Source organism: bacterium, assembly GCA_028820935.1.
Lineage (GTDB): Bacteria > Actinomycetota > Acidimicrobiia > Spongiisociales > Spongiisociaceae > Spongiisocius.
Map to the genome: position 1 here is coordinate 1 of JAPPHZ010000009.1, position 57671 is coordinate 57671.

Genomic DNA, 57671 nt, shown 5'->3' on the forward strand with positions numbered 1-57671 from the left:
GATCACCCACTAACCAACCCCCACGAAACCGCGCAACTTTCAACCGGCCTTGACAGCGGCGGACGGCCCCTCTGTGGTCAAGTCCAGCAAGCCGATGCCATACCGATGCTACGACTGCCGTAGCTGGTTCTCCGTTAGAACCGGCACCGTTGTGAAGTCCAGCCGTGTGTCTCTGTGGAAGTGGCTGATCGCAATGTTCCTCGCTACGACCGACCCCCTTGGCGTATCGTCCGTCAAGCTGGCGAAGGACATGGGTGTCCAGCACAAAACGGCCTGGTTCATGCTTGGCAGGAGCGGAGGCGTCACGGACTGGGTTCGGCATAAACGTACTCGCCCCATGCCTCCATTACGGGCTTGCGTAGATCAAGGAGGTCGGACCGGGCGTAGGCACCCTCGACGCCGCCTACCGAATGGGCCAGTGCCTGTTCTGCCACTTCGCGGGGGACGCCGGTCTCGGAGCACCAGTCCCGAAAGCTCGATCGCAGTCCGTGGACGGTTCCGATATTGAGCCGGCGGAACGTAGCGGCGAGCACCCCGTGGCCGGCCGGCTTGCCGCTTCTCCCGGGGAACAGCAACTCGCCATCGGTGTGCCGGTACGCCTCGTCGAGCACACAATGCGCGGCGCTGCTGAGCGGTACCCGATGTTCGCGGCCTGCTTTCATCCGCTCGGCAGGGACCGTCCATACCCCAGCCTGGTGGTCGATCTCCGACTTGGTAGCAAGCCTCACTTCTGTGGTTCTGGCTGCCGTTAGTGCTAGGAACTCGATGGCCAACCGAGTCGATGTGGCTACACCCGACTCGCGGACCTTCCCCAGCGCGTCTGCTACTTCGGAGTGGTGGAGAGCCCGGTGGTGAGTCGTCGCGTTGGTGCGCTTGGGTAGAACCGCGGTGAGAGCCGGCCCTGCGGCGTCGTCCGGCCGGTAGCCCTGCGCCACCGCCCAACGCATGACCTGGCTGATCCGTCGCCGTAGAGCCTCGGCTTGCCGCGGTGCCGCATGCCAAATGGGAGAGAGCACAGCCAACACATCCGCGGTCGTGATCACATCAACTCGTCTGTGACCAAGCTTCGGATATACGTGGCGGCTGAAACCGTTGCGCCACGCTGACTCAGTTCGGCTACCCGGCTTCCAACCGTCGCGGTGCAGGGCAATGACCTTATCGGTGGCCCTCGCGAAGGTAGGAAGCCCCCCGCCTCGAGGATCCCTACCCGCTTCGATCTCACGCCGGTTCTTGAGCGCTTTTCGTCGGGCCTCGCCGAGCGTGACGGTCGGATAGGTGCCCAGCCCGAGGTAGGTAGGTTTGCCACCGATTACAACCCGTTGGGCCCAAACTTTTGACAGCCGACCGTTGCGGGTTTGCTTGACTCGGAGGGTCAAACCGAAGCTACCGCGCCCGTCGCCGTAGGTTCCTGGCGTGGAAATGGTTTTGCAGAAGGCTGCAGTGAGTGTTTTGGGCCGCCGCATTCTCACCTCGCATGTAGGGCTAGTCGGGCACGATGTTACTTATGATGTTACATTTTCAATGGGATTATGTGAAACGAGGTGGGTGCCTCTGTAACCGTAGGTCCTGGGTTCAGGGACCAAATACCCTGATAGATGGCGGTTTTGAGGTACCCTGTGAATCCCTATGTAACCACTGTGGGCGTTGACGGGCTCGAACCGCCGACCTCTTCCTTGTAAGGGAAGCGCTCTCCCAAGCTGAGCTAAACGCCCTGGGAACGCTGCATTGTAGAAGAACCCCAGGTGGAGCGACCAGCCCCCGGTGCCCTACGCCGGATCATCACCGTTGGGGAGCCGTACCCGCCAGCTGTCGCCCCGGCTAGACAGCAGGGCATCGGCTTCCCGGGGACCCCACGAGCCCGCCGGGTAGGGGGCAGGCCGGAGACCCGCCTCGAGTAGCGGTGTGTAGAGCCTCCACGCCTGCTCGACTTCGTCGGATCGGACGAACAGGGTGCGGTCGCCGCACATGACGTCGTACAGCAAGGTCTCGTAGGCGTCGGGAAGGTCTCCGAACGCCTCCTCGTAGGCGAACGACAGCGGCTTGGTGGCCAGCTCGGGATGGTCGCCCGGTACCTGGACATCGAATAGCAGCTCGAAGCCCTCGTGAGGCTGGAGGCGGACGAAGAGGACGTTTCCCTGGTGTCGGCTCCGGTCGAAGGACTTGAAGAGCGGCACCGGCAGCTCGCGGAATGTGACCGCCACCTGCGTGAGGCGGGTCGCCAGTCGCTTCCCGGTCCGCAGGTAGAAGGGCACCCCGTGCCAGCGCCAGCTGTCGACGAAAACCCGCAGCGCCGCATAGCTGGCGGTGCCCGAGTCATCGACCACCCCCGGCTCCTCCCGGTAGCCGCGCACCCTGCGTCCGTCGATCCGGCCGGCGGCGTACTGGCCCAGCACCACGTCGTCGGGCGTGAGCGCCCGGATCGACTGCAGCACCTTCACTTTCTCGTCGCGTATCGCCTCGGCGTCGAACGACACCGGCGGCTCCATCGCCACAAGGCTCAGGACCTGGGTCAGATGGTTCTGGACCATGTCGCGGAGCGCTCCGGACCGGTCGTAGTAGCCCGCCCGGGATCCGATGCCGACATCCTCGGCGACGGTTATCTGGACGTTGGAGATCCGATCCCGATTCCACACCGACTCGAACAGCGGGTTGGCGAACCGGAACACCAGGAGGTTCTGGACGGTGGCCTTGCCGAGGTAGTGGTCGATCCGGTAGATCCGGCTCTCGTCGAAGGTCTCGTGAAGGATGGAGTTCAGCGCGACCGCGGACTCCAGGTCGACCCCGAAAGGCTTCTCCACGACAAGACGGGTCCAGCCCTCACCGGCGGCCAGGCCTGATGCGCCCAGGCCCCTTACGGTGGGGCCGAAGGCCGCCGGGGGCAGGGCCAGGTAGAAGATCCGGTTGCCCGGCAAGCCGTGGTCTCGCTCGAGGGCCTCGATGCGGCGCCTCAACCCGTCGTATCCGTCCGCGCCGAGCTGGTGGTAATGCATCACCGCGTCGCACCACTCGGCCGGACGGCCGCCGGGCGTGTCCAGCAGCATCTGGCCGGGCGAGGCCTTCTCGATGGCGTCGCGGGACCGGGTCCGGAACTCCTCGTCACCGAGGGCCGAGCGGGAGACGCCGAGGATGAGGCACCGATCGACGAGTCCGTACTGACGGACCAGGTGATAGAGGGCCGGCGCCAGCTTCTGGTAATACAGGTCTCCGGTGGCGCCGAACACCACCAGCAGGTGCCGGTCAACCGCTCGGGATCCGATCGTCGGCAGTGACTCCACCAGTGCCTACCTTCTCATCAAACCGGCCACCGTCTCGAGCGCGGAGCGCGGGTCACCGCTGAGCCCGATCCGCAGCACGCGGCGGTCCCGGCCGGACAGGGCCTGGTAATCGCCGGCCGCCTGGCCCTTGAGCAACTCCCCGAAGCTGAAGTCTGTCTCCGGAACATCGACGTCCAGACCCGGCGAATCCACCAGCTGGAGAAACACCCCGTTGTTGGCGCCACCCTTGTGGAGCTGGCCGGTGGAGTGGAGAAACCGGGGCCCGTAGCCGAGCGTGACCGGCACCCGGTACCGATCCCGGAGAAGCGGTACGAGCGACTCCAGAACGGGTGTGGCCGGACCGTCCATGGGGAGGTACGCGTGTACTCCGACGTAGTCTCCCGGCTCGATCATCGCCGCCCAGTCCCCCAACGCGCCGGCGAGCCGGGGGGAGTCGCAGAGAATCTCCTCGACACTGCCCTCCAGACCCCCGGGCGACATGGCTTGGCGGGCCAGGTCCTTGGCCACCTGGACATCGGGCTGGTTGAAGGGGTTGATACCGAGAACGGATCCGGCGGACGCCACCGCCATCTCGCTGCGGAACATCTCCGCCCCCAACTCGTCCAGGTGGTGAAGCGTTATGCCGACGATCGGATGGCCGCGACGTCGCAGCCCGGCCTGGGCCGCCTCCCACTCGGAAGGCTCATCGCCCTCGAGGGCCATGAAGACGAAAAGCCGATCCCGCCCGTAGCTCGCCGGATCACCCAGGGGCTCACCGGCCACCGGAACGATGCCGGTGTTGTTCTTACCCGTACTCTCCGCCACCAGCTGCTCGACCCAGGCTCCGAACCCGGCAACCGCCGGTGAGCAGATGTACGTGAGCTTGTCCCGGCCGGCCAGCGCCGACTCGCCCATGACCGCTCCCAACCGGAGTCCCGGGTTGGCGGCCACCGGCCGGTCCGGCCCGCACTCCTCGGCCATAACGCGCGCCTTCGCTTGAAGGCTCTCGATGTCCATACCGATCAGGGCGGCCGGAACCAGACCGAACGGCGTGAGCGCCGAGTAGCGCCCCCCGACCTCTGGCGGAGTGGAGAAGACCCGGCGGAATCGCCGCTCGCGGGCCAGGGCCTCGAGGCCCGAGCCCGGATCGGTCAGGGCTACGAAACGGTCGCCCGGGCGATCATGGACGCTCGACACCATCCCCCAGAAGTAGCGGAACAGTGACAGCGTCTCGATGGTACCTCCCGACTTGGAGGCCACCAGGAACAGGGTCCGGGACGGATCGATGCCGGCAGACACCGCCCGCACAGCCTCGGGGTGGGTGCTGTCCAGGACGGTCAGCAAGGGATGGCCGGGGGCGCTCCCGAACGTCTTGGCGAATACCTCCGGCGCCATGCTCGACCCGCCCATCCCGAGCAGCACCACCCGGTCGGCGGCGGCGCACACTTCCTCGGCGAAGGCCCTCATAGCGGCCAGCTGCTCGGTCTCGTAGGGCAGCCGGAGCCACCCCAAGCGGTTGGTGAGGTCAGGTATGTCCTCAGCGGACCACAGGGCGTGGTCCCTGTCCCACATCCTCACGGCGTAGCTCTGTTCGTCCCATGCGGCCAACCGGCAGTGAACCCGATTGGTCAGGCTTCCCAGGGCAAAAGAGTGCGTAGGAAGATCAGGCATCATCCGTCCCGGTCCGCGTACTCGATGCTCCGACGTTACCCGGATTCTCCGGGCTCACGGCCATCCTCCAGGCGCTCCATCCAGTCCGGAGGCGACACCGAGGTAACGCGTCACCCCCACCGTTTGCAATCGCGCCACTCATCGAGGCGACCGAAAGAGAGGTGACTCGCTGGAACCTCTCGAAACAGGCCTCTTGACTCTAAGCATCGTTGAAGGTAGTCACTATGGTATGGGAACCACAGCGGCGATTCTCAAGGCCATGCGCAAGAACCCGACGGGTGTCCGGTTCGCCGACCTTGCCAAGGTGTGTGACGAGCATTTCGGACCACCACGGCAGACCGGCGGCAGTCACCGGGTATACCGCACACCTTGGTCGGGAGATCCGCGGGTGAACATACAAGGCAGCCGAGGTATGGCGAAGGCTTACCAGGTGCGACAGGTCCTCAAGGCGATCAGAAAGTTGCAGGAGCATGGCTACTGACCACTACACATACCGGGTGATCTGGTCTCCAGAAGACGGGGAGCACGTCGGTCTCTGCGGTGAATTCCCGTCGCTTTCCTGGTTGGCACCAACAATCGACGAGGCAATGGCCGGAATTCGTCGGCTTGTCGGCGAGGTCTCCGCCGATATGCAAGCCGCCGGCGAGCAGCCTCCCACCCCCACCGCGATGGTTCGACCAGCCGTGTAGCGGAAGCCGGCCACCGGGCCATCTGGACACTCTATAGCCCCGAGCGAACATGTGTTCGTCTATACTGCCTTGGTCCATGGCAGAACTTCGCTGGACCACGACCGACGCGCCCGGCAACAAGAGCGCATTGTTCGACGCGGTGGTCGAGCGGCGGATCGGTCGGGGCGCCTACACGGGACTCGAGTTCCTCCACGTTGAGTCGCGCACCATCATCAACCGGGTACCGCAATCTTCGGCATTGCCATTCGAGTACACCATCAACGCCTACCGCGGTTGCAGCCATGCCTGCACCTATTGCTTCGCCCGACCCACCCACGATTATCTGGGCCTCGGCATCGGGCGCGACTTCGACACCAAGATCGTGGTCAAGATCAACGCACCCGAGGTCCTGCGCCACGAGACCGCCCCGCAGCGCTGGGCGGGCCATCCGATCGCGATGGGAACCAACACCGACCCCTACCAGGCGGCCGAGGGCAAGTACAAGCTGACCCGCCAGATCATCGAGATACTCGCCGAACGGGGCAACCGGTTCTCGATCCTCACCAAATCGCCCCTGGTTCTCCGGGACCTGGACGTCCTGACCCGGGCCGCCAGGACCGCCGAGATCAGCGTCAACTTCTCGATCGGAACCCTCGACACCGATGCCTGGTCGCGCTCGGAGCCGGGAACGGCCCACCCCCGCAAGCGTCTCGACGCGGTCCGGCGGCTCAACGAGGCGGGCATTTCCTCCGGGGTGCTCATGATGCCCATCCTTCCCGGAATCTCCGACCATCCCAAGCAGGTGGAGGAGCTGGTCAGGGGAGCCGCCGAGGTCGGGGCACGGTTCATCATGGGCGGATACCTGCATGTACGGGGACCGCTCAAGGACCATGTGTTGGAGTGGATAGACCAGGACTACCCCCACCTGTCACGGTTCTACCGGCACACCTACGGAACCAGGTCCTACGCTCCCCCGGCCATGCGCCGGCGGCTCGGGGGCCTGATCCGGCGCTCGAAGACGGCCCATGGCGCTCCAGGCGGGGAACGTCGGCAGCCCCGTGATCCGGCACCCGCGAAGCAACCCGACCCCCAGCTCACCCTGTTCGCCTGATCGGATCCTCGGTCCGACCGCGGGAGGAGTCCCGAGCGGCCGGACCGGACCGCACTATCAGGCGACCACCGGCACCTCCGCCAGCGCCGCGGCGATAGCCTCGGACGGGTACTCGTAGTCGTGGAGTTCGCCGGACAGGAAAGTGTCGTAGGCGGCCATGTCGAAGTGGCCGTGGCCGCAAAGCGCGATGAGGATCACCTTCTCCTCGCCGGACTCCCGGCACTGACTGGCCTCCCGGAGCGCCCCCGCTATGGCGTGGGTGGGCTCGGGGGCAGGGATGATCCCCTCCGTCCTTGCGAACTGCAGGGCGGCTTCGAAGCATTCCACCTGGCCGATCGCTTCCGCCTCCATCAGCCCGAGTTCGACGATGTGGGAGACCAGCGGTGACATCCCGTGATACCGCAGCCCGCCCGCATGGATCGGATCCGGCACGAACCCGTGGCCCAGGGTGTGCATCTTGATGAGCGGTGTCATGCCGATGGCGTCCCCGAAGTCGTAGCGGTACTCTCCCTTGGTTATCGAGGGGCATGCCGCCGGTTCCACCGCCCGGATGGTGGGGTTGATGTTCCCGGCCAGCTTCTCCCGCAGGAAGGGATAGGACAGGCCCGAGAAGTTGGAACCGCCCCCCGTGCAGCCGATGATCACATCCGGGGTCTCGTCCACCTTGGCCAGCTGGGCGGCAGCCTCCTGGCCGATCACCGTCTGGTGCAGGAGGACGTGGTTCAGCACCGAGCCGAGTGAGTAGTTCACATCCTCGTTGGTGGCCGCCACCTCGACCGCCTCTGAGATGGCGATACCGAGGCTGCCCGTGCTGTTGGGATCCTGGGCCAGAATGGCCTGGCCCGCATTGGTCACCTCCGAGGGACTGGAGTGGACCGCGGCGCCCCACGTCCGCATCATGGAACCTCGATAGGGCTTCTGGTCGAACGAGGCGGCTACCTGCCAGACCTCGCACTCGAGGCCGAACATCCGGCACGCCAGGGCGAGCGCGCTCCCCCATTGACCGGCGCCCGTCTCCGTGGTCAGCTTCCTTACGCCTGCTTGAGCGTTGTAGTAGGCCTGGGCAACCGCAGTGTTCGGCTTGTGGGATCCGGCCGGGCTGGCACCCTCGTACTTGTAGTAGATGCGGGCCGGCGTATCGAGCTCCCTCTCCAACCGGTGGGCCCGGTACAACGGGGTGGGCCTCCACAGGCGGTAGATGTCCCGCACCGGCTCGGGGATCTCTATGTAGCTGTCCTGCGAGACCTCCTGGAGGATGAGGTCCATCGGAAACAGCGGCGCCAGATCACCAGGGCCCACCGGCTCGAGGGTTCCGGGGTGGAGCACCGGAGGGGGCGGCGCCGGCAGATCGGGGATGATGTTGTACCAATGGGTCGGGATATCCGACTCGTCAAGCAGAATCTTGGTCGGTTCCGTCATCGACTACTCCTCCGCCTAGCCAACCTAGGCTCGATCGCGGGTACTGCCGGAACGCAGAACGGTACTCGCTCGCGCCGCCCGATGCCCACAGCCGGCCTGCGAGTTCCGGCCCCGATCCGAGAACCGTGTCACATGGGAGGCACCCTGCTTTCGCCCGAGTCTCCGCCTGCCACAATGAGACCTGTAGCCGCCTCAGGAAGACCGTTGAGTACCACCACTTCACCGGCCAACCGGCCGGCCCCGCCCGACCCGAAAGACTTCCTCGGCTTGGACCGTCTCCTCGATCCTGAGGAACGCCTGCTTAGGGACACGGTTCGCCGGTGGGTGGGCGATCGGGTACTCCCGTCGATCGGCGACTGGTTCGTCGAGGGGATCCTGCCCAGGGAGCTGGCCACCGAGTTGGGCGGGCTGGGCCTGCTGGGGATGCACCTGGACGGCTACGGGTGCCCGGGCGCGTCCGCGGTCGAGTACGGATTGACCTGCCTCGAACTCGAGGCGGGCGACTCGGGACTCCGCAGCATGGTGTCGGTGCAGGGTTCGCTGGCCATGTTCCCCATCCGGGAGTACGGGTCGGAGGATCAACGCCGGGAGTGGTTGCCACGAATGGCTTCGGGCGAGGTCCTGGGGTGTTTCGGCCTCACCGAGCCCGATTCCGGCTCCGATGCCGCCTCGATGCGCACCACCGCACGCCGAGACGGTCCGGATTGGATCCTCAACGGCACCAAGACCTGGATCTCCAACGGGTCGGTGGCGGACGTGGCCATCATCTGGGCCCGAGCCGAGGATGGAGTGCGAGGGTTCATCATCCCCACCGATACTCCGGGATTCGCAGCCCGCGACATCCCGCGCAAGCTCTCACTCAGGGCCTCCCATACCTCCGAGCTGACCCTCGACGACGTACGGCTTCCGAGAGAAGCGGCGCTGCCCGGCGTATCCTCGATGCGTGGCCCGCTGTCCTGCCTGACCGAAGCCCGGTACGGCATCGTCTGGGGAGCGATGGGCGCCGCCCGCTCGTGCTACGAGGCGGCGCTCGACTACGCCACCACCAGGCAGCAGTTCGGCCGGCCGATCGGCGCGTTCCAGCTCACCCAGCGCAAGCTGGTGGAGATGATGGTCTCCGTGAACCGGGGACTGCTGCTCGCCCTCCATATCGGACGCATGAAGGATCGGGGTCGGGCCGGCTCCGAGCACGTGTCTCTTGGCAAGTTCGACAACGTCCGGATGGCGCTGGATGTCGCCCGGACCGCCCGATCCGTGCTGGGAGCGAACGGCATCACCCTCGACTACCCGGTAATGCGCCACATGAACAATCTGGAATCGGTGATCACCTACGAGGGCACCAACGAGATCCATACCCTGATCCTCGGCCAATCCCTCACCGGATTCCAGGCCTTCACGTAGGAGGGCCGCGGCCACCCCCGATGACCATCTTCATCGGCCTCCTCGCCCCACTGTCCATCGGGCTGGCCGATCACATCGGAACCAACGTGGGCCGGCGCGGGCGCCTTCTGGCCACAGTGCTCGCGATCTACGTTTTCACCCTGCTGTCGACGCTGATCCTGGCGGTCTGGTGGGGCGGAAGCCCCACCGTTCCCGACCTGGTGCTCGGCGGCTGCTCCGGCGTGTCCTCCGGAATGGGTCTAATCCAGCTCTACCGGGGCTACACCACCCGGGGCACGGGAATAGTGGGGCCGGTGGCCGCGGTAACGGGAGCGGCGGTCCCGATCGGGGTGGACACCATCGTGTCGGGCCTCCCCTCGATGGTGGTCGGCTCGGGACTGGTGGTGGGCCTTATCGGTGTCTGGCTGATCGGCATGAAGGACCCTGGAGCGGAATGGGATCTCATCGCCATGAAACACGGCCTGACCTCAGGTGTCCTGTTCGGCATCACCGCCACATTGCTGGGCTTGACCGGCGATGACGCGGGGACCTGGCCGGTGGTGCCGGGGAGGGTGGTGGCTGTGGCATTCGTCCTGCTGCTGATCCTCATCCGCAGGGAGGCGACGTGGCCCCACCGGGGCACTACTCCTCAAGCCGTCATGGTGGGCATACTGGGCGGGATCGGGCTCGCGACCTTTACGCTGGCCGCCCAGGTCAACCTGGCCGTGGCCGGCCTGTTCTTCCAGATGGCCTACGGTGTCACGGTCCTCTTCCAGGTCCTCTTCTCCGGAGAGCGCACCACCCGTATCCAACAGGCCGGATTCGGGGTAGCGGTGGTTGCCCTGGTGCTGATCATCCTGGGTTAGCGGTCTGCGGGTGCAGGCTGTTTCCCGCCGGGTAAGCGGACGGCAGGCGCCCAAGTAGAATGCGGGAGGCTCGGGGGTGTAGCTCAGTCGGCAGAGCACCTGGTTTGCAACCAGGAGGTCGTCGGTTCGAATCCGATCACCTCCACCGGTCGCCGGGTTGGGGACTCTGAGGTCATCCGCATACGAGGGGAGACAGGCATGCACCGGGCAGTCGTCGTCGACGCAGTGAGAACACCCACCGGCAAGCGGAACGGCCGCCTACAGGGCTACCACCCGGTCGACCTGGCCGCCATCCCGCTGCGAGCCCTCGTGGAGCGCAACCAACTCGACCCGGCCCTGGTGGATGACGTGATCATGGGATGCGTGACGCAGACCGGTGAGCAGGGCTTCAACGTGGGTCGGAACGCGGCGCTCGCGGCCGGCTTCCCCGAGGACGTGGTGGGCACGACCGTCGATCGCCAGTGCGGCTCGGCACAGCAGGCCTCCCACTTCGCCGCCCAAGGAGTGATGGCCGGTGCCTACGACGTGGCGATCGCGGCCGGCGTGGAGTCGATGAGCCGGGTGCCCATGGGAATCACCGCCCAGCAAGGACCGGGACGGCCGTTCGGGCCACGCATGGTTGAGCGCTACGCCAACAGCCTCGTGCCCCAGGGGATCTCGGCGGAACTCATCGCCGAGAAGTGGGGCCTGTCTCGGGAACGTCTCGACCAGATCGCCTACCGCTCCCACATGAGATCCGCGAGGGCCACCGCCGAAGGTCGGTTCGCCCGCGAGATCGTCCCGGTCGAGGTCAGCGCGAACGGCTCCGTGGAGACGATGACTATGGATGAGGGCATCCGTCCCAACACCACACCGGAGGTCCTGGCCGGGCTTCCACCGGTCTTCAAGGCGGACGGCGTGGTCACCGCCGGTAACTCATCCCAGATCTCGGACGGGGCGGCGGCCGTGTTGATCATGTCGGAGCGGAAAGCCGGTGAGCTAGGACTGGAACCTAAGGCCTACTTCCTGCAATTCGCCGTGGCGGGCGTGGATCCGGTCAGCATGCTCACCGGACCGATCCCGGCCACCGCTCGCGCCCTGGAGCGGGCCGGATTGGGCATCGACGACATCGACCTGTTCGAGGTGAACGAAGCCTTCGCCTCCGTGGTCGGGATCTGGCTGGCAGAGAACGGCGGATCCGACCCCGACGCCCTCTGGGAACGGACCAACGTGAACGGCGGGGCGATCTCCACGGGCCACCCTCTGGGCGGAACGGGCGCCAAGCTGACCGCCACCCTGGTACACGAGATGGAGCGCCGGCAGTCTCGCTACGGACTCCAGACGATGTGCGAGGGCGGGGGCATGGCCAACGCCATGATTCTCGAGCGGGCCGCGTAGAACGCCGGCGAAGAGTACGGGATGGCGTTCTCAGGCCCCTACACCAACCGCTGACCACTGAAGGATGACGCTCCTCAACATCATCATCGCCGTGGCGATCGGCGCCGCCATCTGGACCGCCTCCATGGCGGTGATCCGGGCGGTGGCCAATCCTCCACCGGTAGTCGATCCCGATGATGTGGTCGAGACCCGCCGGCGCTTCCGGTGCAGCCTATGCGGCACCGAGGTGACGATGACGGTCACCAACACCACCGCATCCAACCCGCCGCGTCATTGCCGCGAGGAGATGGACGAGGTACCGGTCACCTGAGCCCGCCGGGACGGGCGGCTCCCCGAGGCACCGACTATCCACAGCCGTGGATAACTACGTGGAGAACTACAGGGCTGTAACTAGACCACTTGGTCTGTCTGCGGAACTGCGGTGTGGTAGGGCGTTGGCAGCGGTGTTCCTCGCAAGGCCCGCTGACGAAGGCGTACCCGCAGCGGTACGTTGAGGAAGCGGAACGCAGCGACGGGACACCGATGACGGCCAGAACACGCCTGGCTGTTTCGCAGACAGACCACCAGCCTCGAGGCAACGCTGGGCCAGTGCCCACACCACCTAAAGCAGCGCTACTCGCGTGTCAGCGGCGGGATGGCGTGCGCGGCACGGAGGAGCCCGGGAAGATCGGAACTGGCGGGGCTTCAGTGATAGTTGGTCGTCATCAGGAAGCCGCCGCCCATCGAAGCCAGCCCGACCAGCAACAACCACGAGGGCGTGTCTAGCACGTACCGGGTCACCACCATCAGAACCCCGAGAGCCATGAGACCGAACATCACGGCCACGTAGAGCTTCGATGATTCCTTGGCCTTCTTCCCCCGGCTCGCAGCGCTCTTGGGCGGTGTCGGACGACCCGCCGTCTTGCGCTTACGACGTCCCTTGGATTGCGGCATGTGGACCAGGCTACCACCGCCGGTTCCGAGCCGGACGGCCCGGTCCCGCTAGCGGTGTTCCGTACGAACGGTTCGGTAGGCTTGGCGGGCGATGCGGGTGCTGGTTCTGGACAACTACGACAGCTTCACCTTCAATCTGGTCCAGTATCTGGGCGAACTCGGCGCCGAGCCGACCGTGGTCCGCAATGACGAGATGGACGCGCCCGCCGCCGCCCGGTTCGAACCGGAACGGCTGGTCATCTCACCGGGACCGGGACGGCCCGAGAACGCCGGCTATACGGAGTCGTACATAGGACACTTCGCCGGACAGGTGCCCATCCTGGGCGTGTGCCTTGGTCATGAGGCCATCGTCACCTCGTTCGGCGGCGCCATCGACCTCGCCCCGCGGATCATGCACGGCAAGACCTCCTCGATCCGCCATGACGGCAAGGACGTCTTCTCCGGTCTTGAGAATCCCTTCGTCGCTACGAGATACCACTCGCTGGCGGCCAGCGAATTGCCCGACGTGCTCGAGCCGTGCGCCTGGAGCGAGGACGACGTCATACAGGGAGTCAGGCACCGAGAGCTTCCCATCCACGGCGTGCAGTTCCATCCGGAGAGCGTGCTCACCGACGAGGGGATGGCCCTGCTCGACAACTTCCTGACCGGCCGGTCCTGAATCAGGCCCCGGCAATCAGCCGGGCGTGATCAGTGATTGTGCTCGTCGTGGTGAAGGTCGGTCGGGTCAGACTCCAGATGGATGGATCGTTCGTGGGAGTGATGCCTATCCGTCTCGTCGTGATGAGGATCGTCGAGGAACAGGTGGGTGCCCTCTACGTTCATCAGCCCCAAGCCGTAGGCGGCCGTCAGCTGCGATGCCGTGAGGACCTCGCTGGGCGGACCGGCGGTGACCACGCGCCCTGCCAAAAGGACCACGTAGTGGGCATCCCAGGCTTCGGCCAGGTCATGAGTGGTGACGATGACCGTGCATCCGTGAGCGTTCTCGGAGCGGATGGTGTCGCGGACCGCCTGGATGGACACCACATCGAGGCCGGTGGCCGGCTCGTCGAGCAGCAGGATGTCGTGGTCCTGCGCCAGCCCTTGGGCCAGCAGCACCCGGTGGCGTTCCCCGCCCGAGAGCCGGGAGAGATGCCGCAAGGCGAGGTGGGTGATGTTGGTCCTCTCCATCGCCTCGTCGACCATCCTGCGATCCTCCCTGGTAAGAAGGCGCAGGGGCCGGCGGCCTGCGTAGCGGCCCATGCTCACCACCTCCCGAACGGTGACGGGTAGCGAGGGATTCACCTTCGTCTCCTGGAGCACGTAGGAAGTGCGGTAGGTCCGTCCGTTCCTGGACCCCACGGTGACGCTACCCGATGCCGGTTGGACCAGTCCGGCAAAGGCGTTGAGGAGCGTCGACTTGCCTGCGCCGTTGGGACCGATCAGCGCCGTGATCGATCCGGCGGGGATATCGACGCTGGACTGCTCTACGACCGTCTTCGAGCCATAGCGGAACACCGCGTCCCGGACTGTCACAGCCGGTCCATGAGCCCCCATCGCGTCCGGGGTCGGAGCCTCGACTGATGACACGGCCGCCACCTATTCGTCTACGACTCCGAGTTATCGCCCTCGGAGTCCACCACCGGGGCAGTGTAATCACCGAGTACCACCAGCACGGTCTCGCCCCGTAGGAACACCTCGCCCGGGCCGGGCGCCTGGCGGGCGATCCTCCCGTCCAACTCGGGCGCGTCGACCGCGGCCCTGGATGCGGCAACCTCCAGTATCAGACCCAAACCGGCCAGAGTCGCTTCCGCCTCCTCAGGAGTGGCGCCGGTGAGGTCGGGAACCTCGACCAGATCCGGACCCGTGGATTCGTACAAGGTGATCATCTCGCCCACCGGCAGTTCCGTCCCCCCCGGCGGATCGGTGCGGATGACCACGCCCACCTCATGGCTCGGGCTGGGCTCCTGAATGACCTGGACCTGCATGCCGGCCTCCCCGAGCAGGACGATCACATCAGCAACCGGTTGACCGGCCAGTTCCTCGAGTACGAACATCTCCGGACCTTCGGAGATGACCAACTGAACACTCCATCCGGGGTTCACGTCCGCTCCGGGAGCAGGCTCCTGGCGGGCCACCACCCCGGGCGGCACCTCGTTGCTGCGGGCCGAAGTGGTTGAGACCTCCAGGCCGAGCCCTTCGAGCATTCCCTCCGCTCGATCGCGGCTCAGTCCGATCACCCGGGGCATTTCGATCGGCTGTGGACCGGCCGAGATCACCAGCTCGACCACCGTTCCGACCTGGGCTTTGGCCTCGCCCGCCGGATCCTGACTGATCACCAGACCAACCCCTATCGTGTCGTGGCGGGCGGTGCGCTCCGTGAAGGCGAACCCTTGACCTCGGAGTTGCCCGATGGCGCGCTCCCTGGTGGAGCCGACCACGGTGGGAACCTGCAACAGGGCCGGGCCGTCGGAAACCACCATATTGACCTGCGACTCCTCCTCGGCGACCGTTCCAACCGCCGGCTCGGTCCGGATCACCGAGTCCTCCGGAGCCTCGCTGAACTCCCTGCTGGTCGTGACCAGGAATCCCGCCTCCTGGAGCACGATGCGCGCCTCCTCCTCGGATAGGCCTGTCACGTTGGGAATCGCAATGGTCACTACCGGCACGGTGGTGGACGGCGCCGGATCGTTCGAGAGGCTGTTGAGCAGGAGGTATGCGCCGAGCACCACGCCGGCGGCCAGGAGAACAGCGGTGAGGATGAAGGGAAGTTGCGAGGGCTGGCGGGGCTGGCCCCGCTGACGCCGGTAGGCATCGTCGTCTCGCGGCGGGGCAGGCGGCAGGTCCTGCGGGGTTGGGGCGCGGGCGGGAGGAGCGACCGGGGCCTGACTGACGGGCGAAGGCCGGCCCTGTAGCAGCACCAGCAGGTCATGGTGGATGTCGGCGGCCGTCCCGTAGCGTCGATCAGGGTCCTTGTCGAGAGCGCGCATGACCACGTTCTCGAGCTCCAGCGACACGTCGGTATTGAGCCTGCTCGGCGGAACGACCTCGGCGGTGACGTGCTGGTATGCCACCGACACCGGGCTCTCCCCCCTGAAGGGGGGACGCCCCACCAGCATCTCGTAGAGCACCACTCCAAGGCTGTAGATGTCCGACCGTTCGTCGGCCGGGTCGCCACTTGCCTGTTCGGGGCTGAAGTAGGTGGCGGTTCCTATGACCGATCCCACCTTGGTCAGGCCTTCGGAAGCATTGCGAGCCCGGGCCACGCCGAAGTCGGTCACCTTGACGCTGCCGTCCGTGGTAAGGAGGATGTTGCCTGGCTTGATGTCGCGGTGGATGACACCGCTGCGGTGAGCGGCGTCAAGCGCCTTGGCGATTTCCGCTGCTATCTCGGTCGCTCGACGCGGCAGGAGCTTGCCCTCGGCCTGGATAATGTCGCGCAGGGACCGCCCCTTGACCAACTCCATGACCATGAAGTAGGTGCCGTCCTCCTCGCCCCAGTCGTAGACCGACACCACGTTGGGATGGCTCAGGTTGGCGACCGCGCGGGCTTCCTTGCGGAATCGGGCCACGAAGGTGTCCGTCTCCGCAAACCGGTCGTGCAGTATCTTGACAGCCACCTTGCGGTCGAGGAGACGATCCCGAGCCTCGAACACATCCGACATGCCACCCCGCGCGATCTGCGCGGTCAACTCGTAACGACCCAGCGAGTTCGGAGCAACCATTCAGGAATGCACCACTTGACCGCGCACGATGGGGCTCGGATGGTGGCCGACCAGTTTCATACCAGGTAGTTTGCCACGGGCGAGGCCCTTAGCGTTTGTTTGTCACGTGGTCTGTCTGTGGAACGGCGGCGTGGTATGGCGTCGGCAGCGGTGTTCCTCGCAAGGCCCGCTGACGAAGGCGTACCCGCAGCGGTACGTCGAGGAAGCGGAACGCAGCGACGGGACACCGATGACCGCCAGAACCCGCCAGGTTGTTGCGCAGACAGACCACTTTCGCGTCTGTCTGTGGAGCGGCGGTGTGGTATGGCGTCGGCAGCGGTGTTCCTCGCAAGGCCCGCTGACGAAAGCGTACTCGCAGCGGTACGTTGAGGAAGCGGAACGCAGCGTCGGGACACCGATGACCGCCAGAACACGCCGAGCTGTTTCGCAGACAGACCACAATGGTCTGTCTTGAGATGTGGCCAGTGGCCGGTGAGATACCTGGAGGTAGTCAAGTTCAGTCAGTACCTCAACCCCGTTGGGTCGTACGTCTCAGTCCCGGTACACCATCTACTGACCAACGACTACTTGGAGCTATTCGTCTGAAGCGCTGGTCGGGATCATGCCGATCCAGGCGCCCAGCACGGCTCGACCGACGGAAGCCGCCGCCGCTCTGCCCGGCCCGCCCGCGCCGGGCCCGTCCGGATAGACGACCACCGCCACCACGATGGTGGGGCGGGTCGCGGGCCAGACGCCGAAGAACCACCCGGCCGGCTCGCCCGCACCGGTCTCGGTAACTCCCGAGTTGCCGACAGCCTCCGGCGGGCGGTCCTGCGAGGCGCCGCCGACCACCAGTGGGCGGCTCTCTCCGTAGAGCGACAGGGCTGCTTCGTAGCCGAAGGTATCGGCCATGGGTTCCGGGTCCGCTCGCGAGACCTGATTGGAGTCGGCGTCGAACACCCGAGCGGTGACGTGCGGGCGCATAATCAGCCCGTCCTGCCCGGCGCCGGCCACCCGCGTGGCGATACCCAGCGCCGAAAGCGGATCCATCTCGTCGAGAGTGATCGTTCCCTCAGAGGTGAGGAGTCTGGGCAATGACCCTGCGATGGCCCGGTTGTCGAGGGGGCCGTCGGTGCTTTCCGTCAGGGCGTCCCACACCACCGCGGCGTTCGTTCCGACCAGGGAATTGGGATTGAATGACGGCGAGCTGACCATCGCCAGTACCTGACCGGTGGCAGGATCCAGGGCAACCACCGCTCCCCGCCGATCACCCAGGGCTCGGGCGGCGGTCGCTTGAAGCTCGTGGTACAGCGTCAGCTGGATCGAACGGGGTCGCAGGTCGTCTCCGAGCAGCGCGTTGAGGATCCCCGAAGTCGTCAGGTCACGGCGCGACCTGAGAAGCGAGGCGTGGGCGGCCTCCACGCCCCGGTCCCCGAACAGCGCCGACGAGAAGCCGACTACGTGCGCGTATACCGACCCGTACAGGTACTCGCGCCGGTACGCGCCGGGATCGAGAGGATCGGGCACCGATCTGGCCAGCACCACCGAGTCCGCGGAGAGGATCTCGCCGCGTTCCCGACCCGACCTGGTCAGCTCCACGCGCGGATTCCGCTGGTTCTGGCGCAGCCTGTCGGCGGCGATGGCCTGCCAGTAGGTGAGGTCCACCACGAGAACCAGGAAGAGGACACCGAGAAGCAGGACCACCCGGCGGATCGGGCCGTTCATACCCGTTCCTCATGACTGACGCGGGCCAGCACGGCGAGAATGACGAAGCCGGCCATCGTCAAGGACACCCCGTACGACAGGAAAGGAATCGGCATGGCGGTACCGGGCAGGAGCCCCACCACCCCGGCCACGGACATCGCCGCCTGTCCACCAAGGAGCAGCGACAGCCCGCCCGCGAGGAGTTTGTGGAACACTTCCCTGGCCCGCAACGCGATACCGAACCCGGTGACCACCATCAGGGCGTAAGCGGCCAGCACCACCACGGTCCCTGCGAGGCCCATCTCCTCGCCGACGGCCGCGAACACCAGGCTGGTGGTCGACTCCGGTATCAGGTCGGGGTCGCCAAGACCGAAACCCGTACCCGAAAGGCTGCCCGCCGCCAGCCCGAACAGGCCCTCGGCGAGCCGGTTACCCGGACCCTCCGGTTGGGTCCATGGATCCGTCCATACCGTTATCCGGCTCTGGAGACCCTCCGACAGCCAGGGGCCGGCAACCAGCCAGAGGACGCCGGCGCCGAGCCCGCCAACCAGATAGGCGGACCGGTTGGTTGCCATGTAAGCCATCACGCAGAACATCCCCACCACGATCATGGCCGTTCCGGAATCCCGGACGGCGATGCTGATCAGGACGACCCCCAGCAGGAGGATCGACTGCCAGACCGTCGTGACCCGGGCCGGGCGGAGCGGGGCTGTGTACCGACCCCCGGCGGAGAAGAAAGCCTGCCGCTCGGCCAGGAGGATGGCGAAGAGGGCCACCATCACCAACTTGACGATCTCGCCGGGGTTGAGAACCACCGCAGGAGCCGACCTCCACGCCACCCAGGTCGTCCCACCATCCACGCCCAGGGAAGGGACCGCGACCAGCCCGGCCGCGAGGGCCAGGAGAGGCCACCAACCACCGCCCCGATGGCCCAGACCCTTCTCCGAGACGGCGTAGAGCCAGAGGGCGGACATGGTGGCGCTGAGCAGCAACCACCAGCCATGAAGGCCCGCCAGGTTCTCGTCCAAGCGATAGATCGTGACGAAACCCACCGCTGCGAGGATGGAAGCGGTGGGAATCAGGAGGGGGGTGGCGTCCGGCGCCCAGGCTCGCATCGCCACGAGGAGCAACCCGAACGCCACGGCCAGCACCAGGAACGCCGCCAGTGCCGGCATGGCCCGGACCTCCTCCCGGGCCAGGTTGACGAGCACGACTCCGAAGGCGGCCAGGCCACCTGACCCGCAGACGAATACGACTTCCGCCGGCCGGCTCATCGAGTCGGGCCGTCCGGACGTCCGCGCCATGCCCCACGGACCATCGGGAGCGGACGGGGTGACCCCTTCAATCCCCGCTCGCTTCGTCCTCTGCGATCGCCACCACGATTACGGACACGTTGTCCACCCCTCCCGACCGGTTGGCGGCTTCGATCAGCGCCCACACCGCCTCCGATGGCGCCCCACTCTCCAGGATGCCGGCGATCCGATCATCTCTGACCATCGATGTGAGACCGTCGGAGCACACCAGCAGGCGGTCACCTGCCGAGACCTTCAGTCGAACTCTGTCAACCTCCAGGCCAGGCTCGAATCCCAGTGCCCTCGTGAGGACGGACCGCTCGGGATGGTGGCGCGCCTGTTCCTGGGAAAGCCGTCCGGCATCGACCTCTTCCTGAACGAAGGTGTGGTCGATCGTGAGCTGCTTGAAGCGTCCGGCATGCCACCGGTAGGCGCGGCTATCCCCGACGTGCCCGAGGGTGACCTCGCCGTCAGGACGCAGTTCGGCGACCGTGAGCGTGGTGCCCATTCCGGCCAGCCGGGGATCCCCGAAAACCCTGGCCAGGATGGCATCGTTGGCCGCCCGCACCTGATCCTCAGGTGTTCCGGCGGTCTCGACCACCGCCTTGATGGCCACGCTGCTGGCCACCTCCCCGCCGTGATGGCCCCCCATCCCGTCCGCGACCGCCACCAACAGCGAGCCGGATGTCCGACCGTCATGCTCCGGATGGATCGAGTCCTCGTTGTTGGGACGCTTGCGGCCCGTGTCGGTTCCGGCCGCCCAGACGAACCTCACTTCACCTCCAGCACGGTCTTGCCGATCTGGATGGAGTCGCCCCGGCTCAGCGCCACCACCGCGATCACCCGCTTCCCGTTCACGTAGGTACCGCTGGTGCTACCCAGGTCCTCCAGTGTGAGCGACTCCTCCTCGGGATCCAGGCGGGCATGGAGATCCGACGCGTAGGCGTCGTCGATGAGTACGTCCGCCTCGCTGCCGCTTCCCAGCACGATCGGGCGACGGACATCGAATTCCAATCCGCTCTGGGTATCGCTCCTGACCACGGTGAGCCCGGTACCGGGACCGCTCAGGACCCTCCAGGGCTTGGCGCCGACATGCTCGGCCACCGCGGTGGCCACCCGCCACACCAGCAGGTAGACGATGGCCACGAAGATGAACTTCAAAGCGACCAGGATCGCCGCGGGCATCAGGAGGGTGCTGAAAAAGACGGGGATGGATCGGTTCGCGATCCCTTGACCTGGTGCTTCATTGTCGGCTATCTGGCCAACTGGACATTTTTCAGTACCCTCCTATGAAACCATCCTCAGACGGCGCTCGACCACGCCGACGGGTGCCCGCGCCATCCGTGCCTCAGCATCCTCGGGGTCGCGCGCCGGTGCCACGCCGGTCAGTCTACGGCACCGGACAATCGCGCTCACCGGTAGCTCCCAACCCCCGTGAACGTGGCGCGCCGCCGGTACCTAGCCCTGATTATTCCTGTTCCCAGCACACCAATGCGGATCAGGCCACTTCAACCACATGGTTTGCACAAGCTGCCACCCTTCACCCTGCGGCTGATTCCGCACCGACCGGAAGAAGGGCTGTCAGACGGCCAAAACCCCAGGCCAAGGAGTATGGAGCATCCATTCTCGTCACCGGGACAAACCCCCACCATGAATAATCGGGGCTACGGCATGGAGCCGGGTTGTGGATCGTAGGCTGGTTGGGCACAATCGCGACCAGCGAGCAGGGGAGTGGAGAAAGTGCCCGCAGGAACCCGACCCGTAGTGGTGATCGCCGAGGTGCTGGCGGCTAGTTGCGCGGAGTACCTGCGAGACACCTGCGAAGTGGTGGAGGCGGCCGGGGAGCCCAGGTCCCAACTCTTGGGCATGCTCTCGGACGCCGAGGGGTTGGTGGTCCGCAGCGGCACCAGGGTCGACCGGGAGCTCCTGGAGGCCGCTCCCCGGTTGCGCGTGGTCGGCCGGGCCGGCGTAGGCGTGGACAACATCGATCTCGACGAGGCCACCCGCCGCGGCATCCTGGTGGCCAACGCTCCACTAGCCAACAGCGTCTCGGCTGCTGAGCATGCCTTCGGGCTGATGCTCTCCCAGGCCCGCAACATCGCCCGGGCCGATGCCACCATCCGGGCCGGCAGGTGGGACCGGGCGGCCTTCCGCGGGGTGGAGCTCCACGGCAAGGTCCTAGGCCTGGTGGGTCTGGGCAGGATCGGTGCGCTGGTGGCGCATCGGGCTCTGGCGTTCGGGATGAGCGTGCTGGCCTACGATCCCTACATCACCGCGGACCAGGCCCGGCAGGCGGGAGGCGAGCTCCGGGACCTCGACTCGCTGTTGGCGGAGTCGGACTTCATCTCCCTCCACCTCCCGAGGACCCCGGAGACCGAGAACCTGCTCGACGCAGTCGCCTTCGGCAAGGTCAAGCCGGGAGTGCGGATCGTCAACGCCTCCCGCGGCGGGATCATCGATGAGGATGCCCTGGCTGCGGCGATCCGCTCGGGACGGGTAGCCGGCGCGGCGCTGGACGTCTTCGCGACCGAGCCCCTGGTCGGCGGGCCGCTCGTCGAGCTTCCCCAGGTGGTGCTCACCCCCCACCTGGGAGCATCCACGGCCGAGGCCCAGGACAAGGCAGGTCTGCACATCGCCGAGTCGGTGGTGGCCGGGCTGATGGGCGAGCCGGTTCCTGCCGCCGTCAACCGGGTCTGATCGCTCCGCCCTCCCGGACTGTATTCTTATGCATCTTTTATGTATAATCATGCAGTCATGACAGCCAAGGTCGCGGTACTAGGCGCCTCCGGGTACGCCGGGGGCGAACTCATCCGGCTGGTGGACGACCATCCGGAGTTTGAGATCGCCTACCTCGGCGCGCATAGCCGGGCCGGATCCCGGCTGGGCGACGTCCATCCGCACCTTGGCGGCGCCGCCCGCCGGTTGGAGCCGATCCGCGCCGACCTCCCGGACCGGATCGACCTCGCCTTCCTCGCCCTACCGCACGGCTCGTCATGGGAGCCGGCCCATCTCCTGGCCGAGGCCGGGGTGGCGGTGTTCGATCTGGGGAGCGACTACCGGATGGACACGCCCGAGCGATACGAGGCCGCCTACGGGAGTCCTCACCCCCTTCCCGCCGAGTTGCCCGCCTGGCTGTACGGGCTGCCCGAGCTGTTCGGCGACACCCTTCCCGGCGCTCGCCGGGTGGCGGTCCCCGGCTGCTACCCGACCTCGGCGCTGCTGGGCCTGGCCCCACTCCTATCCGCCGGCCTGATCTCAGGTCCGATTGTGGTGGACTCCATGTCCGGGGTTACCGGAGCGGGGCGCGGGCTGAAGGCCGGGCTCCTTTACGGAGCGGTGGATGAAAGTGTCAAGGCGTACGGAGTGACCACCCACCGCCACCGGCCCGAGATCGAGATGGGGTTAGAAGGCGTCACCGGCGTCCCCGAGTCGGTGCAATTCACCCCCCATCTGGTACCCATGCAGCGGGGCATTCTCTCCACCTGTTCAGCCACGCTCACCCGGGCCGGGGAGGTCGACTCGACCCTCCGGGACGCCTATGACAGCTCCAGTTTCGTGGACGTGCTCGACATACCACCCCAGACCCGGTGGGTCGTGGGCTCCAACCGCGCCCTCATCTACGCAGCAGAGGACGAGCCCACCGGACGCGCCATCATTACCGTCGCGATCGACAACCTCGGGAAGGGCGCCGCCGGCCAGGCCGTCCAGTGCGCCAACCTCGCCCTGGGGCTGCCCGAGGCAAGCGGACTGACCGCGGTCGGGTGGTTGCCGTGACGACCGGCCACACAGCTCCCACCCCGCACCGCTCGCGCATCGCCTCCGCCATGGCCAAGGCCAAGGTCCTCACCGAAGCCATGCCGTACATCCGGCAGTTCGCCGGCAAGACGCTGGTCATCAAGTACGGCGGCTCGGCGATGGTGGACGACACCCTCCGGTCGAGCTTCGCCCGCGACATCACCCTGCTGGGGCTGCTGGGCCTCCGGCCTGTGGTGGTCCACGGCGGCGGCCCTCATATCTCCAGAGCAATGGCTCGCGCGGGGATAGAGCCTCGCTGGGTGGACGGCCTGCGGGTCACCGACGAGAAGACTCTCGGCGTCGTCCGGGCGACGCTGGGGCTCGAGATCAACCCCGACATCGTCAGGCTGTTGGAAGATCACGGCGCCGATGCGAAGGGGTTCAGCGACCTCGGCAGCGACCTGCTGGTCGCTCGCCAACTCCATGCCGACCTGGGCTTCGTGGGTAAGGTCGTGGGCGTGAACACCGGCCCGATCCGCGGCCTGCTGAACCAGGGCGTGGTGCCCGTGCTGGCACCCCTGGCGCGCGGCAGTGACGGACACGACTACAACATCAACGCGGATACCGCGGCCGGTGCGCTGGCCGCGGCGCTGGGAGCCCGCAAGCTCATCTACCTAACGGATGTCGAGGGGCTGTACCGGGACCTCGATGACGAGGACAGCCTGATCGAGGCCATGTTCCTGGACGAACTACGGGAACTGTTGGGGAACGGTAGTGTCTCGGCCGGGATGCTCCCCAAGCTCAGGTCGTGTATCAGGGCACTGGAGGACGGCGTGCCCCAGGCCCACATACTCGACGGCCGGATCCAGCACGCCGTCCTCCTCGAAGTATTCACCCCGGAAGGAATCGGAACGATGATCACACCTGGAGGCAAATCGTGACCAACCCTCTGACCATTTCCGAGCGGGAGGCCGCCTCGATCATGCAGACCTACGGCCGATCCCCGGTGACCTTCGTGCGCGGCGACGGGTGCCGCCTGTACGACGAGGAAGGCACCGACTATCTCGACTGCCTGGCCGGGATCGCGGTGGCCTCCGTCGGGCATGCGAATGCCGCGGTCGCCGCGGCCGTGGCGCGCCAGATGACCCGACTGGTCCACGTATCCAACCTCTACTACATAGTCCCGCAGGTCGAGTTGGCGGAGAGGCTCACGGCCCTCTCCGGATTGGACCGGGTGTTCTTCGCCAACTGCGGCGCCACCGCCAACGAGACCGCCATCAAGCTCGCCCGGCGGTGGGGCCAGAAGACCCGTGGTCCTGACTGCTACGAGGTTGTCTCGTTGCTCGACTCATTCCACGGACGGACGCTCGCGGCCCTCGCCGCAACCGGTCAGCCCAAGAAGCAGTCGGTCTTCCAGCCCCTTCCCCCGGGTTTCATACAGGTACCGGCCAACGACATCGACGCCATGGCGGCGGCGGTCGGGCCGCAGACCGCCGCCGTGATGGTCGAGACCACCCAGGGCGAGGGCGGCATTCTTCCTCTGGACGTGGACTACCTGCAGGCTGTGCGCGAGCTCTGCGACGAGCGCGACGTCCTGCTGATCCTCGACGACGTGCAGGCCGGGATCGGGCGTACCGGGTCGTGGTTCTCCTGGCAGGACCTGGGGATCGAACCCGACATAGCCACCCTCGCCAAAGCACTGGCCAACGGCCTGCCGATCGGAGCCTGCCTCTCTACGGAGCGGGCGGCAGTGTTCGACTACGGGGATCATGGCACCACCTTCGGCGGCGGACCCGTGGTCACGACGGCGGCGATGGCCGTGCTGGACGAGATCGAACAACGCGATCTGCTCGCCAACTGCCACCAACGGAGTCGTCAGTTCGTTTCCCTCCTGAGTGAAGTGCCGGGAGTCAGTGCAGTCCGGGGTCGGGGGCTGATGCTCGGCGCAGTGCTCGACTCCCCACGGGCCGCCGAGGTCAACCAGGCAGCCCTGTCCAACGGGTTGCTGGTCAACAACGTGACCGCCGACACAGTGCGCTTCACTCCACCCCTGGTGATCACGGAGGACGAGACCCACGAGGCTGTCTCGAAGTTCGAGGCCTCGCTCGGGTAGGCCTCTCGGAACGCTCCACAATCCCCGGACCACCCTTCCTCGGTTTCTATCATTGCCGCGCCCAGGGGGAGGAGGAGACGATGAGAGTCCGGTGGGTTGACACTCCGATGATGTCCAGGCTGGTGGCGGTCCCGCTGCTGCTCGCGCTCCTGGTGGCACCGGCTTGCACGGACGGGAACGAGGCTGAGCCCCATCTCGGTGACGGATCGCTCGGCCTCATCGAGGTGCTCAACGGCCAGCAGATACAGGTCCGGGCCTTCTATACCAACGGGGGAGACCTGTCCCTGTTCGGCAACTCGGCCGAACAGGCCATCGTGTTCGCCATCGAGGACTACGGCCCCATCAAGGGCCGTGAGGTCAACCTCGGGGCGGCACTCGACGATACCTGTACCTCCGAAGGCGGTCTCGCCGGAGCCCAGGTCATCGTCGCGCAGGGCGACGTGGCCGGGGTCATCGGGACCAATTGCTCGATAGCGGCGGCCGAGGCATCACCGCTCCTTACGAAGGCGGGGATGGTGCTCATCTCTCCCGGCAACACCGCGCCGTCGCTCACGTCCGACCTGGCCGGCAACGAGGGGATCGACCACTTCCCGGGCTACTACCGGACGGCCCACAACGACCTCATCCAGGGCGAATCCGTGGCTAATTTCCTCTACGGAGAGGGCGTGATGACTGCAGGGGTGGTTCATGATGGCGGTCCCTACACAATGGGTCTGGCCGCCGCCTTCTCCAACGCTTTCGCAGAACACGGCGGTACGATCACCGGTACTTGGGAGGTGGACCGCGAGGACGAGGATCTGGTCCCGGTTCTCACCGAGATAGCCGCCGGTGAGCCGGAGGCCCTGTTCTTCCCGATCTTCTGGCCGACCGGCCGTTACCTGGTGGAGCAGGCCGCGGAGATGCCAGGGTTCTCGGAGATGGTGTTCGCTACCGCCGACGGATTGCTCAACGACGACTTCCTGAGGCTGCCCCAGAGCGAGGGCACCTACGTCTCCGGTCCCGATTCCCGCTTCGGGGACAACACCAACCAGACCACCGGCCAGAGCGCTCCCCGCCTCCGGGCCCGGTACGTGGAGACGGCGGAAGGTTCGCCGACCGGTACATACTGGGGCCATGCCTACGACGCCACCGTCCTGCTCCTGGATGCGATCAGCGCGGCCTCCTACGTGAGGTCGGAGGATGGGGCCCTCGTGATCGACCGGGCCGGAATACGGGAGTACCTCGACAACCTGTCAGGATTCCAAGGTATTACGGGAGTCCTCAGTTGCGACGAGTTCGGCGACTGCGGCGCTTCCCGGGTTGTGATCCATGAGCACCTCGACTCCACCGACATCGAAGCCACCCGCCAGAGCGTGGTCTACGAGGCTGGACCCGGCGACCGGTAGCACCGGCGCACCCTTCAGCAGAGCCCGGGAGGTAGCGGCGCTCCACTCTTGAGAAGAGAGATTCTCAGGCCGGGGCTCTTCGTTTGAATGCGAGCGCCAGTGCGAAAACCCCGCTCGCCACCAGGGTCATGGCGGGACCGGCCGACAGGTTGAGGTAGTAGGAGACATAGAGGCCTGTGACGGCGGCCGCGGCCCCCAAAGCCGCGGCGGTAATCATGATCGAGACAAAGCGCCTCACCAACAGGTACGCGGTGGCGGCGGGTGTTACCAGCATTGCCAGGACGAGAACAATGCCCGCCGCCTGGATCCCTATTACCACGACGAGGGCGAGCATGACCAGGAAGGCGTAGTCGGCAACGTTGGCTCGTGTGCTGTTTACCTGCGCTCCCAGGGGGTCGAAGCTCGCAAAGAGCAGCCAATGGTGGAGAGTGAACAGCCCCAGGATGACCACCACCGTTATCCCGAGGGACACATAGATGCCGGTGGGGGTTATTGCCAGGATCTGCCCGAGAAGCAGATCTTCTATATTAACCTTAATCGTCGTTGACCTTGCCAGCATCACTAATCCCAGCGCAAACATGGTCGCAAACAGAATGCCTATGGAAGTATCCGAGCTGAGGCCCGCACGCCGGCTCACGGTCCTGACCAGCAGGGCGACGGCGACCCCGGTCGGGACTGCGGCTATCGCCGGGTTGATGCCGACTATGTACCCGAGCACTATTCCCGGAAGCACGGCGTGGGCGAGCGCGTCGCCAATAAAGGCTAGGTTCCTGGTGACGGCGTACGCGCCGACCAGCGGACACATCACGCCCACAAGGATCGCGCCGATAAGGGCTCTCACCATGAACCCGTGTTCTAGTGGCGCGACGACGAAATCAATCACGTCGAGTTGTTAGGAGGGTGCTGAGAAAGATGGGGACGGGTTGTCCCGCGACGTCTTGACCTGGGGTTTCGTTCCGAGTAGCGGGCCAACTGGACACTCTTCTGTACCCTCCTAGCGCCCCCCTTCGGTCGTGAGGCGCACACCGTGGGCGCCGTACATCTGCTCCATGACCTCGGACGTGAAGACCTGCTCAGGAGGACCGCAGGCGCACACATGGCGGTTCAGGCACAGCACCTGATCGAAGCGACCGGCCAGGTTGGTCAGGTCGTGCGTCGCCAAGAGCACGATTCGCCCTTCGTCCCGTAGGGTCTGGAGGACTCCGACCAGGGCTTCCTGGGCGGCGACGTCAACCCCGCTGAAAGCCTCGTCCAGCAGGAGCACGCTTGCCTCCTGGGCCAGCGCTCTGCCGACGAATACCCTCTGCTTCTGGCCTCCAGACAGCTCCGTCATCAGAGCGGAGCGATGATCCCACAGGCCGACGCGGCCCAGGCACGCCTTCACGATCTCTCGATCTCGCCTCCCGGGCCGCCGGAACCATCCCAGCCTGCAGCAACGGCCCATCATTACGACGTCCATCACGGTCACCGGGAGCCGCCAGTTGACGCTCTCTCGTTGAGGCACGTATGCCAACCCTCCGCTCTCCTGTCCCGCACGGTGAAGGGTTACCGTGCCTTGGCGAACCGGAAGGAGGCCGGCAATAGCATTGAAGAGAGTGCTCTTGCCGGCTCCATTAGGTCCTACGACGCCCATGAGGGTCCCCGCTTCCACGTCGAAGGTGACGTTGCTCAGGGCCAGGTGCCCGCCGATCTCCACAGACACGTCCTGAAGGGACATGCTCGCCCTGTGAGAGATCGGCGCGGCGATCACTTCAGTGCCTCAACGATGCGTTCCACGTTGCTCCGTACCATGCCGAGGTACGTGTCAGCGCCGCTGCCTTCCTCCCCGAGGGAGCCCGAGTAGAGCTGGACCACCGTCGCGCCGGTCTCCCTTGCTACAGCTTGTGCCAACTTGTCGCTGACTGTCGTCTCGCCGAACAGTGCCGGCACGTTGTGTTCCCGTATCACATCGACCAGTCCCGCAATGTGCGCCGCAGAGGGCTCCACATCAGTCGCCAAGGACGGTATGACCAGGCCGACTATCTCGAACCCGTAGAGCTCGGCGAAGTAGGAGAGGCTGTCATGCGACGTCACCAGCAGTCTGCGCTCCGGCGCCACCGCACTGACCTGCTCCTGGGTCCAGGCGTGAAGCTCGTCGAGCTTCTTCCCATACTCCGAGGCGTTCTGACGGTAGAAGTCCGCGTTCTCGGGGTCTATGGTCGCAAGCCGAGCGGCGATCTCGTTGACCGCGATCTTTACCCGGATCGGATCGAACCAGAAGTGCGGATCATGAGTGCCGTGATGGTGGTGAGCGTGGCCGTCTCCTTCGTCCGCGTGGTCATCGTGGTCGGCGTGATCATCATGATCATCCGCATGGTCATCGTCGTGGTCATCATGATCGTCGTGGTCATCGTGACCTTGATCGGGCGCGCCGCCCGAGTCGGCGACACCGACGAATGCCAGGCTCGACGGTGCGCCGCCGACGTGCCATTCCTCTTCGATCTCCATGTGCGTGAGATGGACCCCGAGGACATGACCGCTGTTCGGGTCGGCGACGTACATCATGTCGCCGACGACGACCATCGCGGGTGAGGGACTCCCGAACACCATCTCGAACGGGTCGACCAACTGCATGGTGCCTATCAACTCGCCGTCGTGAGCGTCGAAAGCGCGCAGAACGCCGTCAGCCGCGAGCATGTAGAAGGTTCCGCCGTCGCTCGAGAACGCAGCCGCAGCACTGGGCTCAGGGAACACCTCGCTCATTTCGCCGTGGCCCACGTCCACCAGCCAGACGCCGCCCTGGACACAACACTCTCCGCCGGGGAAGAGGGTCGATTGGCCGAAGAAGTGCTCGCTGTGATGGTGACCGAAGTACTGGCCGATCGCGAACTCTCCGTATTCACCGGCCTCCGGTGGATATGGGATGAGCTCACGCTCGTACTCGCCGTCGTGCGCGTGCAGGAAGAGCGTCCCGTCCCAGCAGCCGAAGACGGCGCCGTGCGCGTTATGCGACTCGCCGTGCAGGCGATGGCAGGCCCCTGCGTCGAAGACGAGTTCGTTGTCAAACGTACGCACTTCAACACCTTCCGGAAGGATGTTCCAGAAGTTGGGGTTCTCGAGGTACTCGGGATGCGGAGTCGAGACGGCGACGTGTCCCTCAGAGATCACCAGGGCTGCGCCATGTTGCGGCCCGGCCTCTAGCACGATTGGTTCATAGTCGCCCGTCGAGCCGGCCAGATCTTGCTCGTTGATCAGGATCACGTGGCCGCTGGCGTCGGCGAAGATCGTGGTCCAGCCGTAGGTGTTGACGTAGTGGACCGGCATTTCCTCGACGATCTCGAGCGAGTGGCGTGACACGGGTTCGGTGACCAGGTCGTAGTGATCGCCGTGTGGGACGAGGAACACACCGCCGTCGAAGACGTGGATCCGGTCGTCGCCGTCCTCCGGCCCTCGGGCCAGCACGATGCCGTATCGGTGGGTGGGGCTGGGGTACACGGTCGCGCCGGGGGCGGCGACCTCGAAGACTCCGCTGTCAACGTCATCGGTCGATAGATCGATGACGGAGAGGTGCGCTTCTGCCGAATCGGCAACGAGCAGGCGCCCCATGATCATCTCGCCATGGTGATCATCCGCGTGATCATCAGGATCATCAGCGTGATCATCATGATCGTCCATGTGGTCATCGGCGTGATCATCATGATCGTCGTGGTCGTCCGCGAACTCGATGGGATCGACAACGTCACCGAGCGCGACTATCCGGGACTCATCCGCACTGGCGCTGTGTAAGAGATCCTCCAGCCAAGCGGCCTCGAGCTCGAGACCTACGGTGAACACGACATCCGCATCCGCCACCCTGGCGACGTCGCGCGCTCCCGGCTGGAATGAGTGCGGATCGCCACCCGCCGGCAGCAGGCCGAAAACCTCTACCCTTTCTCCACCTACCTCTCGAACCCAGTCGGCCACGAAGTTGGTGGTTGCCACCACCTGGATCGGCGGCCCGGAGGGTGTGGCACCCTCCCCGGCAACCGTTGCGCTCTCCGCGGCAGCAGTCGGTTGTGAGGCTTCCGTTGTCGGCGTGTCCTGGTCACCTCCGCAGGCAACCAGTAAAGCCACACCGAACATGAGAAGGCCCACAGTCAATGCCCGGGCCAGAGGTCCAAAACCTATGCTGCGATCTCGCACCGTCAACATTCCACGTTTCCTTTCCAGTTCGTAGGGGAAAATGAAAATGAGAATCATTCTCATTTTAGCGTCCCCCGTAGTGCAGATCGAATCGATCTCACGAATCGCGAACCTCTACCGTTGAATAGGTAGATGAACCTGCCTCCCTTCCAGACGCTCGTCGACGAGCACGCCAGGCCGCTCTATCGCTTCCTGTGCGGAATGGTCGGCCCGGTGGCGGCCGACGACTGCCTGCAGGAGACCCTTCTGGCGGCGTTGCGGGCCTACAACGGTCTGAGCCATGACGGGAATCTGAAAGGCTGGCTGTTCACGATCGCCCATCGCAAGGGCATCGATCACGTGCGGAGGTACGCCAAGGAGATCCCATCTCCCTCTCCCCCGGACCGCGCCTCACCACCCCAGACCGTACGGGACACCGACCTCTGGAACCGGGTTGCCCGCCTGCCGCCCAAGCAGCGCACGGCGGTCACTCTGCGGTACCTGGGCGATCTGCCCTATGCGGACATAGCCTCGATCATGTCCACCAGCGAGTCGGCCGCCCGCCAAAACGTGCGCGCCGGTCTGGCCTCCCTTCGAAAGGACCTCACATGAGCAGAGTTGCCGACCGGATCAGAAACCTGCCATCGGACAATCACACGGCTCCTGTGAACCGTTTCGCGCGCCGGGCGGTCGAGGAGGGATCGGCCCGGGTCGCCTACAGCGCGGTGGAGTCTCCCATCGGTGATCTGACCGCCCTGGTAACTCCACGAGGCCTCCTTGCTCTCGCGTTCGAGACGGATGACCTGGATCGGATCATGGAGTCTGTGGCGACCAAGGTGTCCCCTCGCATCGTCCGGGCGCCGTCGGCGGTCGGGCGGGTGCGGTCCTGGCTCGACTCCTACTTCGACGGCCGTCCGCAGCCCGTGCCCGGCCTCGACCGCTCCCTGATCACCCCCTTCCAGGAACACGTGCTGACCGCCACCGCGGGCATCCCGCTGGGCGAAGTCCGTACCTACGGTCAGGTAGCGGCCCTCGCCGGAAACGCCAACGCGGCTCGCGCCACGGGTCGAGCGTTGGGCGCCAACCCGATCCCGGTGGTGCTTCCCTGCCACCGTGTGGTCGCCGCCGACGGCAGCCTCCACGGCTACGCCGGAGGTCTCGACCGCAAGCGACTGCTCCTCGACCACGAGAACGCCATCGCCGCCGTCCGGACCTAGTGACCAGCCTCCGGTGGACCGGTTGTCCGATCGTTACCCTTCCGCTATGCGGCCTACCGTCATCATGAAGGCGGCCATGACCCTGGACGGGCAGCTGGCTGCGGCGGACGGAACCTCCCAGTGGATCAGCTCGCCGGAGGCACGCCGGGATGCCCACCGGCTGAGGGCACAGGTCGATGCCGTGATGGTCGGCGCCGGGACGGTACGGGCCGACGATCCCCGGCTGACCGTGAGGCTGGCGCCCGACGGCGGTCCGGACGTGAAGCAGCCGGTGCCCGTGATCGTGGCCGGGTCGGGTCCGCTTCCGGCCGGAGCGCAGCTGTTCCGCCGTGATCCCGTCGTGCTAGCGCCGAGGGATGTGGACCTACCGGGGCGCCTGATCGTGGCGCCCGACTCGACGGGTGCCCGCGTGGACCTCGCCAACGGCCTCGACCGGTTGGGCTCGCTTGGAATAGCGACCATCATGCTGGAGGGAGGGTCCGGCATGTTCCGCTCGTTCCTCGATGCCGGTCTGATCGAGCGGGCTGTCCTCTACTACGGCCCGCTACTGGCCGGAGGGATCGGTGCTCCCATGTTCGGCGGTCGGTGGGAGACCCTTGCGGATGGACGCGCCGTGCGCATCGGAGAAGTCCGCCGTCTGGGCCGCTCGATGCGGGTTGATATCGATCTGGCCTGCTGAGGGAGAATCGAAGTTTCCCACCTGCCGTCGAGCTATGGGCGAGCAACTCGTGCCGGCCGGCGAAGCCCGTCCCGACCCCGGACTCCGCAGAGCACTGGCGCTCACCACCCTGTGCCAGGACCAACTCGACGATGGGACCGCACCCGGTACCGGGCCCGCGAACGCCGCCTCGCCCTTCCGGACCAGCAACCGCCCGATCCGGCCTATGTCGCTGGACCCTGCTGGACAACTTCGAGTGGAGCTTCGGTTATCCGCGCCGCTTCGGCCTCGGCCTACCGTACCGGGATGTCATCGCCCCGAAACGCCGTCTGGCTCGACGCCCCTCCGCATCCCCGTGCCCTCCTGCTCGACTACTCCGGAGCCCCCGACGCCCCGGTGCCGGCGGAGCGGTTGGAGCCTAGAGCGATCGTCGCGGCCCGGTAGGCCCCTGCCATGAACGAGGCCATCTGCTGACGGGTCGTGCAGGCATCGGGAGAGAAGGTGGTTCGCGACGTACCTTCCGTCAGGCCGAGACCGTAGATACGGGCGATGTCGCCCCGCAACGTGGCCTCTCCCCCGTCGAGATCTGTGAAGGGTGTCGGAACCGTGGGAGCCAGACTTCCCGTCACCACGGCGTGGAACCTGGCCAGGAGGGTCGCCATCCGGCCCCGGGTCACGCAGGCATCGGACGAGATCATCGCGAACGGCTCGCTTGCGATGATGCCGAGCCCGTAGAGACGGCGGATGTCGTCCCTGTGGGCCTCCGGAGCCTCCCCGAGGTCCGTGAAAGGCGTCTCGGCCAGCGGAGCGTCACCGCCCTCCACGGCGGTGAACAGCCGGGCGAGGAAGGAAGCCGCCTGTGGCAGCGACACGGGCCTGCGCGGGGAGAAGGTGGTGTCCGAGGTGCCTGCCGTGATACCGAGCCGGTAGATTCGGTGGATGTCGTCGCGGTGGACGGACGAGGCGTCTCCGAGGTCCGTGAACGGCGTCTCGGCCACCGGAGCCTCGCCCACCGCTTCCGGTCCGCCAACCGTGGGGTTCCTCCCGAGTTGCAGGCCTACGATCACGGGATCGTGATCCGACGATCGAAAGGCGTTGGCCTCGTAGGTCGGTAGCACAGTCGACTTCCGCTCGTAACCCCGCTCGCCCGGGTCTTGGACATCGTCGTTGTAGTCGAGCAGTGGCGGCTCGTCGGCGTTGATGTACCACCCGGCTACCCCGGTGACCTGGCGCAGCATTGACGGGCTGGCCAGGGCGTAGTCCAGGTATCCGAGCTGGCCGTCGAACAGGTACCCATAGGCGTCGGTTCCCACGAACCGCCTGATCAGGTCGGTATAGCCGGCCGCTTCCAAGGCCCTGACCGGATCTTCCCGGGCGTAGGCGTTCAGATCACCGATGATCAGGATGTCGGGATCCCCGCCGGCTGTCGGATCGGTGGCGAGGTACCGGGCGAGGGCTTCGGCGGCCGCCGTCCGGATGCCGTTGCAGTTGCCCTGACCGTCCCGGAGATCCGGATCGCCCAGTTCCTCGCAGCTCGATCCCTTCGACTTGAGGTGGTTGACGGCGACCGTGAAGCGCTCTCCGCTCGTCACTTCCTCGAACGTCTGGATCAGACCGGGCCGGTTCTTCGTGTCGACGAAGCCCGCATCCACCGACGAGTCGATGATGGCGTGCGGCCCGGCGGGTGTCACCGACACCGTCCGGTAGATCAGCCCGACCTTGATGACATCGCTCCCGATGATCCCCGTGTCTACGTAGGCAAACTCGTCAGGGCCCGCGGTGGCGTTGAGGCCGGCGACCAGATCGGCGAGCGAAGCCGAGGCGTTGTTCTCGAGCTCCACCACCCCGAAGACATCCGCGTCGATCGCGACCATCGCGGCGACGATCTTGTCCCGCTGCCGACCCAGTTCCGCCACCGAGTGGGCGCCCCTGCAGCCGATGTCGCCGGCCGGCCCGCAGCGAGGGGTCCCGTCATCGATTGTGGTGAAGTAGTTCAGAACGTTGAAGCCGGCCACCTTGAGGCGGCCGCCCACATCGGCGGGAGCAGCGGGCCGTGGATTGTCCGCGGTGAAGGTGTAGCCGAACCGCTCGGGCACGGGCTGGATCCGCCACGCGTCGACTGCCCAGTGCATCACGCCACCCAAGCCGCTGATCGAGTCGCCACCCCGGAAGTGATTAGCGGTGCTCAGCCCGCCAGTCGGATACGGATAGGCTTCGTCCTCCCCCTGCGGCGGGAAGGTGGCATCGTTCTGGTCGCTGCTGCCGTCGTCGAGGATGATCCGCCTGGTGGCCAGGTCGGCCAGGAACGCGGAGTATCCGGCCACGCTCGGCGTGTGTCGATGAGTGAACTGGTACGGCCGGCGCCCTTCGGTGAGTACCAGCTGACCGTACCGGGCGAGCCAGTAGTACTCGCTGACCACCAGCTTGCCGGAGAACGTGACGATCATGCCTTCGACGTTCTCGAAGGTTCCCTCCGCCCGGGTACTGCCGGGGGCGGGAAGCGACAGTGTCGTAGCGGTCGGAAGATCGTTTCCCGATGAGCGGATCGCGACGCTGCCGGTGGACGCATTGATCTGGCTTGCGCCGGCGAACTCCCCCGCCACACCGACCACCGTCACGCGGTCGCCCACGGCCAGGCCGGCCGGGCACGCGGCCGAGCAGTAGACGAAGATGCCCTCGGAGGTCGCCGGGTCGCCGTCGCCGTCTACGTCCTCCTCCTGGAGGAAGAAGCCAGTCAGCAGGTCATCCCGCTCGAACAGGGACGTGACTGTCGCCTCGACCATGACCGGTCCTGTGATCGCAACGGTCGCCCCGCTGCCCTGTATCTGCGAGATGCGCAGCAGTTCGGGCGTGGCTGCAGCAGTGGCCGGAGTGTCGGAGCGGCGCATCTGGTGGGCCGATGCCGGCCCGGATGCCTGGGCCGGTCCGGTACCGGCCGCGATCAACCAGGCAACGACGAGGACCAGTGCGGCCCGGGCGCCTGTGGACTGGCGTTTCAAGTCAGAGCCTCCCCGGCCGGCGTCTGTGAGCGTGGCTCGGATCGTAGACATGTCGACATGCCGTCGATCCCGACCGCGGACGGAACAGCCCTGGTCTCATCATCGCTTGAAGGTCCTCCGACGGACGGTCCGGTAGTCCGGGAGGGCTCTACATGGCAGGTATTTTCAAGACCCAGCCGATGTGGATCAGATCGGGGTTGGTCAAGGACCGGCCGTCGGCCTGGATCTGCCCCTGGTTGAGGGCGAAGATCTCGGGCCAGCGGTTCTCGTCCCCGAGGTGGGTCATGGCGATCTTCCGCAGGGTGTCGCCCGCCCGGACGGTCACCCCGGTGGTCTCGGGCTCGGGCTCGGGCTCGAGAGCGACGATCCTGCCCCCGCCGCCGGCGGGGTAGTCGGCGGCCGTTATCTTGCCCTCGAGGTCGATCGATATGTAGTTGGCCAGCGCCTGCTGGTAGCTGACGCCCAGCTTGGTGAAGGCGATGTCGCCCAGCGGGTAGCAGTCCCCGCCGTTCGCCAGGAAGTCGATCGTGGCCAGAACGACCGGACCTCCGGCAACCACCTGCCCATCGCTGACGATGACCGTGCCGTCGTCGAGGACGACTTCCCTAACCCGCTCCCCGGGGTTGCCGACCAGCGAGCAATCGCCGTCGCGGGCGATCTCCCTGGCAGGAGCCGATGGATCGTACGTCAGCGTGAATCCCGACACCTGGGCGAACTGGCCCCCGGCGCCGGGCAGGCGGTCCAGTCCCTGCTCCAGCAGGACGTGGAAGGTCTCGCGCGAGACCTCGGCCACCACTACGAAGTTCCTGAACGGTGCAATGTCCCAGGTGGTCCCGGTGGTGATATCACCCGGCGGGATCAGCGAGCTGTTGCGGATGCCGCCGCCGTTCTGGATCGCCACGTTTGCGACCGGGATACCGAACGAGCCGGCCAGGTTGGCAGCGGTGGCTCGTAGCGCGTCGGCCATCAGGTTGCCCTCGTTGGTAGCCATGATGCGGATCTGCGGTCGGCGGCCGTCCAGCGCCACCTCGCTGGTTCCGATGACCTCGGCGTCGATCAGCGCCACCGCCGCCGACAGTGGCTCGATGACCTCGGCCTGCACGGTGGGATCGGGCTCCACGTCGAAGCCCACCCCGACCGACCGTCCTACCGCCGCGGTCACGTTTCCGGCGGCGTCGAAGGTGACGTTCAACTCACCGATGCAGCGGTACCCGCCCGGGGCGGTGATGACCGGCACCATCGTCCCTGACGCATCCTCGGCCATGATCGGGTAGGGCGCCACCGCTTCCTCTTCGGCCAGACAGGTGTCTCCCTCGTTGCGGAGCAGGTCGTCGCCACCTCCGGCGATCACCACGTCGACTCCGGAAAGGCTCCCGACCAACTCGATCTCCTCGGCCACATCCTGCAAATGGCTGACCAGGATGATCTTGTTGACTCCCTGACCGGTCAGGCTCTCTACCGCCGCCGCCACCGCCGGCAGCACCGGTGAAACGACTGCGTTCCGCGGAGTGGAGATGTTGGGCAGCATGGGGGTGACGGCACCGATCACGCCGACCCGCTCGCCGCCTGTCTCGATGATCGTGCTACCCGCGATGAGGCCCTGGTCCACCAGCGCCTGCAGCATGGGTTCTCCGGAGAAGTCCACGTTGGCGGACAGGAAGGTCACCGGAGGGGTGAATCCGGTCACGAACCGGGCGGTCACCTCCGGGCCCAGGTCGAAGTCGTGGTTGCCGAGGGCCATGGCGTCGTAGATGCCGCTGAGGGCGATCGAGTCATAGAGAGCACCCTCCCGGGCCAGGGATACCCCCAGCTCCTGGGAGGCCAGGAAGTTGTCCCCCGAGGTAAGCGTGACCAAGCCCGTACCGGAAGCCGCGGCCTGCAGTTGCTTCATGAGGGCCACGAACCGGGCTACGCCGGGATCGGCGTTCTCGTCCGGAAGGAGCTTCGACTCGCCGTCGTTGTTGTGCAGGATGGTGAGGGTGAAGCCCTCGTCGCCCGTATCCTGCGCTATCGCGGCCGAGGGTGTTGACACCATGATCCCGGCCAGCAGCGCAAGCCCGGCAAGGATCGCCCAGCCTCGCCTACGTCTTACAACCGTCATGCTCTTCCGCTCCTTGTCCACTACTTTCTCGCAAGCCTAGGTGTCACTGCGAATAGTGGAGAATCGATGAAGGGAGTCACGCCGGGTGATCGTGGAACCGATCCGCCGCCCCGTGATGAACCAAAGGTCCATCCGCTCCGAGGACGGAGCAGGCCGATGAGCCTGCCCGTCCGGTAAGGGACCGTCGGTACCGGGTTGGTGGGCATCGAACGCATCTGACCACGAGTCGGCTAGCGCGACAGGGCCGCAGGGCTAGGCCGGCTGCGACACGTAAGGGCCGGTAAACGCACAATTTGCTCCCGAGAGCGACAGGGCGGGAGAATCGGTTGGGACAGGTCGTCGATATAATCCGGCGGACCGGATCCGATCGCACGCCCGCCGATTTCTCCGCCGCGCTCTGAGGCCGGCGAGACCCTTCAAGCCCGACATCACGGTGGTGGACGCGCCTCGACCCCGACCGATCAGGAGAACGTAGAAATGATGGAGAACCGCGAGGGAGCGCCGCTCGAATACAAGGTCCGCGACCTCCGCCTGGCAGGGCAGGGTCGGCGGGAGATCGAGCTCGCCGAACACGAGATGCCCGGGCTGATGGCGCTCCGGGAACGGTACGGAGCCACCAAACCGCTGACCGGCGCCCGCATCTCCGGCTCCCTGCACATGACGGTCCAGACCGCGGTGCTGATCGAGACCCTGGCCGAGCTGGGGGCCGAGGTTCGGTGGGCGTCCTGCAACATCTTCTCCACACAGGATCAGGCGGCAGCCGCGGTGGTGGTCGGGCGGCCCGAGACGGGCGGCACCCCCGAAGACCCGCGCGGCATCCCGGTCTTCGCCTGGAAGGGCGAGACCCTCGAGGAGTACTGGTGGTGCACGGATCGCATGCTGGCCTGGGCGGGTTCGGACGGCCCCTCCCTCATCGTGGACGACGGCGGGGACGCCACGCTGCTGGTCCACAAGGGGGCGGAGTACGGTCGCCTGGGCGCCGTGCCCTCCTTCGATCCGGACGGCGAGCCCGAGGAGTGGGGGGTGATACTCGACCTGCTCCGCGGCCGGATCGCGGACGATCCCGACTACTTCATCCGGATGGCGGAGTCCGTTCGCGGCGTCAGCGAGGAGACCACCACGGGTGTCCATCGTCTCCACGAGATGCAGACCATGGGACAGCTGCTCTTCCCGGCCATGAACGTCAACGACTCGGTCACCAAGTCCAAGTTCGACAACGTCTACGGATGCCGGCACAGCCTGATCGACGGCCTGAACCGCGCCACCGACGTAATGCTCGGAGGCAAGCTGGCGCTCGTGGCCGGCTACGGCGAGGTGGGCAAGGGATGCGCCGAGGCCCTCCGCGGCCAGGGGTGCCGGGTGGTCATCGCCGAGATCGACCCGATCTGCGCCCTGCAGGCGGCCATGGACGGATTCGAGGTCAACACCATCGAGAAGGTGGTGGACACCGCCGACATATTCATCACCGCCACCGGCAACCGCGACGTGATCACCCTGGAGCACATGTCCCTGATGAAGGACAAGGCCATCGTCGGCAACATCGGTCACTTCGACAACGAGATCGACATGGCGGCTCTGAAGTCCGCCGACGGGGTGGCGCGCCGCAACATCAAGCCCCAGTACGACGAATTCGTGTTCCCGGATGGCCACGGCGTGCTGATTCTGGCCGAGGGCCGGCTTCTCAACCTCGGCTGCGCGACCGGACATCCGAGCTTCGTCATGTCCACCTCGTTCACCAACCAGGTGCTGGCCCAACTCGACCTGCACGACAACGCCGACGAGTACGAGGCCGAAGTGCTGCGCCTGCCGAAGTACCTGGACGAGGAGGTGGCCCGGCTACACCTCGACCATCTAGGGGCGGAGCTGACCGAGCTGACCAAGGACCAGGCCGACTACATAGGCGTTCCGGTGGACGGTCCCTACAAACGGGACGACTACAAGTATTAGTTGCTAGTTTCTATTGGACTCAACTGCTTATTAACCACTGGCCACACTGTCCTTTGTCGGCCTCCGTCTCGGTTTCGGCAACCCGGTGGGTTCCGCACTTGCTTGCATAATCATGCAAGCAAGTGCATACTTGTGCGGGAGATGAGCACGGAGGCGCGCCGGAGAGCGGTGCGGAACATCCTGTCCGAACAGACCGTAGCGAGCCAGGCCGACCTGGCCCGACTCCTGGCGGAGCAAGGGTTCCAGGTCACGCAGGCCACGGTTTCGCGGGACCTCTGGGCGGTAGGCGCGGTCAAGGCGAGGACGGCGGATGGTTCGTTCCGGTATTCCTGGGAGCCCGGTAACGCCCGGGATGCCCTGGCGATGACCCTGTCCACCTACGTGGCTTCGGTCCGGTCGAGCGGGAACCTGGTGGTGATAAAGACTCCTCCGGGAGCGGCCCACGTGGTGGCGGCCGCTATCGACGATGCCGGCATCGAAGGGATCCTGGGTACCGTGGCCGGAGACGACACGATGCTGGTCGTGGCCGGGGAAGAGACCGGCGGGCCGGCCGTAGCGCAATTGATAGAAGAGCTGGGAGTGAGCGAATGAGCCGGGTGGTGCTGGCGTACTCGGGAGGGCTGGACACGTCCGTCATCCTGAAGTGGCTGATCGAGGAGCGTGGCTACGAGGTCGTCTGCTACACGGCGGATGTCGGCCAGGGCGAGGAGGTCGAGGAAGCGGTCGCCAAGGCGTACGCGACCGGCGCGGTCGAAGCCGTGGCCGAGGATCTGCGCGAGGAGTTCGTGGACGAGTACGTGTGGCCGGCCATCCGGGCCAACGCGGTATACGAGAACTACTACCTGCTGGGCACCTCTCTGGCCCGGCCGGTGATCGCCAAGGGGCTGGTCCGGGCGGCCGAGGAGTACGGCGCGCAGGCCATCTCCCACGGCGCTACCGGGAAGGGCAACGACCAGGTGCGCTTCGAGCTGTCCGCGTACGCGCTGAAACCCGACATCCGGGTGGTAGCCCCCTGGCGGGAGTGGTCGATGAGGGGTCGCGCCGACCTCGTGGCCTATGCCGACAAGCACGACATCCCGATCCCGGTCACACCCGAGAAGCCCTATTCCACCGATGCCAACCTGCTCCACATCTCCTACGAGGGCGGCGTGCTGGAGGATCCCTGGGTGGCGCCTCCGGCAGGCATCTTCCAGATGACCTGCGACCCCGAGGCGGCGCCCGACCAGCCCCAGGAAGTGGTCATCGCCTTCGAGCGAGGTACCCCCGTGGCGGTGGACGGAGTCCGGATGTCGCCGGCCGAGCTGTTGGGCCACTGCAACCGCATCGCCGGTGCTCATGGGATCGGTCGGGTCGATCTGGTCGAGAACCGCTACGTGGGCATGAAGAACCGGGGGGTGTACGAGACCCCGGGTGGCACCCTCCTCCATCACGCCCACCGGGCCGTGGAGTCCATCACCCTCGACAGGGAGCTGGCTCACCTGCGGGACCAGCTGATGCCGCGTTACGCCGAGATGGTCTACAACGGCTTCTGGTTCTCCCCCGAGCGGGAGGCCCTCCAGCGGTTCATGGACGGCATCCAGATGAACGTCACCGGCGAGGCCCGTATCCGGATGTACAAGGGCAATGCCGGCGTTATGGGCCGGCGCTCCGACTCCCACACCCTGTACGACCAGGAGACGGTCACGTTCGAGGAGGGCGGGACGTACGATCAGTCCGACGCCACCGGCTTCATCCGGCTCAACGCCCTCCGCCTCCGCCTCCAGGCCGGCCGCGGCTCAGGGGTGATCCCGTGACCACCCAGATGTGGGGGGGACGTTTCTCCGAGGGCCCCGACCGGGTCCTGTGGAACTTCACCGTGGATCATGCCGACCGGCGCCTGCTGCGGGAGGACCTCGCCGGATCCCTCGCCCATGTCGCCATGCTCGCCGAGACCGGCCTGCTGAGCGCCGAGGAGGCCGGCACGCTCACCAACGGCCTGCAGGAGATCGTGACCGAAGCCGACCGGAACGCCTTCCGGTTCCTGGAGAGCGACGAGGATGTCCACTCGGCGGTGGAACGGCGGCTGGGTGAGCTGGTCGGCGAGGTGGCCGGGAAGCTCCACACCGGGAGGTCCCGGAACGACCAGGTGGCGCTGGACCTCCGCCTCTACCTGCTGCGCTCCGCCGGAGCCAGGATCGATGGTCTCCGTGAGTTCTGCCTGGCGATGGTGGAGGCCGCTGAGAGAGTCGGGGATACGGTGGTGGCGGGCTACACCCACCTCCAGCAGGCCCAGGCGGTCCCGCTGGCCCACCACCTGCTGGCGTACGTGTCGACCGCGCTAAGGGACATCGAACGGTTCGAGGACATGAGCCGCCGAATGGACGTCTCTCCGCTGGGCGCGGGCGCGCTCGGGGGGAGCAGCCTTCCGCTCGATCCGGACCGTTCGGCCGAGTTGCTGGGGATGGCCGGCCGCTTCGTGAACTCGATGGACGCGGTGGCGGCCCGGGATCACGTGTCCGAATACGCCTTCGCCTGCACCCAGGCGCTCGTCCACCTGTCGCGGCTGGCGACCGAATGCGTGCTCTGGACCACCACCGAATTCGGCTGGGTGACCTTCGGAGACGCTCTCACGACCGGGTCGTCGGCCATGCCGCACAAGAAGAATCCCGACATAGCCGAGCTGACCCGCGGACGCGCGGCCACCGCCATCGGCTGCCTGACGGGCCTGATGGCCCTCCAGAAGGGTCTGCCCATGACGTACAACCGCGACCTCCAGGAGGACAAGGCGGCCCTGTTCTCCATCGACGACGCTCTGGCCGGCGCGCTGGAGGCGATGACGGCCCTGATCGGCAGCGCCGAGTTCCACCCAACCCCGCCCGACCCGTCGGTGACCGCGCTCGACCTGGCGGAGGCTCTGGTCGAACGAGGAGTCCCGTTCCGCGAAGCCCACCGGGTGGTGGGCGCCCTGCTGGCGACGCTGGCCGGCGGGGGCAGGTCCCTTTCGGAGGCGACCATCGCCGATCTGGTGGAGGCCGACCCCCGGTTCGAGCCCGCCGACCTGTCCCTTACCGACCCGGCCGGGTCGGTAGGCAGGCGCCGCTCGACCGGAGGGGCCGGCTTCGCCTCGGTGCGGGAGCAGCTCCGGACACTCAAGCGTCGCCTGGGCTGACCGGCGCCCGGTCCGCGCCTAGTGGTCTAGCACTTGCGGGTTACGTATAGTTCGCTCACGTCCGTCCCGACACCTGGAGGAGACCGTGGCCGAGCAGCCCGTAACCGTAACCGTCCGGCCCGACGGCCCGTACATAGTCTCTGGATCGGTGCCCCTGCGGGTCAGGAGCGCGGTGATGTCGGAACACGGCGAGCCCCTCACCTGGCGGAGCGAGGACGTGGCCGAGCAGAACCCTGTCTACGCGCTGTGCAGGTGTGGGGAGTCCTCCCGTAAGCCGTACTGTGACGGGACGCACGGCAAGGTGGGCTTCGACGGTACGGAAACGGCGCCGGCCGACTCCTTCAAGGAGCGCTGTGCCGATCTGGGCGGTACCGGGATCGAGGTGTTCGACGACCGCAGCATCTGCGTGCACGCCGGCTTCTGCGGCAACCGCGTATCCAATGTCTGGAAGATGACTCCAGGCACTGATGACAGCGTGGTCCGGTCACAGGTGATGGCCATGATCGAGCGGTGCCCCTCCGGCGCCCTCTCCTACACGGTCGACGGCACCGAGATCGAACCGGCCCTGCCCGTCGAGATCTCGGTCATCACCGATGGTCCGCTGTGGCTGACCGGCGGGATCCGGGTCGAGCGATCGGACGGCGAACCCTTCGAGGTCAGGAACCGCGTCACCTTGTGCCGGTGCGGGCACTCCGCCCAGAAGCCGCTCTGCGACGGATCACACAAGAAGGCCGGGTTCACCGGCTGACCGGGAGCACTCCGGGCCGGAGGCGCTATGAAGCTCGATAAACGATCGCGCCGGGTCTTCGACCTCGATATGGCGTACGTGGACGTGGGGTCGGGCGACCCGATCGTCTTCCTGCACGGGAACCCGACCTCTTCCTTCCTCTGGCGCGGCGTCCTCCCCCATGTCGCGGATCTGGGCCGCTGCATCGCCCCCGACCTGATCGGGATGGGCGACTCGGCCAAGCTGCCCTGCTCCGGTCCGGACGCCTACCGTTACGTCCAGCACCGTCGCTACCTCGACGAGCTGCTACGCCTGCTCGGTGTGAACGAGAGGGTGACGCTGGTGGTTCACGACTGGGGCGCGGCGCTGGGCTTCGACTGGGCGGTACGCCATCCCGGCTCGGTGTCGGGCCTGGCCTACATGGAAGCCATAGTCACCCCCCTGAACTGGGAGGACTGGCCGGAGTTAGCCCGGGGGGTCTTCCGGGGGATGCGCTCGGAAGCCGGTGAGGACATGGTGCTAAGGAAGAACCTCTTCGTCGAGCGGATCCTGCCGGCCTCCGTGATGCGCGACCTGACCGAGGACGAGATGGACGAGTACCGGCGGCCCTTCCGCCGGCCCGGGGAGGACCGCCGGCCCACCCTCGCCTGGCCCCGACAGATCCCCATCGAGGGCCGGCCGGCCGATGTGCATGCCGCGGTCGCGAACTACGCGGCGCGGCTGGCCGGCTGGGATGTACCGAAGCTGTTCGTGAACGCCGACCCCGGCTCCATCCTGGTGGGCCGCCCCCGGGAGGTGTGCCGGTCCTGGCCCAACCAGACCGAGGTCACCGTGAGGGGAATCCACTTCGTCCAGGAGGACTCCCCGGACCCGATCGGTGAGGCGCTGGCCGGCTGGCTTACCGCCCTACCCACGGGCGACCGGGCCCGCCCTCGGTAGGCTCCACCCCATGGACACCCCCTCCCTCCACACCGAGCGCCGGGAACGCCTCGCGGCCGTTATCGGTGACGGCATCGCCCTCCTACCCGCCGGCGCGGAGACCACCCGCAACCACGATGTGGAGCACCCGTTCCGCCAGGACTCCGCCTTCCATTACCTGACCGGATTCGACGAACCGGACGCCATCATGCTGCTCGACCCTCAGGCGGCCGACGAGCAATACGTCCTGTTCGTGCGCCCCAAGGACCGGGAGAAGGAGATCTGGACCGGCCTGCGGGCCGGAACGGATGGCGCCAGGGAACGCTACGGCGCCGACGCCTCCTACCCAATCGGGGAGTTCGACACGCTCCTCAGACAGAGGCTGGTGGGGCGCCGGACGGTGTTCCTGCCGTTCGGGAACCCGGGCTTCCACCGCCGGGTCTTGCGCCTGGCCCGGGCTGTCGCAGGGCTCGGCGAACGCTACGGAAGGGTCGTTCCGAGCGAGTTCAGGGACGTGCATTCCCTGGTCGGCGAGATGCGCCTCGTCAAGACCCCCCAGGAGATCGACCTGCTCCGCGCCGCATGCGAGATCACCGCCGAGGCCCATGCCGAGGCCATGCGGTTCGCCCGGCCCGGCCGGTACGAGTACCAGGTCCAGGCCGCTATGGAATACGTGTTCAGGATGCGAGGGGCGCGCCGCGACGGCTACCCGTCCATCGTCGCGTCGGGCGCCAACGCATGCATCCTCCACTACACCGAGAACGACCGGCGCATCGCGGAGGGCGATCTGGTGCTGATCGACGCCGGCGCCGAATACGGCTACTACTCGGCCGACATCACGCGCACCTTCCCGGCCGGCGGGCGGTTCACGGCGCCCCAGCGGGCCGTTTACGAACTGGTGCTGGGCGCCCAGCAGGCGGCGCTGGCCCTGGCCCGGCCGGGCGGAAGCCTGAAGGAGCAGCAGGCAGCCGCGAGCGGCCTCCTGACCGAGGGCCTGGTCGAGCTGGGCCTGCTGCCGGGTCCGGCCGGCGACGCGATGAGCATGCACCACTACCGGGAGTTCTTCATGCATGGCGCCGGGCACTGGCTGGGCATCGACGTCCACGATGCCGGCGCCTACCGGGTGGGGGGCGCGCCCCGACCTCTAGAGCCCGGCATGGTGTTCACGGTCGAGCCGGGCATCTACGTCGATCCCGAGCGGGAGACGGTCGAGTTGGCGATGCTGGAGTTCGACATCGACGAACAGATGGAACGCCGCATGTTGCTCGGCCCGGCCAAGGCCCGCGAACTCGAGAAGAAGGAGCGCGACGACGCCCCCAAGGTGGCACATCCGATTCCCGAGGAGTTCCGGGGCATCGGCATCCGGATCGAGGACGATGTCCTGATCACGGGATCCGGCGGCGAGATCCTGACTCGCGGCGTGCCCACGGATCCGGACCGGATCGAGAGCCTGTGCGCCGAGGCGCCGCTGATGCCGTTCCTGGAGCCCTACCGGGCAGCGGCTGCAGGCGGCTGACAACCATGCTCGACTGGCTGCTGACCTCAGGCACCGTCATCGACGGCACGGGCAGTCCCGGCATCCGGGCCGATGTGGGCCTGGCGGGCGGACGCATCGCGGCCGTCGGAGCCCTGGCAGGCCGCCATGCCCGCCGGACCGCAGACGTGGCGGGCTCGGTCGTGTGCCCGGGGTTCATCGACGTCCACTCCCACTCCGAGTTCTCACTGCTCAGGGGCGACGACACCGAGGCCCGGTTGCGGCAGGGGATCACCACCGACCTGCTGGCACCCGACGGGTTCGCCTACACGCCGGCGTCGCCATCCTGCACGGCGGACCTGCTCGCCTACCTGGACGTGTTCAACGGGCCGCCCGACGATGCCTGGGAGTGGTCGGATCCCGAACAGTACCTGGCCCTGTTCGACGGCCGGGCGGCCATCAACGTCGTGCCCCAGGTGGGCTTCCTCGCGATCCGGGCCGAGGCGGTGGGATGGGACCCCCGTCCTGCCGACCCGGCGGAGATCGAGCGCATGCAGGACCTCACCCGCCAGGGAATGGAGACGGGCGCCTCCGGGATCCAGGTAGGCCTCGACTACTTCCCGGCCGGGCACGCGAGTACGGACGAACTGATCGCGGTGGCCCGGGCGGTGGCCGAGTACGGCGGCGTCTACTCATCACACGTCCGCGGAATCCGGGGCGACGTGGCCGCCGGGGTGGAGGAGGCCCTGGAGGTGGGCCGGAAGGCCGGCGTGCCGGTCCACGTCTCCCACCTGTTCGGCTCGGACGAGTTGTACCAACTCCTGACCGACGCCAGGGAGAGCGGACTCGATGTCACCTTCGATGCCTACCCCTACATGGCGGCCAGTTCCCACCTGGCCTTCTGCATGCCCCGGTGGTTCGACGACGGTCCTCCCGAACACCTCATCTCGAAGCTGGGTGATCCGGCGGTCCGGGCCGCCGTAGCGCCGCACATAGAGGAGTTCTTCCGCAACTACGTGCCGGATCCTGGGAACGCCTACTTCTCCGCCGTGCCGGACGGCCCGTACCAGGATCTCCAAGGACGCCCCCTTACCGACGCCATCGGACGGGTCGGTCCCACCCTGGCCGAGGTGGTCTGCACCCTGCTCGCCGAGTGCCGGCTCCGCGTCCTGATGGTCTACCGATGGGATGACGAGGCCAAGCTCCGGCGGGCCATGACCCACCCGCTGGGAATGGTCGGTTCCGACGGCCTCTTCCGGGGAACCCACCCCCACCCCAGGGGCTTCGGCACCCACGCCCGGGTGCTGGCGCACCTGGTGCGGGACCGCGGATGGCTGGAGCTACCCGATGCCATCCGGAGGATGACCTCCATGCCCGCCGACCGGTACCGCCTGGCCGATCGAGGGGTGATCCGCCCCGGCGCGGCAGCCGACGTGACCGTGTTCGACCCCGACCGTATCCGGGACCGGGCCACCTTCGACGACGGCCGCGCAACCGCCGAGGGCGTCAGCCACGTATTCGTCAACGGCAAGGCCGCCATCGAGCACGGCCGGCTGTCCCACACTTCGGCCGGACGGGTCCTCCGGGCTTCCAACCGCTGAGCGGAGCGTTCCGGACCGGCCGCTAGACCCTGCGAGGTTGTTCTGCAAACAACCGGACTCCGGTAGCATGGGCCGATGTCACGAATCGCCAATTCCTTCGCCCTCGCCAGGTCCTCCTGGCACGTACTCAAGGCCGACAAGGAGCTGATCCTGCTCCCCATCATTTCCGGGATCGCCTCCATGATCGTCGCCGCCACCTTCATCGTTCCGATCTTCTTCACCGGACAGGGAGGCGCGACGATGGGCGGGTCCAGCCTGCTGGTGCTGCTCCTGATGTACTTCGTGCTGGCCTACATCACCATCTTCTTCAATGCAGCCTTGGTCAGCGCCGCCAACGAGCGGCTGGAGGGTGGGGATCCGACCATCGGGAGCGCCATCCGCGGCGCCGCCCGCCGGGCCGGAAAGATCCTTCCCTGGGCGCTGCTGTCGGCCACCGTATCGGTCATCCTGCGGGCCATCGAGGAACGGGTCGGACTGATCGGCCAGATCATCGTCAGCGCCCTCGGCCTGGCCTGGTCGGTGCTCACGTTCCTGGTCCTGCCGATCATCGTCATCGAGGGATCAGGTGCCGGCGCCGCCTTCAAGAAGTGCGGGTCGCTGCTCCGCAGCACCTGGGGCGAGAACCTGGCCGCGCAGGTCGGTATGGGCTTGGTGGGTTTCCTTCTGATCCTCCCGGGCGCGGCGGTGATCCTCCTGGGTATCTCGGCGGGGGGCACGATCGCGGCGGTGGCCCTGCTGATCGGCGTGATCTGGATAATCGTCGCCGCGGCATCGGTGGCGGCCTTGAGCGCCATCTACCAGACCGCGCTCTACCACTTCGCTGTGGCAGGCAGCGTCCCCTCCGGATACTTCGACCAAAACGCTATGCAGATGGCCTTCCGGAGGAGACGCCGCTAGCCCTCCGATTAACGACATTGGATCCGGTGTCCTGATTCGGTAATTCGCCACCCGTACCCACAAGACGAGAACGCGAAAAACGCCACGACACGCCCCAACCCAGCGGGTCCATCCCCCAGCCACCACCTCCTTCGGTCCGAACGCGTTCCGTCATCCCCCGGCGGGTCCGCTCCCGAATTGATCCCGGTTCCGGTTTCCTCGACGTCCAAACAAGAAACCGGTGGTGCTTGTGACTGCCGGGCAGTATGCGGCGGGGCTGTGACACGTTCAACCCCCTCGTTAGCCCTGGGGTCTTTAGGTCTCCCGTCACACCGGTGGACGTCAGGCGCGTCAACCTCATGAATCGATGCCTGCCACTCCAAGACCGGGCAGGTGAAGGTCACGAGGCCGAGCGTACCTACCGGATGGCTCAAGCCCGGGTCAGAGTCCCGAGGCGGGAAGCTAGCGCCTCCGGGCGGCCGCCCGGGCTCGGGCCTTGGCGGCTTCCACCTCCCGGTTCTTGGGCGCCGCCCTGGTCACGAGCGTGTCGACCAGCGTCCGGGTTTCCCGGGCGATGGCCTCCACGGCCCGATCGAACGCATCCTGGTTCGCGCGGGACGGTCGGGCCGAACCGGAGACCTTGCGCACGTACTGCAGGGCGGCGGCGCCGACCTCCTCGTCCGTGGCGGGCGGCTCGAAATTGTGCAGGGTTCTGATGCTACGACACACAGCCTGCCAGGGTACCCGTCCCCGGACCGATCACCCTTCGTAGGGGATGATCCCGACCCCGTCCTCGCCGGAGACGATCAGCAGGTGTGACTCCGGGTGGTCATGGAGTAGCTCCAACACCTCATCCAAGGCCAGAGGACGCCCTTGGCCGTCCGTGCGTTCCAGGTAGCGCACCCTCACGGCAGTTTGCTGCGCCAGCGCTTCGGCCACCGGGCCGCTATCCCGCGCGACGAGAGTCAGCGATCTCGCCTCGGGAGGAACTTGGCGGCCGGTCTCGGGATCGGGCGCCTCCAGCAGGTCTGTCCGGCGCACCGTGCGGTGGTATGCGGCGGTGATCCCCACCGTCGCCGCCAGGGCGAGCGGCCATCGGACGGCGAGCACCACCTCCGTGCCCGTACCGGATCCCAATATCTGCTCCAGGGCGCTGTAGACCAGCACCAGCAGGCTCACCAGCGCCACCGCTCCGCCCAGCCCGAACACGGCGATCAGGTAGATCCTGCGGGTGGGGGAGGCGACCTCGACCGGCGGGCGTTCGTTGCGGAACTGCTGGATCTTGGTCCAGTGGCGCCACCAGAGCGGTGCCCCTACCAGCAGGACGGTGACTGCTCCCACGAGTTCCGAACGATCGGAGGGATATAGAACGGTGGCGGGCGTCAGGGCCTGGATGACGGCTGCGAGCACGGCGGCCGCGCCGCCCACGGTGGCGACCAGGCCGACCCCGGCCACGAGGTAGTCATGGGCGCGATCCACCTCGGCGCGCTCGTCCGGCGCCGCCGAACGCATGACGGCATCGTGATACCTCCACGCCGCCCCGCCCACGATGATCAGCGCCAGGGTCACGGGTAGCTCGCGGAAATGAAGGCCGGCGGGCCCGATCGGGTCTCCGAACCACCAGTCGAGGCTCAGGTATGCAAGGTTCCATACCCCGGAGAGAGCGGTGAAGAGGCCTCCCACCACGCCGGCCAGCAACACGTAGGCTCGCCAGGCGGTGGAACGTTCGAGGTGCTGCCCCAGCATCGCCCAGTAGCGCAGCCAGATGGCGCCGGCCACCACCAACTCGACTAGCGGTTGCCGGAGGGCCCCGGTGCCACGGGCGAGCACCGCCACGCCGGTCACGGAGTCATACGCCCGCTCGAAGATCGACGTCAGGATGAGGACTCCGAAGACCGCCCCGGTGGCCAGCCCGATGAGCGATCCGGCCAGGACACCGTACGCCAGCCCGCCGGTCCGTCCTCTCAGGCCTGCCAGGCGGTGGTGCAAGACCCAGACCGTGCCCCATACCAGGGCCACGACGGCCGGAGCGATATCGAAGCGGCCCTCTAGGAGGCTCTCGCCCCACAGCGAAAGGCCGGTAGCCGCAGTCACCAGGCTGATCAACTCCGCCAGGACGAGATACCCATCCCCACCGAAGCCGGGTCGTTCGTGGCGGTCACCACGGCGGCGCTCCCGGCGAGCCGCCAGGTGCAGGGCCGGGCCTCCCACGATGACGCACGCCAGCATGAAGGCCAGGTAACCGGGGCCGGCCACCACGTCAGGGTCGGCCGCGGACAGCAGACCTGACACCCCGGTCGCCACCAGGATCACCAGGGTCAGCAGCATCCCCTGCTGGAAGAAGCGCCGGAGGGTGGTCCCGATGTCGCGACGCGACCGGCGGGCCAGCACCGCGATCAGCCCCACGAAGGCGCCACCCAGCAGCAGGATCGGGACAAGTAGCGCGAAGATGACTTCGACCACGGCTAGTACTCCGGCTCAGGTTCTTTGTGGTCAACCGAGCACTCGTACCAGGGCCACTCCTGGTGGGTGATCCGCCATCCTGCGGGCTCCGGACTCAGTCGGAACTCGTAGGTCTCGGGACGGTACGAGTCGAAGATTCCCTGGGCGGACCGGGCCACAGACACAGTGACCCAGGCTGTTCCCCCGTCAACGGTCGTGTCGAGCCATTCGATCCGGAAGGCCTCGTCAACCAGATGGCGAGGGAAACGGGTGCCGCAGCCGTCGAGTTCGGACGCCAGGTAGGAGCGTGCCTCCGGCCGGTCGCCGGCTATCACCGCCCTCAGGTAGCGCTGAACAACTCCCTCCGGCGTGTCCGGGTCGAGTTCCGTGTCGCCGACGAACGAGAAGACCGCAGCCAGGATGATGAGTAAGGCCAGCACCGCCCCGGACCAGGCGAGGAGTCGGCGCTGCGAACTTCGATGCGCCCCGCGCGCATCGCCTGCGGGCTCACCTGTGGTCGGGTCGTTCATGGGCGGCCAGCCTACTCCGACGCCGCTCCCCCGCCCCATGACATGCCGGCTGGATCGGATGCGCCGGAGCAGACGGTAACGTGGTTGCCCATGAGCACCACATACGAAAGCATCCTGCGCCTCAGAGCAATCCGCAACTACGCCGATCGGCCCGTCGAGCCGGAGGACCTCCGCCGGGTTCTCGAAGCGGCTCGCTGGACCGGCAGCGCCAAGAACCGCCAGAACTGGTCCATCATCGTGGTGGACGACCGCGAGCAGATGGACCGCCTGGCGGGGTGCGCCAGCTTCGCCGGTCCCCTGTCGAAGGCGCCGGTGGCGCTGGCCCTCGTGCAGGAGGGCAGTACCTACGGGTTCGACATGGGACGGATGGCCCAGAACATCATGCTGGCGGCGGCCGCCATCGGAATGGTCTCATGCCCGATCACCCTCCACAACAACGAGAAGGCCCACGAGGTACTCGAGATCCCGGAGGGCCGGCGTTGCCGGTATGCCATCGCGCTGGGATACCCGTCGGCGGCCTCGCGCCCGGCCAAGGCGGGTGGCCGCAAACCACTCGAGGAGATCATCCACCGCAACTCGTACGGCGGCTAGCGGCGCTCCCGCCGCAGCGCATGACGGATCGGGCTGTCGGCCGGGTGTAGTCTCGCGTCGGTGCGCTCTCTACTCCCGGAGGCCAGGTCCCTCCTCCCCCGAACGGTGGACCTCCGCCGCAGGCTCCATCGAAACCCCGAGCAAGGCAACCACCTCCCCCTCACCCGCGCCCTGGTGCTCGGCGAACTGGAGTCGCTTCCGCTCGAAGTCACCCAGCACCAGACCACCAGCGGGCTGGCGGCGGTGCTCCGGGGTGCCCGTCCGGGCCCGACCATCCTCCTCAGGGGCGACATGGACGCCCTCCCCGTTCCCGAGGACACCGGCCTGCCATTCGCCAGCGAGCGCGCCGGTTTCATGCACGCCTGCGGCCACGACATGCACGCCGCCATGCTCGCGGGAGCAGCCCGTCTCCTGGCATCCCGGCGGGACGAACTGGCCGGCTCGGTGCTATTCATGTTCCAGCCGGGAGAGGAAGGTTTCTTCGGTGCCCGGCTCATGCTCGAGGAAGGCCTCCTCGACACGGCCGGTGAGCGGCCTTCCGGGGCCTTTGCCCTGCACGTGTCCAACCTCTATCCGTCCGGCACGGTCTGGTTTCGCGCCGGGCCGCAGATGGCCGCCACCGACGAGGTCGCTATCACCATCCGTGGCAAAGGGGGTCACGCATCCGCTCCCCACCTGGCCTTCGACCCCATTCCCGTGGCCGCCGAGATCATCCTGGCGGTCGAGACAGCTGTAACCCGCCGCATCAACGTATTCGAGCCGGGCGTGATCACCTTCGCCAGGGTCGACGCGGGCACCACTCACAACGTGATCCCCGAAACAGCCCGGCTGCTCGGCACCGTCCGGGCTCTGTCTGAAACCACCCGGACCGAGCTCCACTCCATCCTCCACAGGGTCGCCGGCAATGTCGCCGCCGCCCATGGCGTCGAGGCGGAGGTCGAGTTCGGCGTCGGCTACCCCGTAACGGTCAACCACCCCGGCTACACGGCGTTCGTCCGCACCGTTGGCTGCCAGGCCCTCGGCGCGGACTCGGTCGGCGAGCCACCGTGGCCGTCGATGGGAGGTGAGGACTTCTCGTACGTGCTGGACGAAGTACCGGGAACGATGGCCTACCTGGGCACCTGCCCGCCCGGGCTCGAGCCGGGCCGGGTTCCGGGCAATCACTCCAATCGGGTCGTCTTCGACGAAACCGCCATGGCCGCCGGGATGGCCCTACATGCAGCGGTGGCGTTGGCCCACGGCCGGGGTGGATTCGCCGACGGAACCAGCGCATGACCGCGGACACCGTCATCGAGGAAGCCCGCCAGCCCGAGCGCAAGATCCTCGGACGCGGCTACCGCTTGATAGTCGAACAGGTTCGCCGGGCACCCCGGGAGTTCGCCATCGGGTTCGGATTCACCGCCGTCCACTCGGTGAGCACCATCGCCTTCTCGTACGCGATCGGTTGGGCCACCGACAGCGTTCTGATCCCCGCCGCCCGCCGTGGCGACGTGACCACCGCCTCCCTGGTGGTGATGACGCTGATCCTGCTGACGTTGGGAGCGGTGAAGGGCACCGGCCTCGCTGTCCGCAGGTACGCCGCCTACTTGGCCATGTACCGGCTGGAGCAGCGCGACCGGGTGGATGTCACCAACCGTTACCTGGAGCTTCCCATCGAATGGCACCGCCGCCACCCCACCGGCCAGCTCCTCTCCAACGTGGGCTCCGACACAGAGGCCGCCGCCCAGATCGCGGCGCCCCTTCCCATGGCCTTCGGGGTGATGCTCATGCTGACGATCACCGCGGTCCTCCTCCTGCTTACCGACCCCTTCCTCGCCGTGGTCGGCTTCCTGATCGGGCCGGCGATCATGATCAACAACATCTTCTACCAGCGGAGGATGCGGGTTGCGGCCGCGGCGGCGCAGCGCACCCGGGCGGAGGTCGCCGAGGCCGCCCATGAGTCGTTCGATGCCGCCCTGGTCGTGAAGACACTGGGCAGGGAGGAGATCGAGACCAGCCGCTTCGGTGGCCTCGCGAACCGGCTCCGGTACGACATGGTGCAGATGGGCCGGATACGGGCCGTCTTCGATCCCATCATGGAGGCGCTCCCCACCGTCGGCGTGCTGGCGGTCGCCGCGGTCGGGGCGTGGAGGGTGGACCAGGGGCTGATGACGGCAGGCACTCTGGTCACCTTCGCCTACCTCTTCCGTCTGATTGCCATGCCGATGCGTATCTTCGCCTGGCTGTTGGGCCTGTTGCCAGCCGCTGTGGTCGGGAAGCAGCGGATCAACGCGGTCCTCAACGATCCCGACACTTTCGTCTACGGCTACCACGATGGTCGGGGCAGCGGCGGCGCCTCCGCCACCGCGCAGGAAGTCTCGTACCTGCACCCGGAGACCGGGTTGAGCGACCTCGGCGACCAACCTGTAGATGCGGGCTCACCGGAGCTTCCCCTGCCCGAGAACGGCGACCGGCGGGGGGTGGAGGACATCTCATTCGTCACGCCCGCCGGCCAGACCGTCGCCCTGGTCGGCCCCACCGGTTCGGGAAAGTCGACCGTCGCCCAGCTTCTGGTGCGCCTGTTCGACCCGGACTCGGGCACCATCCGGCTGGACGGCGCGGCCCTCCCCGATCTGTCCCGGCAGTCCATGGCAGGCGGCGCCGCCCTGGTCTTCCAGGAGGCGTTCCTGTTCGATACGAGCGTCCGGGACAACATCACCCTGGGCGGCGAGTTCAGTGATGAGGAGGTCGAGTCGGCCTCCCGCCTCGCTCAGGCCCACGAGTTCATCCTCGATCTCCCCGAGGGTTACGACACCGAGGTCGGCGAGCGCGGAGCTGCCCTGTCGGGCGGCCAACGGCAACGGGTAGCCCTCGCCAGGGCGCTCGTCCGCCACCCGCGCCTCCTGGTGCTGGACGATGCCACCTCCGCGGTGGACCCCGCGGTCGAGGCCGCCATCCTCGCCGGCCTCTGGAGGATCGACACCACGGTCGTGATCGTCGCCTACCGCCGCACCTCGATCCTGCTGGCGGACGAGGTGATCTACATCGAAGGGGGCCGGGTCGTGGCTCGAGGTTCCCACTTAGACCTCTACGACCGCCTACCGAGTTATGGGGCCCTCATCAACGCCTACGACGTGGGTACAGCATGATCATCGGCACGGAACGCAAGGAGACGCGGGAGCGCGGCAGCACCGAGGCTTGGACCACCGTCAAGCGAGGCCTGAGCCTGTCGCCGGAGATCCGCACCGGGATGCTGTTCACCTTCGCGCTGGCGGCCGTCGCCACGGCGGGCCGGGTCATCATCCCCGTTGGGATCCAGCAGATCCTCGACGGGGGGCTCGCCGAGGGCGGGGCGGACATGACCTTCGTGGGCCGGATGGCGGTCGTCTCGCTCGTAGCGGTGGCGATCACCGCCGTCGCCACCGGCCTGATGCATCTCCGGCTGGCGGTCACGTCGGAGGTGGCTCTTTCCAACCTGCGCGTCCGCGCCTTCCGGCACATCCACGACCTCTCGATGCTCCACCAGGCGTCCGAGCAGCGGGGCGTGCTGGTGGCCCGGGTGACCTCCGACATCGACCAGATCAGCCGGTTCATGCAGTGGGCCGGCCTGATGATCCTGGTCAACGGAGGCCAGGCGATCCTCGCCATGGTGGTGATGGCGATCTATTCCTGGCAGCTCTTCCTGACCGTGGTGGCCCTGCTGCCGGTGATCCTCTTCTCGATCCGCTGGTTCCAGAAGCGGCTGGCGGCCGCCTACCTGGTGGTGCGCGAGAAGGTGGGTCGGATGCTGGGCGCGCTGGCGGAGGCGGTTGCCGGCGCCTCGGTGATCCGCGCCTACGGCATCGAGGATCGGGTGCGCGCCGACCTGGGCCACGTCATCGAGGAGCACCGGGCGGCGGCGGTCCGGGCCGGTGGGATGACCTCGGGTTTCTCCGGCGTGAGCGAACTGCTCACCTCGGCGGTCACGGCGGCGGTGCTGGTGGTTGGCACCGTGCTGGCGGTGGGGGGAGACACCTCGGTCGGAACGGTGGTGGCCTTCATGTTCCTGGTCCAGTTGATGATCGTGCCCATCCAGTTGTTCGGCGAGGCCATCAACGAGGCCCAAGGGGCGGCGGCCGGATGGAAGCGGGTGCTGGACGTGCTCGACATCCCCCCCGACGTGGCCGATCCGGGCTCTGACGGGATCGACATTCCCTCCGGCTCGCTGGGTATCCGCTTCGTAGGGGTCACCTTCCGCTACCCGAGACCGGGCGAGGCCGCCCGCGATGCCACCGGCACCACCGCTCTGGAGGGTGTGTCGGTGGAGTTGGCCCCGCGCTCGCACGTGGCGGTGGTGGGCGAGACCGGGTCGGGCAAGACCACGTTCGCCAAGCTGGCCACCCGGCTGATGGACGCCTCGGAGGGAGTGGTGCTGCTGGGTGGCGTCGATGTCGCCCGGGTGCGGTTCTCGTCGCTCCGCCACCGGGTCGTCATGGTGCCCCAGGAAGGGATGCTCTTCCGCGGGACCATCCTCGAGAACGTCCAGATGGGCAAGCCGGGCGCGGCCCGGGCTGAGGTCGAGCGGGCCTTCGTGGGCCTGGGCCTGGCCGGCTGGCTGTCCGAACTCGGTCAGGGACTCGATACCCAGGTCGGCGAGCGAGGGTCGTCCCTATCGGTGGGCGAGCGGCAGCTGGTCACCCTGGTACGGGCCGCTATCGCCGACCCCGACCTGCTGGTGCTGGACGAAGCCACCTCGGCGGTCGATCCCGCAACCGAGGTCAGGTTATCGAGAGCCCTCGACAGCCTCACCGAGGGCCGCACAGTCATCACCATCGCCCACCGGCTCTCGACGGCGGAGGCCGCCGACCGGGTGCTGGTCTTCGACCTGGGCCGGATAGTCCAGGACGGCCCCCACCACCTGCTACGTGAGGAGGACGGCGCGTACCGGCACCTCCACGAGGCATGGCAACGAGGCACCGTCAAGCAGCCCTCCCGCTCCGGCTAGACCCTCCGAGGTATCAGGCGGAACGGGCCGCGGCCAGACGTTGCTCGGCTAGCCGGTTGGCCGCCCACGTGGTGGGCATGCCCTCGCTCCTCGACGCCTGGATGACCCGCTCCACCACGTCGTAGATTTGCTCCGTCTTCCTTCTGGCCACCTCCGGGTCGTAGGGCCTGCCAACCTCCACGGACAGGTTGATGATGCCCCCGGCGTTGATGACGAAATCCGGTGCGTAGAGGATGCCCAGCCGGTGCAGCTCGTCGCCGTCGGCGGCAGTGGCCAGTTGGTTGTTGGCGGCGCCGGCCACTATCCGGCAGGTCAGGCGGGGGATGGTGTCGCGGTTGATCACGCCGCCTAGCGCGCACGGAGAGAAGATGTCGCAGTCCACGTCGTAGATCTCCTCCGGCGCCACCACCTCGGCGCCCATGCTCCGGGCCTTCCGCAGTGTGCTGTCGTGAAGGGCGGTTGCCACCAGGTGGACGCCCTCGTCCAGCAGATGACGAGCGGCTTGGGTACCCACCTTGCCGAAGCCCTGCATGGCCACCCGCCGGCCCCGGAGGCTGTCGCTCCCCCAGACCACCTTGGCGCAAGCCTTCATGCCCACGTAGAGCCCCAGGCCGCTCATGATGGAGCTGTCCCCGCTGCCCCCCTGGGACACCGGCAGGCCCACCACATGGTCCGTCTCGCGGTTGACGATCTCCATGTCCCGGCCGGTCCCCCCCACGTCCGCGGTGGTCACGAAACGTCCATCCAAGGT

Annotated in this window: 48 protein-coding genes, 2 tRNA genes and 1 pseudogene (1 of these 51 running past the window's edge); 30 read left to right on the forward strand and 21 right to left on the reverse strand. The window is 66.9% G+C overall.

Translation table 11 applies throughout. The features are described 5' to 3' along the window. Nucleotides 1-302: 302 nt before the first annotated feature. From OXM57_00790 to OXM57_00805, 4 genes are all read right to left on the reverse strand, one after another. Nucleotides 303-947, reverse strand: a complete 645-nt coding sequence (locus OXM57_00790; protein ID MDE0351218.1) for a site-specific integrase — start codon at nucleotides 945-947, stop codon at nucleotides 303-305. Between the two features lie 691 nt (nucleotides 948-1638). Next, nucleotides 1639-1712 (reverse strand) — tRNA-Val (locus OXM57_00795). A 54-nt stretch (nucleotides 1713-1766) separates the two neighbouring features. Beyond that, entirely contained in the window at nucleotides 1767-3275 is a 1509-nt protein-coding gene (gene zwf, locus OXM57_00800; GenBank protein ID MDE0351219.1) for a glucose-6-phosphate dehydrogenase, read from the reverse strand. Nucleotides 3276-3281: 6 nt separating this feature from the next. After that, the gene (locus OXM57_00805; GenBank protein MDE0351220.1) at nucleotides 3282-4925 is read right to left on the reverse strand and encodes a hypothetical protein; all 1644 of its coding nucleotides are present in this window, start codon (nucleotides 4923-4925) and stop codon (nucleotides 3282-3284) included. A 229-nt stretch (nucleotides 4926-5154) separates the two neighbouring features. Here OXM57_00805 and OXM57_00810 point away from each other — a divergent pair, with 229 nt between their 5' ends. The 3 genes and pseudogenes from OXM57_00810 to OXM57_00820 all read left to right on the forward strand — a co-directional run bounded on the left by OXM57_00810 (nucleotide 5155) and on the right by OXM57_00820 (nucleotide 6704). Further along, on the forward strand, nucleotides 5155-5406 hold the full coding sequence (locus OXM57_00810) for a toxin HicA (GenBank protein ID MDE0351221.1): 252 nt from the start codon (nucleotides 5155-5157) through the stop codon (nucleotides 5404-5406). Beyond that, nucleotides 5396-5572 (forward strand): annotated as a pseudogene (locus OXM57_00815) (toxin-antitoxin system HicB family antitoxin). The gene OXM57_00810 and the pseudogene OXM57_00815 overlap by 11 nt, the downstream one beginning before the upstream one ends. A 118-nt stretch (nucleotides 5573-5690) precedes the next feature. Then, the gene (locus OXM57_00820) at nucleotides 5691-6704 is read left to right on the forward strand and encodes a radical SAM protein (protein MDE0351222.1); all 1014 of its coding nucleotides are present in this window, start codon (nucleotides 5691-5693) and stop codon (nucleotides 6702-6704) included. A 57-nt stretch (nucleotides 6705-6761) separates the two neighbouring features. On the opposite strand, the gene OXM57_00825 is transcribed toward OXM57_00820, so the two are convergent. Further along, nucleotides 6762-8123 carry a TrpB-like pyridoxal phosphate-dependent enzyme gene (locus tag OXM57_00825; GenBank protein MDE0351223.1) on the reverse strand — a complete coding sequence of 454 codons (1362 nt, stop codon included), beginning with the start codon at nucleotides 8121-8123 and terminating at the stop codon, nucleotides 6762-6764. Between the two features lie 204 nt (nucleotides 8124-8327). Here OXM57_00825 and OXM57_00830 point away from each other — a divergent pair, with 204 nt between their 5' ends. From OXM57_00830 to OXM57_00850, 5 genes are all read left to right on the forward strand, one after another. Continuing rightward, nucleotides 8328-9524: an acyl-CoA dehydrogenase family protein gene (locus OXM57_00830; protein ID MDE0351224.1), complete on the forward strand. Its 1197-nt coding sequence runs from the start codon at nucleotides 8328-8330 to the stop codon at nucleotides 9522-9524. A gap of 20 nt (nucleotides 9525-9544) precedes the next feature. After that, nucleotides 9545-10369 (forward strand): hypothetical protein, encoded by an 825-nt coding sequence (locus OXM57_00835; protein MDE0351225.1) that lies wholly within the window; start codon nucleotides 9545-9547, stop codon nucleotides 10367-10369. 72 nt (nucleotides 10370-10441) lie between these two features. After that, nucleotides 10442-10514 (forward strand) — tRNA-Ala (locus tag OXM57_00840). Between the two features lie 53 nt (nucleotides 10515-10567). Continuing rightward, nucleotides 10568-11746 (forward strand): thiolase family protein, encoded by a 1179-nt coding sequence (locus OXM57_00845; GenBank protein ID MDE0351226.1) that lies wholly within the window; start codon nucleotides 10568-10570, stop codon nucleotides 11744-11746. A 64-nt stretch (nucleotides 11747-11810) separates the two neighbouring features. Next, complete coding sequence (locus tag OXM57_00850; GenBank protein ID MDE0351227.1) at nucleotides 11811-12056, forward strand: hypothetical protein; 246 nt, start codon at nucleotides 11811-11813, stop codon at nucleotides 12054-12056. A 374-nt stretch (nucleotides 12057-12430) separates the two neighbouring features. On the opposite strand, the gene OXM57_00855 is transcribed toward OXM57_00850, so the two are convergent. Continuing rightward, on the reverse strand, nucleotides 12431-12679 hold the full coding sequence (locus tag OXM57_00855; GenBank protein ID MDE0351228.1) for a cell division protein CrgA: 249 nt from the start codon (nucleotides 12677-12679) through the stop codon (nucleotides 12431-12433). Between the two features lie 91 nt (nucleotides 12680-12770). Between OXM57_00855 and OXM57_00860 the strand changes: the two genes are divergently transcribed. Next, nucleotides 12771-13337 (forward strand): aminodeoxychorismate/anthranilate synthase component II, encoded by a 567-nt coding sequence (locus tag OXM57_00860; GenBank protein ID MDE0351229.1) that lies wholly within the window; start codon nucleotides 12771-12773, stop codon nucleotides 13335-13337. A 29-nt stretch (nucleotides 13338-13366) separates the two neighbouring features. On the opposite strand, the gene OXM57_00865 is transcribed toward OXM57_00860, so the two are convergent. From OXM57_00865 to OXM57_00890, 6 genes are all read right to left on the reverse strand, one after another. Further along, on the reverse strand, nucleotides 13367-14245 hold the full coding sequence (locus OXM57_00865; GenBank protein ID MDE0351230.1) for a metal ABC transporter ATP-binding protein: 879 nt from the start codon (nucleotides 14243-14245) through the stop codon (nucleotides 13367-13369). A 17-nt stretch (nucleotides 14246-14262) separates the two neighbouring features. Continuing rightward, nucleotides 14263-16380 (reverse strand): Stk1 family PASTA domain-containing Ser/Thr kinase, encoded by a 2118-nt coding sequence (pknB, locus tag OXM57_00870; protein ID MDE0351231.1) that lies wholly within the window; start codon nucleotides 16378-16380, stop codon nucleotides 14263-14265. Between the two features lie 573 nt (nucleotides 16381-16953). Then, nucleotides 16954-18084 (reverse strand): penicillin-binding transpeptidase domain-containing protein, encoded by a 1131-nt coding sequence (locus OXM57_00875; protein ID MDE0351232.1) that lies wholly within the window; start codon nucleotides 18082-18084, stop codon nucleotides 16954-16956. Next, nucleotides 18081-19367 carry an FtsW/RodA/SpoVE family cell cycle protein gene (locus tag OXM57_00880; protein MDE0351233.1) on the reverse strand — a complete coding sequence of 429 codons (1287 nt, stop codon included), beginning with the start codon at nucleotides 19365-19367 and terminating at the stop codon, nucleotides 18081-18083. The genes OXM57_00875 and OXM57_00880 overlap by 4 nt, the downstream gene beginning before the upstream one ends. 37 nt (nucleotides 19368-19404) lie before the next feature. Further along, nucleotides 19405-20130: a protein phosphatase 2C domain-containing protein gene (locus OXM57_00885; protein MDE0351234.1), complete on the reverse strand. Its 726-nt coding sequence runs from the start codon at nucleotides 20128-20130 to the stop codon at nucleotides 19405-19407. After that, the gene (locus OXM57_00890; protein MDE0351235.1) at nucleotides 20127-20540 is read right to left on the reverse strand and encodes an FHA domain-containing protein; all 414 of its coding nucleotides are present in this window, start codon (nucleotides 20538-20540) and stop codon (nucleotides 20127-20129) included. Before OXM57_00890 ends, OXM57_00885 begins: the two co-directional genes overlap by 4 nt. A 546-nt stretch (nucleotides 20541-21086) precedes the next feature. On the opposite strand from OXM57_00890, the gene OXM57_00895 reads away from it, so the two are divergent. The 5 genes from OXM57_00895 (at nucleotide 21087) to OXM57_00915 (ending at nucleotide 26588) form a co-directional block, all read left to right on the forward strand. Beyond that, nucleotides 21087-22052, forward strand: coding sequence for a hydroxyacid dehydrogenase (locus OXM57_00895; GenBank protein MDE0351236.1), 966 nt, complete (start codon nucleotides 21087-21089; stop codon nucleotides 22050-22052). 57 nt (nucleotides 22053-22109) lie between these two features. Beyond that, nucleotides 22110-23129 (forward strand): N-acetyl-gamma-glutamyl-phosphate reductase, encoded by a 1020-nt coding sequence (gene argC, locus OXM57_00900; protein ID MDE0351237.1) that lies wholly within the window; start codon nucleotides 22110-22112, stop codon nucleotides 23127-23129. 50 nt (nucleotides 23130-23179) lie between these two features. Then, nucleotides 23180-24031 (forward strand): acetylglutamate kinase, encoded by an 852-nt coding sequence (gene argB / locus OXM57_00905; GenBank protein ID MDE0351238.1) that lies wholly within the window; start codon nucleotides 23180-23182, stop codon nucleotides 24029-24031. Beyond that, nucleotides 24028-25203, forward strand: coding sequence for an acetylornithine transaminase (locus OXM57_00910; protein ID MDE0351239.1), 1176 nt, complete (start codon nucleotides 24028-24030; stop codon nucleotides 25201-25203). The genes argB and OXM57_00910 overlap by 4 nt, the downstream gene beginning before the upstream one ends. An 80-nt stretch (nucleotides 25204-25283) precedes the next feature. Next, nucleotides 25284-26588 carry a branched-chain amino acid ABC transporter substrate-binding protein gene (locus OXM57_00915; protein MDE0351240.1) on the forward strand — a complete coding sequence of 435 codons (1305 nt, stop codon included), beginning with the start codon at nucleotides 25284-25286 and terminating at the stop codon, nucleotides 26586-26588. 64 nt (nucleotides 26589-26652) lie between these two features. Here OXM57_00915 and OXM57_00920 read toward each other — a convergent pair whose 3' ends face one another. The 3 genes from OXM57_00920 to OXM57_00930 form a co-directional block, all read right to left on the reverse strand. Then, the gene (locus tag OXM57_00920; protein ID MDE0351241.1) at nucleotides 26653-27471 is read right to left on the reverse strand and encodes a metal ABC transporter permease; all 819 of its coding nucleotides are present in this window, start codon (nucleotides 27469-27471) and stop codon (nucleotides 26653-26655) included. Between the two features lie 111 nt (nucleotides 27472-27582). Further along, nucleotides 27583-28305 carry a metal ABC transporter ATP-binding protein gene (locus OXM57_00925; GenBank protein MDE0351242.1) on the reverse strand — a complete coding sequence of 241 codons (723 nt, stop codon included), beginning with the start codon at nucleotides 28303-28305 and terminating at the stop codon, nucleotides 27583-27585. A gap of 29 nt (nucleotides 28306-28334) precedes the next feature. Continuing rightward, nucleotides 28335-30689 carry a zinc ABC transporter substrate-binding protein gene (locus OXM57_00930; protein MDE0351243.1) on the reverse strand — a complete coding sequence of 785 codons (2355 nt, stop codon included), beginning with the start codon at nucleotides 30687-30689 and terminating at the stop codon, nucleotides 28335-28337. 192 nt (nucleotides 30690-30881) lie between these two features. Here OXM57_00930 and OXM57_00935 point away from each other — a divergent pair, with 192 nt between their 5' ends. The 3 genes from OXM57_00935 to OXM57_00945 are packed head-to-tail and all read left to right on the forward strand — an operon-like array spanning nucleotide 30882 to nucleotide 32624. Then, complete coding sequence (locus tag OXM57_00935) at nucleotides 30882-31340, forward strand: RNA polymerase sigma factor (GenBank protein MDE0351244.1); 459 nt, start codon at nucleotides 30882-30884, stop codon at nucleotides 31338-31340. After that, the gene (locus OXM57_00940; GenBank protein ID MDE0351245.1) at nucleotides 31337-31945 is read left to right on the forward strand and encodes a methylated-DNA--[protein]-cysteine S-methyltransferase; all 609 of its coding nucleotides are present in this window, start codon (nucleotides 31337-31339) and stop codon (nucleotides 31943-31945) included. The genes OXM57_00935 and OXM57_00940 overlap by 4 nt, the downstream gene beginning before the upstream one ends. Nucleotides 31946-31991: 46 nt before the next feature. After that, a complete protein-coding gene (locus tag OXM57_00945) occupies nucleotides 31992-32624 on the forward strand; it encodes a RibD family protein (GenBank protein MDE0351246.1) in 633 nt (210 codons plus the stop codon). 350 nt (nucleotides 32625-32974) lie between these two features. Here OXM57_00945 and OXM57_00950 read toward each other — a convergent pair whose 3' ends face one another. Together OXM57_00950 and OXM57_00955 are read right to left on the reverse strand one after the other, a co-directional pair. Continuing rightward, nucleotides 32975-35602, reverse strand: coding sequence for an ExeM/NucH family extracellular endonuclease (locus tag OXM57_00950; protein MDE0351247.1), 2628 nt, complete (start codon nucleotides 35600-35602; stop codon nucleotides 32975-32977). Nucleotides 35603-35750: 148 nt separating this feature from the next. Further along, on the reverse strand, nucleotides 35751-37703 hold the full coding sequence (locus OXM57_00955; protein ID MDE0351248.1) for a 5'-nucleotidase C-terminal domain-containing protein: 1953 nt from the start codon (nucleotides 37701-37703) through the stop codon (nucleotides 35751-35753). A gap of 477 nt (nucleotides 37704-38180) precedes the next feature. Here OXM57_00955 and ahcY point away from each other — a divergent pair, with 477 nt between their 5' ends. From ahcY to OXM57_01000, 9 genes are all read left to right on the forward strand, one after another. Beyond that, a complete protein-coding gene (gene ahcY / locus OXM57_00960) occupies nucleotides 38181-39650 on the forward strand; it encodes an adenosylhomocysteinase (protein MDE0351249.1) in 1470 nt (489 codons plus the stop codon). 141 nt (nucleotides 39651-39791) lie between these two features. Beyond that, nucleotides 39792-40241, forward strand: a complete 450-nt coding sequence (argR, locus tag OXM57_00965) for an arginine repressor (GenBank protein MDE0351250.1) — start codon at nucleotides 39792-39794, stop codon at nucleotides 40239-40241. Further along, the gene (locus tag OXM57_00970) at nucleotides 40238-41443 is read left to right on the forward strand and encodes an argininosuccinate synthase (GenBank protein ID MDE0351251.1); all 1206 of its coding nucleotides are present in this window, start codon (nucleotides 40238-40240) and stop codon (nucleotides 41441-41443) included. The genes argR and OXM57_00970 overlap by 4 nt, the downstream gene beginning before the upstream one ends. Continuing rightward, complete coding sequence (argH, locus tag OXM57_00975) at nucleotides 41440-42798, forward strand: argininosuccinate lyase (protein ID MDE0351252.1); 1359 nt, start codon at nucleotides 41440-41442, stop codon at nucleotides 42796-42798. Before OXM57_00970 ends, argH begins: the two co-directional genes overlap by 4 nt. Before the next feature lie 85 nt (nucleotides 42799-42883). After that, on the forward strand, nucleotides 42884-43546 hold the full coding sequence (locus tag OXM57_00980; GenBank protein MDE0351253.1) for a CDGSH iron-sulfur domain-containing protein: 663 nt from the start codon (nucleotides 42884-42886) through the stop codon (nucleotides 43544-43546). 27 nt (nucleotides 43547-43573) lie between these two features. Beyond that, nucleotides 43574-44464: a haloalkane dehalogenase gene (locus OXM57_00985; protein MDE0351254.1), complete on the forward strand. Its 891-nt coding sequence runs from the start codon at nucleotides 43574-43576 to the stop codon at nucleotides 44462-44464. Nucleotides 44465-44474: 10 nt separating this feature from the next. Next, a complete protein-coding gene (locus OXM57_00990) occupies nucleotides 44475-45959 on the forward strand; it encodes an aminopeptidase P N-terminal domain-containing protein (GenBank protein ID MDE0351255.1) in 1485 nt (494 codons plus the stop codon). Nucleotides 45960-45964: 5 nt separating this feature from the next. Then, the gene (locus OXM57_00995) at nucleotides 45965-47518 is read left to right on the forward strand and encodes an amidohydrolase family protein (GenBank protein ID MDE0351256.1); all 1554 of its coding nucleotides are present in this window, start codon (nucleotides 45965-45967) and stop codon (nucleotides 47516-47518) included. A 75-nt stretch (nucleotides 47519-47593) separates the two neighbouring features. Then, entirely contained in the window at nucleotides 47594-48415 is an 822-nt protein-coding gene (locus tag OXM57_01000) for a DUF6159 family protein (GenBank protein MDE0351257.1), read from the forward strand. Between the two features lie 441 nt (nucleotides 48416-48856). On the opposite strand, the gene OXM57_01005 is transcribed toward OXM57_01000, so the two are convergent. From OXM57_01005 to OXM57_01015, 3 genes are read right to left on the reverse strand one after another with little or no spacing between them, the layout of a single operon-like run. Then, nucleotides 48857-49123, reverse strand: a complete 267-nt coding sequence (locus tag OXM57_01005; protein MDE0351258.1) for a DUF2277 domain-containing protein — start codon at nucleotides 49121-49123, stop codon at nucleotides 48857-48859. A gap of 30 nt (nucleotides 49124-49153) precedes the next feature. After that, on the reverse strand, nucleotides 49154-50857 hold the full coding sequence (locus OXM57_01010; GenBank protein ID MDE0351259.1) for a DUF5671 domain-containing protein: 1704 nt from the start codon (nucleotides 50855-50857) through the stop codon (nucleotides 49154-49156). 2 nt (nucleotides 50858-50859) lie between these two features. Continuing rightward, nucleotides 50860-51366 (reverse strand): hypothetical protein, encoded by a 507-nt coding sequence (locus OXM57_01015; GenBank protein MDE0351260.1) that lies wholly within the window; start codon nucleotides 51364-51366, stop codon nucleotides 50860-50862. Between the two features lie 90 nt (nucleotides 51367-51456). Here OXM57_01015 and OXM57_01020 point away from each other — a divergent pair, with 90 nt between their 5' ends. The 4 genes from OXM57_01020 to OXM57_01035 are packed head-to-tail and all read left to right on the forward strand — an operon-like array spanning nucleotide 51457 to nucleotide 56920. Then, nucleotides 51457-51957 (forward strand): nitroreductase family protein, encoded by a 501-nt coding sequence (locus tag OXM57_01020; protein ID MDE0351261.1) that lies wholly within the window; start codon nucleotides 51457-51459, stop codon nucleotides 51955-51957. Nucleotides 51958-52017: 60 nt separating this feature from the next. Then, nucleotides 52018-53232, forward strand: a complete 1215-nt coding sequence (locus tag OXM57_01025) for a M20 family metallopeptidase (GenBank protein ID MDE0351262.1) — start codon at nucleotides 52018-52020, stop codon at nucleotides 53230-53232. Then, nucleotides 53229-55085 (forward strand): ABC transporter ATP-binding protein, encoded by a 1857-nt coding sequence (locus OXM57_01030; GenBank protein MDE0351263.1) that lies wholly within the window; start codon nucleotides 53229-53231, stop codon nucleotides 55083-55085. Before OXM57_01025 ends, OXM57_01030 begins: the two co-directional genes overlap by 4 nt. Beyond that, nucleotides 55082-56920 carry an ABC transporter ATP-binding protein gene (locus OXM57_01035; protein MDE0351264.1) on the forward strand — a complete coding sequence of 613 codons (1839 nt, stop codon included), beginning with the start codon at nucleotides 55082-55084 and terminating at the stop codon, nucleotides 56918-56920. Before OXM57_01030 ends, OXM57_01035 begins: the two co-directional genes overlap by 4 nt. A gap of 13 nt (nucleotides 56921-56933) precedes the next feature. Here OXM57_01035 and OXM57_01040 read toward each other — a convergent pair whose 3' ends face one another. Then, nucleotides 56934-57671, reverse strand: the 3' portion of a protein-coding gene (locus OXM57_01040) for a leucine dehydrogenase (protein MDE0351265.1). It continues 312 nt past the right edge of the window; 738 of the gene's 1050 nt are visible here — the last part of the coding sequence; its start codon lies off the right edge, out of view; the stop codon is at nucleotides 56934-56936.

What these genes read in the sequence shown, in the direction of transcription:
- OXM57_00820 (MDE0351222.1), top strand. Translation starts at nt 5,691, where the DNA reads ATGGCAGAACTTCGCTGGACCACGACCGACGCGCCCGGCAACAAGAGC.
- OXM57_00940 (MDE0351245.1), top strand. Translation starts at nt 31,337, where the DNA reads ATGAGCAGAGTTGCCGACCGGATCAGAAACCTGCCATCGGACAATCAC.
- OXM57_00880 (MDE0351233.1), bottom strand. Translation starts at nt 19,367, where the DNA reads ATGGCGCGGACGTCCGGACGGCCCGACTCGATGAGCCGGCCGGCGGAA.
- argR (MDE0351250.1), top strand. Translation starts at nt 39,792, where the DNA reads ATGAGCACGGAGGCGCGCCGGAGAGCGGTGCGGAACATCCTGTCCGAA.
- OXM57_00810 (MDE0351221.1), top strand. Translation starts at nt 5,155, where the DNA reads ATGGGAACCACAGCGGCGATTCTCAAGGCCATGCGCAAGAACCCGACG.
- OXM57_01035 (MDE0351264.1), top strand. Translation starts at nt 55,082, where the DNA reads ATGATCATCGGCACGGAACGCAAGGAGACGCGGGAGCGCGGCAGCACC.
- OXM57_00790 (MDE0351218.1), bottom strand. Translation starts at nt 947, where the DNA reads ATGCGTTGGGCGGTGGCGCAGGGCTACCGGCCGGACGACGCCGCAGGG.
- OXM57_01030 (MDE0351263.1), top strand. Translation starts at nt 53,229, where the DNA reads ATGACCGCGGACACCGTCATCGAGGAAGCCCGCCAGCCCGAGCGCAAG.
- OXM57_00945 (MDE0351246.1), top strand. Translation starts at nt 31,992, where the DNA reads ATGCGGCCTACCGTCATCATGAAGGCGGCCATGACCCTGGACGGGCAG.
- OXM57_00935 (MDE0351244.1), top strand. Translation starts at nt 30,882, where the DNA reads ATGAACCTGCCTCCCTTCCAGACGCTCGTCGACGAGCACGCCAGGCCG.
- OXM57_00850 (MDE0351227.1), top strand. Translation starts at nt 11,811, where the DNA reads ATGACGCTCCTCAACATCATCATCGCCGTGGCGATCGGCGCCGCCATC.
- OXM57_00930 (MDE0351243.1), bottom strand. Translation starts at nt 30,689, where the DNA reads ATGTTCGGTGTGGCTTTACTGGTTGCCTGCGGAGGTGACCAGGACACG.
- OXM57_00890 (MDE0351235.1), bottom strand. Translation starts at nt 20,540, where the DNA reads ATGCCCGCGGCGATCCTGGTCGCTTTGAAGTTCATCTTCGTGGCCATC.
- OXM57_00985 (MDE0351254.1), top strand. Translation starts at nt 43,574, where the DNA reads ATGAAGCTCGATAAACGATCGCGCCGGGTCTTCGACCTCGATATGGCG.
- OXM57_01015 (MDE0351260.1), bottom strand. Translation starts at nt 51,366, where the DNA reads ATGAACGACCCGACCACAGGTGAGCCCGCAGGCGATGCGCGCGGGGCG.
- OXM57_00955 (MDE0351248.1), bottom strand. Translation starts at nt 37,703, where the DNA reads ATGACGGTTGTAAGACGTAGGCGAGGCTGGGCGATCCTTGCCGGGCTT.
- OXM57_00845 (MDE0351226.1), top strand. Translation starts at nt 10,568, where the DNA reads ATGCACCGGGCAGTCGTCGTCGACGCAGTGAGAACACCCACCGGCAAG.
- OXM57_00835 (MDE0351225.1), top strand. Translation starts at nt 9,545, where the DNA reads ATGACCATCTTCATCGGCCTCCTCGCCCCACTGTCCATCGGGCTGGCC.
- OXM57_00860 (MDE0351229.1), top strand. Translation starts at nt 12,771, where the DNA reads ATGCGGGTGCTGGTTCTGGACAACTACGACAGCTTCACCTTCAATCTG.
- pknB (MDE0351231.1), bottom strand. Translation starts at nt 16,380, where the DNA reads ATGGTTGCTCCGAACTCGCTGGGTCGTTACGAGTTGACCGCGCAGATC.
- argC (MDE0351237.1), top strand. Translation starts at nt 22,110, where the DNA reads ATGACAGCCAAGGTCGCGGTACTAGGCGCCTCCGGGTACGCCGGGGGC.
- OXM57_00925 (MDE0351242.1), bottom strand. Translation starts at nt 28,305, where the DNA reads ATGTCCCTTCAGGACGTGTCTGTGGAGATCGGCGGGCACCTGGCCCTG.
- OXM57_01020 (MDE0351261.1), top strand. Translation starts at nt 51,457, where the DNA reads ATGAGCACCACATACGAAAGCATCCTGCGCCTCAGAGCAATCCGCAAC.
- OXM57_00970 (MDE0351251.1), top strand. Translation starts at nt 40,238, where the DNA reads ATGAGCCGGGTGGTGCTGGCGTACTCGGGAGGGCTGGACACGTCCGTC.
- ahcY (MDE0351249.1), top strand. Translation starts at nt 38,181, where the DNA reads ATGATGGAGAACCGCGAGGGAGCGCCGCTCGAATACAAGGTCCGCGAC.
- OXM57_00990 (MDE0351255.1), top strand. Translation starts at nt 44,475, where the DNA reads ATGGACACCCCCTCCCTCCACACCGAGCGCCGGGAACGCCTCGCGGCC.
- argB (MDE0351238.1), top strand. Translation starts at nt 23,180, where the DNA reads ATGGCCAAGGCCAAGGTCCTCACCGAAGCCATGCCGTACATCCGGCAG.
- OXM57_00995 (MDE0351256.1), top strand. Translation starts at nt 45,965, where the DNA reads ATGCTCGACTGGCTGCTGACCTCAGGCACCGTCATCGACGGCACGGGC.
- OXM57_00805 (MDE0351220.1), bottom strand. Translation starts at nt 4,925, where the DNA reads ATGCCTGATCTTCCTACGCACTCTTTTGCCCTGGGAAGCCTGACCAAT.
- OXM57_00855 (MDE0351228.1), bottom strand. Translation starts at nt 12,679, where the DNA reads ATGCCGCAATCCAAGGGACGTCGTAAGCGCAAGACGGCGGGTCGTCCG.
- OXM57_00825 (MDE0351223.1), bottom strand. Translation starts at nt 8,123, where the DNA reads ATGACGGAACCGACCAAGATTCTGCTTGACGAGTCGGATATCCCGACC.
- OXM57_00875 (MDE0351232.1), bottom strand. Translation starts at nt 18,084, where the DNA reads ATGAACGGCCCGATCCGCCGGGTGGTCCTGCTTCTCGGTGTCCTCTTC.
- OXM57_01000 (MDE0351257.1), top strand. Translation starts at nt 47,594, where the DNA reads ATGTCACGAATCGCCAATTCCTTCGCCCTCGCCAGGTCCTCCTGGCAC.
- OXM57_00915 (MDE0351240.1), top strand. Translation starts at nt 25,284, where the DNA reads ATGAGAGTCCGGTGGGTTGACACTCCGATGATGTCCAGGCTGGTGGCG.